Here is a 57,671-nt window from a genome sequence, read left to right as displayed (position 1 = left end):
ACTTCACACGTGATAAGAAGCATTTCTCGGCTAAGGTTTTATTAATGCCATTCTCTATTATTGGCGATGTTATCACTGCGCCCTTCCAGGCAATTGGCCATATTATTATCATGAATTCTTTACCGGCGATGCGCTACTAATAATAAAGAATGCCTGAATGTATTCAGGCATTCTATGTCAGCTTTACCTTGTCGGATGGCGGAGTAAATACTCTATCCAACCAACAAAGTATCTTTAATGCTAAACAATGGAAAATACATCAAGGATATATTATGAACAAATTATTAGAAATATTAATTTTAACGATACTTGTAGTGGCTATAATTCTTGGTATTGGATACGTCATTATATTGCACTCACTACCCCCGATGCGTTACTAAATCTCAGACTGCTGACAAACCTTCCAGGCGCTGTTAAATGTTGGGATTCGCTCCCCTCAACCTACAGACTAAATCTCTCCCTTATATAAGGGAGAGATTACGCGGGAATATTAAATATCGATATTCGCTGCTTTCAGGGCGTTCTCTTCGATAAAGGCACGACGCGGCTCAACGGCATCACCCATCAGCGTGGTGAACAGCTGGTCGGCAGCAATCGCATCTTTGACGGTCACGCGCAGCATACGGCGACTTTCCGGGTCCATGGTGGTTTCCCACAGCTGATCCGGGTTCATTTCACCCAGACCTTTATAACGCTGGATAGCCAGACCGCGACGTGATTCTTTCACCAACCACTCCAGCGCCTGCTCGAAGCTGGTTACCGGCTGGCGACGCTCGCCGCGTTCGATAAACGCGTCCTCTTCAATCAGACCTCGCAGCTTCTCGCCCAGCGTGCAGATACGACGATATTCCGCGCCGGTCACAAACTCGTGATCCAACGGATAATCGGTATCCACACCATGCGTACGCACGCGAACGATAGGCTCGAACAGATTCTGTTCCGTATTAGTATGAACATCGAACTTCCACTGACTGCCGTGCTGCTCTTTCTCGTTCAGCTCGGTAATCAGCGCATTCACCCAGCGCGTTACAGTCTGCTCATCAGAAAGATCGGCTTCGGTCAGAGTTGGCTGATACACCAGCTCTTTGAGCAGCGCTTTCGGGAAGCGACGCTCCATACGACCAATCATTTTCTGCGTGGCGTTATATTCAGAGACCAGTTTTTCTAACGCTTCGCCGGATAGCGCCGGCGCATGGGCGTTCGCGTGCAGAGTCGCACCGTCAAGCGCGATGGAAATCTGGTACTGATCCATCGCTTCATCGTCTTTGATGTACTGTTCCTGCTTACCTTTCTTGACTTTGTACAGCGGCGGCTGCGCAATGTAGACGTGGCCGCGCTCGACGATTTCCGGCATCTGACGATAGAAGAAGGTCAACAGCAGCGTACGGATGTGCGAGCCGTCGACGTCCGCATCGGTCATGATGATGATGCTGTGATAGCGCAGCTTGTCCGGGTTGTACTCGTCGCGACCGATACCGCAGCCCAGCGCGGTGATCAGAGTCGCCACTTCCTGAGAGGAGAGCATCTTGTCGAAGCGCGCTTTCTCGACGTTGAGGATTTTACCTTTCAGCGGCAGAATCGCCTGGTTTTTACGGTTACGCCCCTGCTTCGCAGAGCCGCCCGCGGAGTCCCCTTCCACCAGGTACAGTTCGGACAGCGCCGGGTCGCGTTCCTGACAGTCCGCCAGTTTGCCCGGCAGACCGGCTAAATCCAGCGCGCCTTTACGACGGGTCATTTCACGGGCGCGACGCGCCGCTTCACGCGCACGCGCGGCGTCGATAATTTTGCCGACGACGATTTTCGCGTCAGATGGGTTTTCCAGCAGGTATTCGCTCAGCAGTTCGTTCATCTGCTGTTCTACCGCCGATTTCACCTCGGAAGAGACCAGCTTATCTTTGGTCTGTGAGGAGAATTTCGGGTCCGGTACTTTTACGGAAACCACCGCAATCAGACCTTCACGGGCATCGTCGCCGGTGGCGCTGACTTTAGCTTTTTTGCTGTAACCTTCTTTGTCCATATAGGCGTTCAGCGTACGGGTCATCGCCGCACGGAAGCCTGCCAGGTGGGTACCGCCGTCGCGCTGCGGAATGTTGTTGGTAAAGCAGTAGATGTTTTCCTGGAAACCATCGTTCCACTGCAGCGCCACTTCAACGCCGATACCGTCTTTTTCGGTGGAGAAGTAGAAGATATTCGGGTGGATCGGCGTTTTATTCTTGTTCAGATATTCAACAAACGCCTTGATGCCGCCTTCGTAGTGGAAATGATCTTCTTTGCCATCGCGCTTGTCGCGCAGGCGGATGGAGACGCCTGAGTTCAGGAATGACAGTTCACGCAGGCGTTTCGCCAGGATCTCATATTCAAATTCAGTGACGTTGGTGAAGGTTTCGTGGCTCGGCCAGAAACGTACCATCGTGCCGGTTTTATCGGTATCGCCAGTGACGGCCAGGGGTGCCTGCGGCACGCCGTGCTCGTAGATCTGACGGTGAATTTTGCCATCTCGCTGGATAACCAGTTCCAGTTTTTGCGACAGAGCGTTGACTACCGAGACGCCCACGCCGTGCAGACCGCCGGAGACTTTATAGGAGTTATCGTCAAATTTACCGCCCGCGTGCAGAACGGTCATGATCACTTCCGCCGCCGAGACGCCTTCTTCCGGGTGAATCCCGGTCGGAATGCCACGGCCATCATCCGTTACGGACACGGAGTTATCGGCGTGAATAGTCACGACGATATCTTTACAGTGACCTGCGAGCGCTTCGTCGATAGCGTTATCTACCACCTCGAATACCATGTGGTGCAGACCGGTGCCGTCATCCGTGTCGCCGATATACATACCCGGGCGCTTACGCACCGCATCCAGCCCTTTCAGGACTTTGATACTGGAGGAGTCATAAGAATTCGACATCAACGTTTCTCGCTCATTTAATCTTGGGTTAATCCGTTATTTTACCCTTTTCCACGGTAAACATCTTCGAATTTTCATCCGACATGTCTATAACGTGTTCAGCGCTAATTGCGCTGACAAAGACCTGCGATTGCGTGGCTTTTAAGCGGCTGGCCAGCAGTCCGCGACGCGCATCGTCAAGTTCAGAGGCAAAATCATCTATCAGGTACAGGCAGCGCCGCCCGCTTTCGCGGGTGAGGAACTCGCCCTGCGCCAGACGTAAGGCGCACATCAATAACTTTAGCTGCCCGCGCGACAGGGTATCTTCCACCGGCGCGCCGTCGGCGCGAATGCGAAAGTCCGCTTTATGCGGCCCGTGCGCGGTGTAGGTCAACATACGGTCACGCTCAAAGCTTCGCTCCAGCACGTCCGCATAGTCTGTCTCTTTCTCCCAGCCGCGCTGGAAAGAGAACGTCAGGGAAAATTCAGGTAAAAACTGCTGACAGGTATCCGCCATGTCCTGTGCGATAGCGCTACTGTACTCCGCCCGCCAGGTACTAATTTGTTCCGCCAGCGGAATCAGCTCTTTATCCCACGGGCGCAATTGCTCATAACGACTCACCTGGCGCAGCGCGGCATTACGCTGTTTCAGCAATCGTTTCAGGTTGCTCCAGGCGGTGAAGAATCCGGCTTCGTTGTGAAAGCATCCCCAGTCAAGGAACGCTCTTCTGTATTTGGGGCCGCCGTTGAGTAAAGTAAACCCCTCCGGCGTAATCAACTGCATCGGCATTAAATGCGCCAGCTCCGCGATCTTGTGACCGTCGGTACCGTCGATACGGACCTTGCTGTCGCCCTGCTTATCTTTGGTTAAGCCAATCGACGTCTCACGCTCTTCGCTCTGTAATCGCCCGTGAAGAACAAACGCTTCCTGCTCATGACGAATCACGCGGCCAGGCTGCAAACTGCGAAACGCCCGACCATGGCCAAGCGTATAGATAGCTTCCAGCACGCTGGTTTTGCCGCTGCCGTTGGCGCCAACCAGGAAGTTAAAGCCGGGGGATAAAGCGAGATCCGCATTTTCTATGTTGCGGAAGTCTTTGATTAAAAGGCGCGTCAGTGACATATATTAGTACATTCGTCCAGGGGCGTGTGTGTCGCAGCCAGTTCGTCTACCGCCAGCGCGCAGAAAGCGGAGCGTACACGAAGTACGTGAGCATTTCGAGCACTGCCGGGAGGCGAAATGGCAAGTAAACCAGCCCCTTTTCAGATTCTACAGCCTCATTGGCATAACAACGTAGGCAGCACTCTGTGACGCCGCATCCTCAATCTGTACGCTGGATACGGAATCCGTCAGCATAATGCGCACGGTTTCGCACTTCAGCGCATTGAGCACGTCCAGCACGTAACTGACGTTAAAGCCGATTTCCATCTCCGTCCCGCCGTAGCTCACGTCCAGAATCTCTTCCGCTTCTTCCTGTTCCGGGTTATTGGCGGTGATTTTGAGCTGATTCTCACTGACGTACAGACGCACGCCGCGGAATTTCTCATTCGAGAGGATTGCTGCGCGGGCAAACGCCTGCTTGAGGATATCGCAGCCCGCTTCCAGATGTTTATCCGGATTCTTCGGCAGAACGCGACGGTAATCCGGGAAGCGACCATCCACCAGCTTCGAGGTAAAGATAAAGTCGCCGACGTGCGCGCGGATATTATTACTGCCAATCTGCACGCGCAGCGGGTTTTCGCCGCCGTCGAGCATACGCATCAGTTCAATCACGCCTTTACGCGGCACAATCACCGAGTGGCTGGGTAAAGACGCTTCCAGCGGCATTGAGCACACCGCCAGACGGTGGCCGTCGGTCGCGACAGTGCGCAGTTCGCTACCTTCCGTTTCAAACAGCATACCGTTTAAGTAGTAGCGCACATCCTGATGGGCCATCGAAAACTGGGTCGATTCAATCAGGCGCTTCATCGTGGCCTGCGGCAGCGTAAATTCAACTTCGCTTTGCCAGTCGTCAAGATTCGGGAAATCGGCGGCAGGCAGCGTAGACAGCGAGAAGCGGCTACGGCCAGAACGCACCAGCATCCGATCGCCTTCCAACTGAACGGCAATCTCCGCGCCCTCCGGCAGGCCGCGGCAGATATCAAAGAATTTCCGCGCCGGCACGGTAGTGGCGCCTGGCTCATGCGGCTGAGAAAGCGTAACGCGCGCGACCATCTCCATTTCAAGATCGGTGCCGGTCAGAGAAAGCGTACCGTCCGCTACCTGGAGGAGCAGGTTACCGAGAATCGGCAGCGTAGGACGGCCGCCCAGCGGGCCGCTGACCTGCTGAAGCGGTTTTAATAAATGTTCACGTTCAACGGTAAATTTCATAGGATCACGACGACAATGTTCTGATTAAATTCGAAAAATCTTCTTTGATATCGTGGCTTTCTTCACGCAGTTGCTCAATTTTACGACAGGCATGAAGTACGGTAGTGTGGTCGCGCCCGCCAAACGCATCGCCGATTTCCGGCAGACTGTGGTTGGTGAGCTCTTTTGCCAGCGCCATAGCCATCTGGCGCGGACGTGCTACCGAGCGAGATCGACGCTTAGAAAGCAGATCCGCAATTTTGATTTTGTAATACTCGGCCACCGTCTTCTGAATATTGTCGATGGTGACCAGTTTTTCCTGCAACGCCAGTAAATCGCGCAGCGCTTCGCGCACAAAGTCGATAGTAATCGCCCGGCCGGTAAAGTTGGCATTGGCAATCACCCGGTTCAACGCGCCTTCCAGTTCACGCACGTTAGAGCGTAGACGTTTGGCGATAAAGAACGCTACTTCGCCTGGCAGACGAATATCATTTTCGTCCGCTTTTTTCATCAGGATCGCCACGCGGGTTTCCAGTTCTGGCGGTTCGATCGCCACTGTCAGCCCCCAACCAAAGCGGGACTTGAGACGATCCTCAACGCCGTTGATCTCTTTCGGATAGCGATCCGACGTCAAAATGATCTGCTGATTGCCTTCCAGCAGAGCGTTAAAGGTATGGAAAAACTCTTCCTGGGATCGTTCTTTATTGGCGAAGAATTGAATATCGTCGATCAGCAATGCGTCAACGGAGCGGTAGTAGCGTTTAAACTCTTCGATGGCGTTATTTTGCAGGGCTTTTACCATGTCCTGCACAAAGCGCTCGGAGTGCATATACACGACTTTCGCGTTGGGTTTACGCGCCATAATGCCGTTACCCACCGCGTGCAGCAGGTGAGTTTTACCCAGACCGGTGCCGCCATAGAGGAATAACGGGTTATAAGCGCCGCCAGGATTATCCGCCACCTGACGTGCCGCCGCGCGCGCCAGTTGGTTGGATTTACCTTCGACGAAGTTATCAAATGTATGTTTTACATTGACGTTGGAGCGGTAGGTCGGCTCCGCTGGCGCTGGTACGTTATCCCAGCCCGAACGGGCCGCAGGCGCTACGCGCTGCGGCTGCGCCGTTGTTGTCTGCGCAGGCGCGACAACGTTATGCACAGGCGTTTTTAGCGTTTGCGTAACGGGCTTTGTTCCCACTTCAAAACGCAGTTGTGGGGCATCCGCGCCGCAGAATGTGTTGAGTAATCCATTGATATTGTTGAGGTACTTATCTCTTACCCAATCGAGCACAAAACGGTTTGGCGCATACAAAGCCAGCGTGTTATCGCTCAGTTCCGCCTGCAACGGGCGTATCCACATACTGAATTCTGTGGCTGGTAACTCATCCTGCAATCGGGCAAGACACTGCTGCCAAAGCGAAAGTGACACGGCGGACTCCACTCGAACAAAAGTCGATAAATGACAAAGGCTGATACATTAATGATTGTTGGCGCACGTCGATAAGACCCTGCATGAAGGGTGACGCACGAACCGCTGTCTGCGGTTTTCACGGATCTTTCAAACGATCGCGACTTCACGCAGTCTGAAAAATTTCGTGTTCATGCCTGACCAGGATCGTTTGAAACGATCAGGACCGCGGATCATAGCCTAAACTGAGCAAGAGATCTTCTGTTTCTCACAGATTCTTCCCTATTTATCCACAGGACTTTCCAGGAAAGGATAAGTGTAATCGATCCTGGGGAACTCCTGTACGCTTTCGCGCGCATATTGAAAAAATTAATAGGTAAAGGTGAGCAGACGCCTAAAAGATCGCATAAAGATCCAGGGCGATCCTTGCGCTTTACCTGGCAGTCCGTATAATTCTCCACCCGTCGCGCAATGCCCGTCATATGGCGTCAACGCTGCTTATTTTCCGCACAAAAAGGCGTGGAAAATCGCGGGAAAATAAGGAAAGAGAATTGACTCCGGAGTGTACAATTATTACAATCCGGCCTCTTTAATCACCCACACTGTGGCGTAAGTCGTTCAAAGTTTGTTCGGGTATACGCAAAAGTCAGTGAATTTATTCAAGTTTAGGTAGAAATCGCCATGAAACGCACTTTTCAACCGTCTGTACTGAAGCGCAACCGTTCTCACGGCTTCCGTGCTCGTATGGCTACTAAAAATGGTCGTCAGGTTCTGGCACGTCGTCGTGCTAAAGGCCGCGCTCGTCTGACCGTTTCCAAGTAATAAAGCTAACCCCTGAGTGGTTAAGCTCGCATTTCCCAGGGAGTTACGTTTGTTAACTCCCGCTCATTTCACATTCGTCTTCCAGCAACCTCAACGGGCTGGCACGCCGCAAATCACCATCCTCGGCCGCCTGAATTCGCTGGGGCATCCCCGTATCGGTCTTACCGTCGCCAAGAAAAACGTTCGACGTGCGCATGAACGCAACCGGATTAAACGTCTGACGCGTGAAAGCTTCCGTCTGCGCCAGCATGAACTTCCTGCAATGGATTTCGTGGTGGTGGCGAAAAAAGGGGTTGCCGACCTCGATAACCGTGCTCTCTCGGAAGCGTTGGAAAAATTATGGCGCCGCCACTGTCGCCTGGCTCGCGGGTCCTGATAGCCCTTATTCGGGTCTATCAACGCCTGATCAGTCCGCTGCTTGGGCCGCATTGTCGTTTCACGCCAACGTGCTCAAGCTACGGAATTGAGGCATTGCGCAGGTTTGGAGTGATAAAAGGCAGTTGGTTGACGGTGAAACGCGTATTAAAATGCCACCCTTTACACCCTGGTGGTGACGATCCCGTCCCGCCCGGACCATTTGATACCAGAGAACACTAACGATGGATTCGCAACGCAATCTTTTAGTCATCGCTTTGCTGTTCGTGTCTTTCATGATCTGGCAAGCCTGGGAGCAGGATAAAAATCCGCAACCTCAGACTCAACAGACCACGCAGACAACGACCACCGCAGCGGGTAGCGCCGCCGACCAGGGCGTACCAGCCAGTGGCCAGGGGAAAATGATTACGGTGAAAACCGATGTGCTTGATTTGACTATCAACACCCGTGGTGGTGATGTCGAGCAGGCCTTGCTCCCGGCTTACCCGAAAGAACTGGGTTCCAACGAACCGTTCCAGCTGCTGGAAACCACCCCGCAGTTTATCTATCAGGCGCAAAGCGGCCTGACAGGCCGCGACGGCCCGGATAACCCGGCGAACGGCCCGCGTCCGCTGTACAACGTCGAGAAAGAGGCGTTTGTACTGGCCGACGGTCAGAACGAACTGCAGGTTCCGATGACTTATACTGACGCCGCAGGCAACACGTTTACCAAAACGTTTGTCTTTAAGCGTGGCGATTATGCGGTTAACGTGAACTATAGCGTGCAGAACGCCGGCGAAAAACCGCTGGAAGTCTCCACCTTTGGTCAGTTAAAACAATCCGTCAACCTGCCTCCTCATCGCGACACCGGCAGCAGCAACTTTGCGCTGCATACGTTCCGCGGCGCAGCGTACTCCACGCCGGATGAGAAGTATGAGAAATACAAATTCGACACCATTGCCGATAACGAAAACCTCAACGTCAGCTCCAAAGGCGGTTGGGTGGCAATGTTGCAGCAGTATTTCGCTACCGCATGGATTCCGCGTAACGACGGCACCAACAATTTCTACACCGCCAATCTGGGCAACGGCATTGTCGCTATCGGCTATAAAGCGCAGCCGGTACTGGTACAGCCAGGCCAGACTGGCGCGATGACCAGCACCCTGTGGGTCGGCCCGGAAATTCAGGATAAAATGGCGGCTGTTGCACCGCACCTGGATTTGACCGTGGACTACGGTTGGTTGTGGTTCATCTCTCAGCCGCTGTTCAAGTTGCTGAAGTGGATCCACAGCTTTGTGGGCAACTGGGGCTTCTCCATTATCATCATTACCTTTATCGTTCGCGGTATCATGTACCCGCTGACCAAAGCGCAGTACACGTCAATGGCGAAGATGCGTATGCTGCAGCCGAAAATTCAGGCGATGCGCGAACGTCTTGGCGATGATAAACAGCGCCAAAGCCAGGAGATGATGGCCCTGTACAAAGCGGAGAAGGTTAACCCGCTGGGCGGCTGCTTCCCGCTGATCATCCAGATGCCTATCTTCCTGGCGTTGTACTACATGCTGATGGGTTCCATTGAACTGCGTCATGCGCCGTTCGCGCTGTGGATTCATGACCTGTCCGCACAGGACCCGTACTACATTCTGCCGATCCTGATGGGCGTAACGATGTTCTTCATTCAGAAGATGTCGCCGACCACCGTGACCGACCCGATGCAGCAGAAGATCATGACCTTTATGCCGGTCATCTTTACGGTGTTCTTCCTGTGGTTCCCGTCAGGTCTGGTGCTGTACTATATCGTCAGCAACCTGGTCACCATCATTCAGCAGCAGCTGATTTACCGTGGTCTGGAGAAGCGTGGCCTGCATAGCCGCGAGAAGAAAAAATCCTGATTCGGTGTAGGCCGGATAAGGCGAAGCCGCCATCCGGCAAGGCGCGCCGGTCAGCCTGATGGCGCTAACGCTTATCAGGCCTACAATCAAAAGGCGGTCATATGACCGCCTTTTTTATTGCAACAAAGTTGAGACTAACCATGAGCCATAACGACACTATCGTCGCCCAGGCAACCCCACCGGGACGCGGTGGCGTGGGTATCCTGCGTATCTCTGGTCTGAAAGCGCGCGACGTTGCGCAAGAGGTGCTGGGCAAGCTGCCGAAGCCGCGCTATGCCGACTACCTGCCGTTTAAAGACGTTGACGGCAGCGCGCTGGATCAGGGTATTGCGCTGTGGTTCCCCGGCCCAAACTCCTTCACCGGTGAAGATGTGCTGGAGCTACAAGGGCACGGCGGTCCGGTGATCCTGGACCTGCTGTTAAAACGTATCCTGACGCTTCCAGGCGTGCGCATTGCCCGACCTGGCGAGTTCTCCGAGCGAGCGTTCCTCAACGATAAGCTCGATTTAGCCCAGGCGGAAGCCATTGCCGACCTGATCGATGCCAGTTCCGAACAGGCGGCGCGTTCGGCGCTAAACTCGTTACAGGGGGCATTTTCCGCCCGCGTTAACCACCTTGTGGAAGCACTTACTCACCTGCGAATCTACGTCGAAGCGGCTATCGATTTTCCGGATGAGGAGATCGACTTTCTCTCTGACGGCAAAATTGAAGCGCAGCTCAATGGCGTCATCGCCGATCTTGACGCCGTGCGCACCGAAGCGCGCCAGGGCAGCCTGCTGCGCGAAGGGATGAAGGTAGTGATTGCCGGACGCCCGAATGCCGGGAAATCCAGCCTGCTGAATGCGCTGGCAGGCCGTGAAGCGGCCATTGTCACCGATATCGCCGGTACCACGCGCGACGTGTTGCGCGAGCATATTCACATCGACGGGATGCCGCTGCATATCATCGATACCGCCGGACTGCGCGACGCCAGCGACGAAGTTGAGCGTATCGGCATCGAACGCGCCTGGCAGGAGATTGAACAGGCCGATCGCGTGCTGTTTATGGTGGATGGCACCACGACGGACGCCGTTGACCCTGCCGACATCTGGCCGGACTTTATCGCCCGTCTGCCCAAAAATCTACCGATTACCGTGGTACGTAACAAGGCGGATATCACCGGCGAAACGTTGGGTATTAGTGAAGTAAACGGTCACTCACTGGTTCGCCTCTCGGCGCGTACCGGCGAAGGCGTCGACGTGTTGCGTAACCACCTCAAGCAGAGCATGGGGTTTGATACCAATATGGAAGGCGGCTTCCTGGCCCGCCGCCGTCACCTACAGGCGCTGGCGGAAGCCGCTGAACACCTTGAGCAGGGCAAAGCGCAGCTATTAGGCGCATGGGCGGGGGAACTGCTGGCGGAAGAGTTGCGCCTGGCGCAGCAAAGCTTAAGCGAGATTACCGGCGAGTTTACCTCCGACGACCTGCTGGGACGGATTTTCTCCAGCTTCTGTATCGGCAAATAACGTTGTGTTGCCCGGTGGCGCGATGCTTACCGGGCCTACAAAACCCGTAAGCCGGATAAGGCGTTTATGCCGCCATCCGGCAGCAATGATTTCCCATGCGGAAATCACTGTTGTCCAAATGGCAACTCGTCTCGCGCAACGTCGCCCCGTATTCTTAGCGCCACACTTTTCGTGAGGCCGCTATGAAACGTTTTCTACTGTGTAGTTTTGCCCTGGTTTTACTCTATCCTGCCGGTATTGATATGTATCTGGTCGGTTTACCGCGTATAGCCGCCGATCTGAACGCCAGCGAGGCGCAGTTGCATATCGCCTTCTCCGTTTACCTGGCCGGAATGGCGACGGCCATGCTGTTTGCCGGGAAGATAGCCGACCAGTCAGGCCGCAAGCCGGTCGCGATCGTCGGCGCGCTCGTCTTTATGATGGCCTCACTGCTTTGTTCACGGGCGTCGGAAGGCTCGCTATTTCTGAGTGGGCGTTTTCTTCAGGGAGTAGGCGCAGGCGGCTGCTATGTGGTGGCGTTCGCCATTCTGCGCGACACGCTCGACGAGCATCGCCGGGCGAAAGTGCTGTCATTATTGAATGGGATTACCTGTATTGTGCCGGTACTCGCCCCGGTGGTGGGGCATTTGATTATGCTTCGTTTCCCCTGGCAAAGTCTGTTCTATACGATGTCCGCGATGGGCATTATTGTGGGCCTGTTATCACTGTTTATCCTGCGCGAGACGCGCCCGGCAAGGCGGGCTCCACGCGATTTATCACGATCGTCGCCCGCCGCCGAGTCGCTGGTTAACCGTTTTTTCGTCAGTCGACTGGCGATCACCACCCTTAGCGTGTCGGTGATCCTGACCTTCGTCAATGCCTCTCCAGTGCTGCTGATGGAGGTGATGGGATTTAGCCGTGGCGACTATGCCATTACCATGGCGCTCACCGCAGGCGTCAGCATGGTCGTCTCTTTTTCTACCCCTTTTGCGCTTGGGTTATTTAAGCCGCGAACCTTAATGCTCGTCTCACAGGGGCTGTTTTTGACGGCTGGCATGACGTTAAGCCTTGCTCATACCAATACCGTCACGCTCTTTGGCCTGACGCTTATCTGCGCCGGATTCTCGGTTGGTTTTGGCGTCGCGATGAGCCAGGCGCTGGGGCCGTTTTCGCTGCGCGCCGGAGTGGCCAGTTCCACGCTGGGTATCGCGCAGGTTTGCGGTTCATCACTGTGGATTTGGCTGGCGGCAATACTCGGTATCAGCGCGATGAATATGCTGATCGGGATTCTGATTGGTTGTAGCATAGTGAGTATTCTGCTGATCTTCTCCGTCGCGCCCAACAGGTCCGTAGCCGAGCATGAAGAAATCCCTTACCAGTCTCGATCTTAATCTGCTGTTATGCCTACAGTTACTCATGCAGGAGCGCAGCGTCACTAAAGCTGCAAAACGGATGAACGTAACGCCCTCAGCGGTCAGCAAATCGCTGGCGAAACTCCGGGCATGGTTTGACGATCCGCTGTTCGTCAATACGCCGCTGGGCCTGGCGCCGACGCCGCTGATGGTCAGTATGGAGCAAAGTCTGGCGGACTGGATGCAGATGGGGAATCAACTGCTTGATAAACCGCATCATCAAACGCCGCGCGGTTTAAAATTTGAGTTGGCAGCAGAGTCGCCGCTGATGATGATTATGTTTAATTCACTGTCGCAGCAGATTTATCAGCGCTATCCGCAGGCTACCATTAAGGTTCGCAACTGGGATTATGACTCGCTGGAGGCGATTACGCGTGGGGAAGTCGATATCGGATTTACCGGACGCGAAAGCCATCCCCGCTCGCGAGAATTGCTCAGTCTGTTACCGCTCGCGATTGATTTTGAGGTGTTGTTTAGCGATTTACCGTGGGTCTGGCTGCGGGAAGATCATCCGGCGCTGCGCGAAGCGTGGGATCTGGACACTTTTCTGCGCTACCCACATATCAGTATTTGCTGGGAGCAAAGCGATACCTGGGCGCTGGACGATGTCCTGCAAGAAATGGGACGCAAACGCCATATCGCGTTGAGCCTGCCGGGGTTCGAGCAGTCGCTCTTTATGGCCGCCCAGCCGGGTCACACCCTGATAGCAACCGCGCCGCGCTATTGCCAGCACTACAATCAGCTCCACCAGCTACCGTTAGTGGCGCGCCCCCTGCCTTTTGATGCGCAACAGCGGGAAAAGCTGATGGTGCCGTTTACCCTATTATGGCACAAACGTAATAGTCATAATCCCAAGATTGTGTGGCTACGACAGGCTATCAACACGCTCTGCCGTCGCCTTATCTGACCACCTGCGTTGATAAATTAACCTTCCTCTTACCAGAAATGTCACCATCTGATTAAAGAACCTTCTGAAATTGAATTTTTAGCGCGTAAAACCTGTCCATAATTTACGTTAATGTTACTCTCGTCATTATCACGGCCCATTAATCACGGAGCGAAAAATGGCGACTCACTTTGCCAGAGGGATACTTACGGAGGGACAGTTGGTTTCAATTCGTCTCTCTTCGTCTTGCCATATTGAAGCCAGAAACCTGCCTGCTCACCGACGAACGCGTTTTCTCGCCTCCAGAGGCCTTCTTGCCGAACTGATGTTTATGCTGTACGGAATTAGCGAGCTGCCGGAAATCATTATTCAGGCGAAAGGTAAACCCGCGTTTCGTGACAAAAATCTGCCAGGCTTTTCTATCTCCTATGCCGGAAATATGGTTGGCGTGGCGTTGACCACCGAAGGAGAGTGCGGGCTGGATATGGAATTACAGCGCACCTCCCGCGGCTTTCACCATCCGCATTCGCTCGAACGCCACCCTTTCTCCCGTAATGAAAACTTATGGGTAGCCAATCAAAACGATCCCAACGAAGCGCGAGCGCAACTCATCACATTGCGCCAGAGCGTGTTAAAACTCACCGGCGATGTCATGAATGACGATCCGCGGGAGCTGCAACTTTTACCCGTTGCCGGACGCCTGAAGTGCGCGCATGTCACGCAGCTTGAAGCCGTGTGCGATGCGGAAGATGTGCTGGTATGGTCCGTAACCGTTACGCCAGCGATAGAAAAATTAAAAGTGTGGGAGTTCGATGGCAAACTGGGCTGGAAAAGCCTGCCCGATATCCAGACGCGCGCCAATGAGCCAACCGGGCGTCTGATGCGATTCGCCCAACTCCCCGCCGCCAAATCGTATACGCTTAATCGTTCATAATGAAAAAAGGGGCACGTATGTCTGAAACGCTGAATGTGGTTACATTGCTGGGAAGTTTACGCAAAGGTTCCTTTAACGGGATGGTGGCGCGTACGCTGCCTAAAGTCGCGCCGGCAGGAATGACAGTATCGCCGCTGCCTTCGATCGGGGATATTCCGCTGTATGACGCCGATATCCAGCAGGAAGAGGGATTTCCAGCCAGCGTAGAGGCGCTGGCGGAGCAGATTCGCAACGCCGACGGCGTCGTCATTGTGACGCCGGAATATAACTATTCCGTTCCCGGCGGCCTGAAAAATGCCATCGACTGGCTATCCCGTCTGCCTGAGCAGCCGCTGGCGGGTAAGCCCGTTCTTATCCAGACCAGCTCAATGGGGGCGATTGGCGGCGCGCGCTGCCAGTATCATCTGCGCCAGATTCTGGTGTTCCTTGATGCAATGGTGATGAACAAACCGGAATTTATGGGCGGCGTGATTCAGAATAAAGTCGACCCGCAGACTGGAGAAGTGGTGGATCAGGGAACGTTAGATCATTTGACTGGGCAGTTGACCGCATTTGGCGAGTATATTCAGCGGGTGAAACACTGAGGATTATCACCGTAGTAAATACGCGTGCTTTTTTAGTAAAGCACGCATATCCGATGTGATGTAAAAAGCATCTTCCAACTCTTCATCCTTACAGTCCGTACATGACCAATACCACACTGTATAGATATGTCTGGTGATATGTTTATCCAGTAAGTCATAGATTACTGGCCAGGAAGGATGCTTATGGTACTGCTCACCAAAGTTATCTATACATTCAAGAAGTATTATCATTAACACAAAGCATTCATCATCGTTGCATTCGCTATAAGCCGATAAAAACTCATCCAACCGTCGATTATCCGCAACCTCGATTGGCCAATCTTGCATGCAAGATTCATTAGGCAGGCTGAAACGCTGAGCCAGGGAATCGATAGCCTGGCCTGTTTCATAACGAATTAAATGTTTGGGGAGATGAATAAATATTTTATCCATGTTTCTATACGTTAATGGGCGGTTTTACCGCCCATTTCGTTGTTCTTAGTGGCCGTCAATAAACACAATCTTCAGCACAAATAACAGCGCGACAATCACTACGCACGGGCTAAGGTCGCGCAGGCGACCGGTACCAATTTTCATCACGCAGTAAGAGATAAAGCCCAGCGCGATACCTTCGGTGATCGAGAAGCTAAACGGCATCATTACCGCCGTAATAAACGCCGGGACCGATTCGGTTAAATCCTGCCAGTTTACCCGCGCCAGGCTGGAGGTCATCAGCACGCCGACGTAAATCAGCGCGCCCGCCGCCGCGTAAGGCGGCACCATGCCCGCCAGCGGCGACAGGAAGATAACCAGCAGGAACAAAATACCGACCACCACCGCCGTTAAACCGGTGCGACCGCCCACCGAAACGCCGGAAGAGGACTCAATATAAGCGGTCACAGAAGACGTTCCGACAAATGCGCCAGTGACAGAAGAGATACTATCAACAAACAGCGCCTGCTTCATGCGCGGGAACTTACCTTTCGCATCCGCCAGGCCCGCTTTATCGGTCACGCCAATCAGCGTACCGGAGGAGTCGAACAGGTTAACCAGCATGAAGGAGAAAATAACCCCCGCCAGGCCAAGATTGAACGAGCCTGCCAAATCGACATGCCCTACCACGCTGGTGACGCTTGGCGGCGCGGAGACAATGCCGTTGTAGTGTACATCGCCCATCATCCAGCCAAGCAGCATCGTGACGATGATGGACACCAGCACCGCCGCATGAATGTTGCGCGAAGCGAGAATCGCAATAATAAAGAATCCGAGAACCCCCAGCAGCACGCTGTGCGAGGTCAGGTTGCCGATGCTGACCAGCGTTTCCGGGTTAGCGACGATCACGCCGGCGTTTTTCAGCCCCATCATGCCGATAAACAGGCCGATGCCGCTGGTGATGCCCACGCGCAGGCTGACCGGAATGTTGGCGATCATCCAGTAACGCACGCGGAAGATAGTCAGCAATAAAAGACCAACAGCGCCCCAGAAAATGGCGCCCATGCCTACCTGCCACGGCAGTCCCATTGCCTGCACAACCACGAAGGCAAAGAACGCATTCAGCCCCATCGCGGGCGCCAGCGCCACCGGCAAGTTAGCGAACAGGCCCATCAGAATACTGCCAAAGGCCGCAATCAGACAGGTGGTCACAAAGACGGCGCTGGTGTCCATGCCAGCTACGCCCAGAATTTGCGGGTTAACAAAAACGATATAAACCATCGTCAGGAAAGTGGTAAAACCGGCGATCACTTCGGTTCGTGCCGTCGTGCCATGTTCGCGCAGTTTAAACACGCGTTCCAGCATACCCTGACCAGAAGCCTGGGTGGTGTGTTGTTGACTCATTATCAATTTCCGGAGAAAGGAGGGAAAATTCGCCGTTATCCTATACCAAAATGCGACACCTGGCGCAGTTGTGTGGTAATTTTTTTCACTCAATTTGTTAGTACGGCAACGATTGCGTCCCCTCATTCAGCATTACGTAAACGTTAAACTTGTTAAAATGGAAATGACATGTCCCAAATCGAAGCAGTGTTTTTTGACTGTGACGGCACGCTGGTCGACAGTGAAGTGATTTGCTCGCGCGCCTATGTCACTATGTTCCGGCAGTTCGGCATTACGCTTGAGCTCACGGAAGTATTCAGACGCTTTAAAGGCGTAAAGCTCTACGAAATTATCGATACCATCAGTAAAGAGCATGGCGTTGCGCTGGCAAAGGCGGAGCTGGAACCCGTGTACCGCGCGGAAGTGGCGCGCCTGTTCGATACCGAACTGGAAGCGATCGCGGGCGCAAATACCCTGCTGGAGAGCATTAAGACGCCCATGTGCGTGGTATCCAACGGGCCGGTCAGTAAGATGCAGCATTCGCTGGGTAAACTGGGCATGTTGCATCATTTTCCCGATTTGCTGTTTAGCGGTTACGATATTCAACGCTGGAAGCCCGATCCGGCGCTGATGCTCCATGCGGCGAACGCCATGAAGGTCAATGTTGAGAAGTGTATTCTGGTGGATGATTCCAGCGCAGGCGCGCAGTCAGGAATTGCGGCGGGAATGGAAGTATTTTATTTCTGCGCCGATCCGCATAACAAACCGATCGATCACCCTAACGTGACGACGTTTACCGATTTGGCGCAGTTGCCGGGATTGTGGAAAGCGCGCGGGTGGGAGATTACGCGTTAACTGAAATGCCGGATGGCGTTAACGCTTATCCGGCCTACAGCATCTGTACCTGTAGGCCCGGTAAGCGCAGCGCCACCGGGCAAAAGAATGAGATTTACTCTTTCGGATCTTTCCCCGCCAGCAGCTTATCCAGCTCATCGCCGCCCACGTGACGGAAATCCTGCCCCTTCACGAAGTAGAAGATGTATTCGCAGATATTCTGGCAACGGTCGCCGATACGCTCGATAGAGCGCGCGCAGAATAACGCGGTCAGCACGCTGGGAATGGTGCGCGAGTCTTCCATCATGTAGGTCATCAGCTGACGCACGATGCCTTCGTACTCCTGGTCAACTTTCTTATCTTCACGATAGATACGCACCGCTTCGTCGAGATCCATGCGCGCGAACGCATCCAGCACGTCGTGCAGCATCTGCACGGTGTGGCGGCCCAGTGACTCCAGACTCACCAACAGCGGCTGGTGCTGCTGGGAGAATTTCTCCAGCGCGGTACGGCAGATTTTATCCGCCACGTCACCAATGCGCTCCAGTTCGGCGATGGTTTTGATAATCGCCATCACCAGGCGCAGATCGCTCGCCGTCGGCTGGCGCTTGGCGATAATACGCACGCAGGCCTCATCGATGGCGACTTCCATCATATTAACCTGATGGTCGCCTTCTACCACGCGCTTCGCCAGCTCGCTGTCCTGGTTGTGCATAGCGGTGATAGCGTCAGAAAGCTGCTGCTCCACCATGCCGCCCATGGTCATTACCTGAGTGCGGATGCTTTCCAGTTCGGCGTTGAACTGGCCGGAAATATGTTTATTAAGGTTCAGACTATCCATTACGCACTCCTGAATTAACCGTAACGACCGGTGATATAGTCTTCTGTTTGTTTCTTCGCGGGCTTGGTGAACAGATCGTCCGTGTTGCTGAACTCAATCAACTCGCCCAGGTACATAAACGCCGTATGATCGGAACAACGTGCCGCCTGCTGCATGTTGTGGGTCACGATCACCACGGTGTAATCCTGTTTCAGCTCGGTGATCAGCTCTTCAATACGCCCGGTAGAGATCGGGTCCAGAGCTGAACATGGCTCATCCAGCAGCAACACTTCCGGGCGAATGGCGATACCGCGCGCAATGCACAGACGCTGCTGCTGACCACCGGATAGAGAGTACCCGCTCTGGTGCAATTTATCTTTGGTTTCGTTCCATAATGCGGCTTTGGTCAACGCCCACTGCACGCGCTCGTCCATATCGGCGCGAGACAGCTTCTCAAACAGACGCACGCCAAAGGCGATATTGTCATAGATGGACATCGGGAACGGCGTCGGCTTCTGGAATACCATCCCCACTTTTGCGCGCAGCAGCGCGATATCCTGGGTGTTGGTGAGAATATTGTCGCCATCCAGCAGAATTTCACCTTCCGCGCGCTGCTCCGGATAAAGCGAATACATTTTATTGAAGGTACGCAGTAGCGTTGATTTACCGCAGCCGGATGGCCCGATAAATGCCGTTACCTGATTCTTCGCGATATCCAGATTAATGTTCTTCAGGGCATGGAATTTGCCGTAGTAGAAGTTCAAATCACGAACCTGAATCTTACTCGGGGCAGTTTCAACCATACTCATTTCACTCTTTTCCTCATCCAGCGCCGCATCCGCCACGCCGTAAAATAATGCCTGATGGCGCTACGCTTATCAGGCCTACAATGTCTTTAACCGTGTTTTTTCTTCGCGAAAACAACACGCGCCAGAATATTCAGCAGCAGTACGCACAGGGTAATAATCAGCACGCCCGCCCAGGCTAATTGTTGCCATTCGGCAAACGGGCTCATCGCGAATTTAAAAATGGTCACCGGCAGGTTGGCGATCGGCTGCATCATGTCGGTGCTCCAGAACTGGTTCGAGAGCGCGGTAAACAACAATGGCGCCGTTTCCCCGGCGATACGCGCAATAGCCAGCAGGATACCGGTCATAATGCCGGAGATAGAGGCTTTCAGCGTAATCGCGGAGATCATCTTCCACTTCGGCGTACCCAGCGCATAAGCGGCTTCGCGCAGGCTATCCGGCACCAATTTGAGCATGTTTTCAGTGGTACGGATAACGATCGGCACCTGCAACAGCGCCAGCGCAATCACCCCTGCCCAGCCGGAGAAGTGCTGCATCTGCGCCACCACGATGGTGTAAACAAACAGCCCCACAACAATTGACGGCGCGGAAAGCAGAATGTCGTTAATAAAGCGAATGACTTCGGCGAGCCAGGATTTACGGCCATACTCGGCCAGATAGATCCCGGCCATAATCCCCAGCGGCGTACCCAATACGGTAGCCCAGAGAATCAACAATCCACTCCCCGCCAGGGCGTTCGCCAGCCCGCCGCCCGCCGTGTTCGGCGGCGGCGTCATTTCGGTAAACAACGCCAGCGACATACCATCAATGCCGCGCGTGATGGTGGACATCAAAATCCAGATCAGCCAGAACAGGCCAAATGCCATCGTCGCCATTGAGAGCGTTAGTGCGATACGATTCTTCATGCGGCGACGCGCCTGCATCTTGCGACGGGATTCCGCGAGCTGCGCGGTGTTCTGCATATCAAGCGTAGCCATTAACGTGCTCCCTCGTTCTTCGCCAGACGCATAATCATGAACTTAGACGCCGCCAGGACGATAAAGGTGATCACAAACAGGATCAGCCCCAGTTCCATCAACGCTGCCACGTGCAGACCCGATTCCGCCTCAGCGAATTCGTTCGCCAGCGCGGAAGTGATGCTGTTGCCCGGCATATATAGCGACGCGCTGTCGAGCTGGTAGGTGTTGCCGATGATAAAAGTGACCGCCATCGTTTCACCCAGAGCACGGCCCAGTCCCAGCATAATGCCGCCGATCACGCCATTTTTGGTGAACGGTAGCACGATGCGCCAGATAACTTCCCAGGTAGTGCAGCCGATACCGTAAGCGGACTCTTTCATCATTACCGGCGTTTGCTCGAAGACGTCGCGCATAACCGCCGCAATGTAGGGGATGATCATGATGGCGAGGATGACGCCCGCCGCCAGAATGCCGATACCAAACGCCGGGCCGGAGAACAGCGCGCCGACAAACGGAATGTTGGAAAGAATATTGCCGACCGGCTCCTGGAAGTACGTCGCAAACAGCGGCGCGAAGATAAACAGCCCCCACATGCCGTACACGATACTGGGGATCGCCGCCAGCAGCTCAATGGCGATGCCGAGCGGACGCTTTAGCCAGCCTGGCGCCAGCTCGGTTAAAAACAGGGCAATGCCGAAACTGACCGGAACAGCGATCAGCAGTGCGATAAAGGAGGTCACCAGCGTGCCGTAAATGGGCACCAGCGCGCCGTAGATATCGTTTGGCGCGTCCCATTCCTTAGTCCAAAGAAATGAGAAACCAAATTTCTGAATACTTGGCCAGGAGGAGATGATCAATGAGACGATAATACCGCCCAACATCAATAGCACAATCAGCGCAGCCAGTTTTACCAGCGCGCTGAAAATCATGTCGCCTTTTTTACCCGGCGGGTTAAAAGCAGGCTTGGTTGCAGCCATAAATTACTCTTTCCATTAAACGCGTTTTACGACGTTGCCCCTGCCGGATGGCGCTACGCTTATCCGGCCTACAACGTGGGCCTGCGGTCGAAACCGTAGGGCGGATAAGCGTAGCGCCATCCGCCAATTCGTTAATTAATACAGCGCCTTACCGTTGCTGTCTTTTATACTGGTCTTCCAGGCAGTACGAACCTGCTCAACGACGTTATCCGGCAGGCTGGCGTAGTCCAGATCATTCGCCTGTTTAGCGCCATTTTTGTAGGCCCAGTCGAAGAACTTCAGCACTTCAGCACCCTGCTCAGGTTTCTTCTGCGCTTTGTGGACCAGGATAAAGGTGGTGGAGGTGATTGGCCACACATCGTCACCTTTCTGGTTGGTCAGATCCTGCGCGAAGGTTTTGCTCCAGTCAGCGCCTTTCGCCGCATTAGAGAAGCTCTCTTCCGTCGGGCTTACCGGTTTGCCGTCGGCTGAAACCAGTTTGGTGTAGGCCAGGTTGTTCTGCTTGGCATACGCATACTCAACGTAGCCGATAGCGCCTGGCAGACGCTGTACAAATGCCGCGATGCCGTCGTTACCTTTACCGCCCAGACCGGTTGGCCAGTTCACGGTAGAACCCGCGCCCACTTTCGATTTCCACTCGTCGTTGACTTTCGCCAGGTAACTGGTGAACACGAAGGAGGTACCGGAACCGTCAGCGCGACGCACCACAGCGATGTTCTGAGAAGGCAGCTTCACGCCTGGGTTCAGTTTGGTGATGGCTTCATCATCCCACTTTTTGATTTTACCGAGGTAGATGTCACCCAGTGTTTTACCATCCAGCACCAGTTCGCCGGATTTGAGGCCTGGAATATTCACCGCCAGCACCACGCCGCCGATCACCGTCGGGAACTGGAACAGGCCTTCCTGATTCAGTTTTTCGTCAGACAGCGGCGCATCGGAAGCGCCAAAATCAACGGTATTCGCGGTGATTTGTTTCACGCCGCCGGAAGAGCCTATCCCCTGGTAATTGACTTTGTTACCGGTTTCTTTCTGGTAGGTATCCGCCCATTTGGCATACACCGGCGCAGGAAACGTTGCACCGGCACCTGTCAGGCTTGCTGCTGCAAAGGCAGAGAACGCGCTCATCGATAAGGTCGCGGCGACAACAGTTGCGACAGTGGTACGCATAACTTTCATAATGTCTCCTGCACGGTTTCGGTAAATCGTTGTTTGAGTTGCTACGATGAGCAAAATAGGACAAATTGATGACAGTTATATGTCTTGATTATGACGGTTTGATGACAATGGAAATAAAAAAAGCTGGCCCGGGGAGACACCAGACCAGCCTGCAGAGGGAGATGAATTAGACTGTTTGCGCAACCGCAGACGGTTTCAACAGCGCGTACATCAGGCCGCAGACAATCGTGCCCAGGGCAATCGAGAGCAGATATTGCATCACATGTTCTACCGCATGCGGGATCGCCAGGACAAAGAGGCCACCGTGTGGCGCCATCAGTGTACAACCGAAATACATGGATAGTCCCCCGGCGATTGCGCCACCGACCATCGTGGAAGGGATGACGCGCATCGGGTCACGCGCGGCGAAGGGAATCGCCCCTTCAGAGATAAAGCACAGCCCCAGGATAAAAGATGCATTACCCGCTTCATGCTCAGCGGCATTGAATTTCGCTCTGGCCGCCCAGGTTGCGACGCCCATTCCTAATGCCGGTACCATCCCTGCCGCCATAATGGCCGCCATTGGCATATAAGAATGAGAAGCCAGTAAACCGACGCCGAAGGTATACGCAGCTTTATTCACCGGCCCGCCAAGGTCAAAACCTTGCATTGCGCCCAGCAACATTCCCAGCAAGATAGCATTCGTAGAGGTCATATTCCCCAGGAACGTCGTCAGCCCTTCCATCACCGCAGACACCGGGCCACCCACCACGTAAATCATGATAAGGCCGGTAATCAGCGTAGACAGTAGCGGCAGAACCAGCACAGGCTTAAGCGCTTCCATTGACGCCGGCAGCTTAATATTTTGCGCCAGAAACCGTACGCTGTAACCGGCCAGAAAACCGGCCACAATCCCTCCCAGGAAACCAGCACCGCACAGGCTGGCCAACATCCCGCCAATAAGCCCCGGGGCCAGACCCGGACGATCGGCAATTGAGAAGGCAATAAACCCAGCCAGTACCGGCACCATCAGCGCAAAGGCCGCCTTACCACCAATTTGAAATAGCGCAGCCGCCAGCGTGCCCGGCTCGTTGAAGGCCTGGATACCGAAGACAAAAGAGAGTGCGATACACAATCCTCCCGCCACCACCAAAGGAAGCATATGGGATACGCCGGTCATTAAATGCTTATAAACGCCGGGTAGCTCTGTTTTACCAGCTGAAGAAGAGCGCCCGGCACTCCCCTGATAGACCTCGGCGCTATTGAAAGCATTATCCATTTCCTGCGCACTCTTTTTTAGCGCCGCGCCGGTACTGGTGCGATAGAGTCTTTTGCCAACAAAGCCTGACAGATCCAGCTCAATATCCGCCGCGATAATCACCACATCCGCTTGCGCTATCTCTTCCGCGGTCAGCGTGTTCTTCGCCCCGACGGAACCGCGGGTTTCAACCTTGATCCAGTCACCACGCTTGCGGGCTTCAATTTCCAACGCTTCTGCCGCCATAAAGGTATGGGCGACGCCCGTCGGACAGGCCGTCACAGCAACAATTTTTTTAGTCATAGTAGGGTACCCTGTTCTTTTAATTTAAAGAAAAAGCGGGAAAAAATGTTACAGACGTGACCAGGCCGCGGCTTTCTGAAACAGCACGTCATCCGGGCGAATCCCGGTATAAAGGACAAATTGTTCCACGGCCTGAATAGCAAACACTTCGGAACCGGTAATCACGGTTTTACCGCGTTCACGGGCGTAGCGGATCAGCGGCGTGACGGGCGGTAGCGCCACCACATCAAAGATAACGCTCGCCTTATCCACTTCCTGTTCGGAATAAGAGAGTTTGTCGGCATCATTACCGCCAGCCATTCCGATAGGCGTGGCGTTAATTAACAAATCGGCTTCAATACCGTCGGTATCCGGGCGCCATTCATAGCCATAGAGTTCGGCCAGTTGTTTACCTGACGCTTCATCAATCGCAACAATATAACCACGGGTAAACCCTGCATCCTTCAGCGCGCAGGCTACCGCCTTTGCCATACCACCGCTGCCACGCAAAGCAAACACCAGGTCGGGAGAGACCTTGTAATTCGCCAGCAAGCGAGCTATTGCAATGTAATCAGTGTTGTATGCCTTCAGATGGCCATTGGTATTCACAATGGTATTAACTGAGTGAATGGCCTGAGCGGAAGCATCCAGTTCATCCACCAGCGGAATGCAGGCTTCTTTAAACGGCATAGAGATCGCGCACCCACGGATCCCCAACCCGCGCACGCCGCTAATGGCCTGCGTAAGATCGGTCGGCGAGAAAGCTTTGTAGAGATAATTGAGATCCAGCGCTTCGTACAGATAGTTGTGAAAGCGTGTACCAAAGTTACTTGGGCGTGCCGCCAGGGACATGCAGACCTGCGTGTCTTTATTAATGCGCTTTGTCATGATGAATCCTCATAGAAGTTGCGATAGAGAAAATCATCGGCTAAAAAGGGGATATTAAAAATTGCTCATTCCCGTTCGGGAAATTTCACCTTTTATGACAACCCGGCACACTGAACAAAAATACTTAAAGCTACTCCAGCACTATGGCGACAAGCCCGTTAGCGTGACGCTACAGGAGCTCGCGGATGTGTTGTTCTGCACCCGGCGGCATATGCGTAATCTGTTGCTTCAGATGCAGGAGGCAAAGTGGCTCATCTGGCAATCACAGGCCGGACGTGGGCATCGCGCCCGGCTTCACCTGCGCTATAAACCAGAACAGCTGTTAAGCGAAAAGGCGGAGCAGTTACTGGAGTCTGGTCATGTTGATCAGGCCATTCAACTGCTGGGTAAAAATAAGCACCAGGTGGCGCAACTGTTGCGTTCAAAGCTGGGCTATAGCGTGCGGGCAGACTATCAGCGGCTGTGCATCCCCTATTACCGGACAATGCCGTCGCTGTGCCCCGGCATACCGTTGCGTCGCTCTGAGCAGCATCTGGTCAGGCAGATTTTTAGCGGCCTGACGCGCATAAATGAGGAAAAAGGTGAAGTCGAAGCCGATCTTGCCCACCACTGGCGGCAGATTGATCCACTGCGCTGGCGTTTTTATCTGCGCCCCGCCGTCCTCTGGCATGATGGTCAGGAGCTGACGATCGACGCGGTTATCGCTTCACTGACCCGCAGCACTAAGCTGCCGTTGTTCTCGCACTTGCAGACCATTCAGGCCACCGGGCCGCTGAGCCTTGAAATTACGCTGGCGCACCCGGATAACCGACTGCCTCTGCTGCTCAGCCATATTGATGCCATGATCCTACCGCCTGACCATACACAACGCGCTGATTTCCCGGCACATCCTGTGGGGACTGGCCCTTATGAGGTGGTGGAAAACAATGGCTTTCATCTGCAAATGAAGGCCTTTGACCACTATTTCGGTTTGCGCGGGCTGCTGGATGAAGTGGAGGTCTTTATCTGGCCGAATTTAACGGAGACAGACAACCTGGCGGAATCGCTGTCGGATAACGACACGGCAGCCTGGCTCAGTTCCAGCCTGAGCGATGAGGATTACGTTTCCGGACGGCTTAGCCAGGTATCAGGCAAACCTTCTGACAACCTGCGCGAGATGTTTCTTGAGCGTGGAGGATATTTTTTATTATGCGACAGCCGCTCCCCGCACTGGCATACCGCCGAACATCGCCGCTGGCTGCGGGAAACACTCAGCCCTTACGCCATACTCCAGCATCTGAGTGAGGCAATTCGCCCCTTCTGGGTACCGGGCGGCAGCCTGCTGTCCTCCTGGTTTCATACTATTGAGGCGGGCCCGGCCTGTTCACCTTTTATCTCGTCGTCGCCCTACGCAAAACTGCGTCTGGCCTATCACGATCAGCACCCTGAATTTCCAATGCTCCTGGATATCATGCAAGAGATCATGCGCCAGCAGGGCATTTTACTTGAGGGCGTTGAGCTGAATTATGATGACTGGGCGAATGGCAAAGCCAATGTGGATCTCTGGCTGGGGACAGTCAATTTCCCCATTCCCGAAGAGTGGAACGTCGGTACATGGCTACTGGGCTCCCCTTTACTGCGCCACGCCATCAGCGGTGGGGATGATGCGCTGCTGGCCCAATGGGAAACCCAGTGGCATGCCGAAACCATCAGCGCGGAACAACTGGTCAGGGAAACCACCCGTTCAGGCTGGCTACAACCGCTTTTTCACCACTGGATGCGACTCAAAAGCCCCGACCGGGCCAGGGGGATCCACCTGAATAACCTGGGGTGGTTTGACTTCCGATCCACCTGGATTGAGCCAGGGCCTTAAAGAAGAGAATGTGACCGGGTGCCCGTAGCGCTGGCAGGCGTAGCACCTCTTAGTCGCTCTTCAGCCACCATAGAGAAAGAACAGCGCCTGTCACGGCGCACAAAAAAAGGCCGTCTATCGACGGCCTTCTGCCTGGTACTACATTTGACTTACTCTACCGTCACCGATTTCGCCAGGTTACGCGGCTGGTCAACGTCGGTGCCTTTAATCAGCGCCACGTGATACGCCAGCAGTTGCAGCGGAACGGTGTAGAAGATAGGCGCAATGACCTCTTCCACATGCGGCATCTCGATGATGTGCATGTTGTCGTTGCTGACGAAACCCGCATCCTGATCGGCGAAGACGTACAACTGACCGCCACGTGCGCGAACTTCTTCGATGTTGGATTTCAGTTTCTCCAGCAGTTCGTTGTTCGGCGCCACCACAATCACCGGCATATCGGCGTCAATCAGCGCCAACGGCCCGTGTTTCAGCTCGCCTGCAGCATAGGCTTCCGCGTGAATGTAAGAGATCTCTTTCAGCTTCAGCGCGCCTTCGAGCGCAATCGGATATTGATCGCCACGCCCCAGGAACAGCGCATGGTGTTTGTCAGAGAAATCTTCCGCCAGGGCTTCGATACGTTTGTCCTGCGACAGCATCTGCTCAATACGGCTCGGCAGCGCCTGTAGGCCATGCACGATATCATGCTCAATGGACGCATCCAGACCTTTCAGACGCGCCAGTTTCGCCACCAGCATCAACAGCACGGTTAACTGGGTGGTGAAGGCTTTGGTAGATGCTACGCCAATTTCCGTACCCGCGTTGGTCATCAGCGCCAGATCGGATTCACGCACCAGCGAAGAGCCCGGCACGTTACAAATGGCCAGAGAGCCCAAATATCCCAGCTCTTTCGACAGACGCAGGCCAGCCAGGGTATCTGCGGTTTCGCCAGACTGGGAGAGCGTGATCATCAGGCTGTTACGGCGCACGGCAGATTTGCGATAGCGGAATTCAGAGGCGATTTCAACGTCGCACGGAATACCTGCCAGCGATTCAAACCAGTAACGGGAAACCATACCGGAGTTGTAAGACGTACCGCAGGCGAGGATCTGAATATGCTCAACCTTCGACAGCAGTTCGTCGGCGTTCGGTCCCAGCTCGCTTAAATCCACCTGACCGTGGCTGATGCGCCCGGTAAGGGTGTTTTTGATCGCGTTCGGCTGTTCGTAGATCTCTTTCTGCATGTAGTGGCGGTAAATACCTTTATCGCCCGCGTCATATTGCAGATTGGATTCGATATCCTGACGTTTTACTTCCGCGCCGGTGTTATCGAAGATATTTACCGAACGGCGAGTGATTTCAGCGATATCGCCCTCTTCAAGGAAGATAAAGCGACGAGTCACTGGCAACAGCGCCAGCTGGTCAGAAGCGATAAAGTTTTCGCCCATACCCATGCCAATCACCAGCGGACTACCAGAACGTGCAGCCAGTAGGGTATCCGGGTGACGGGTATCCATGATTACCGTACCATATGCGCCACGCAGTTGCGGGATAGCACGCAGAACAGCCTCACGCAGAGTACCTCCCTGTTTCAGTTCCCAGTTTACCAGGTGTGCAATCACTTCGGTGTCGGTTTCAGAAACGAAGGTATAGCCACGCGCTTTTAACGCTTCACGCAGCGGTTCATGGTTTTCGATGATGCCGTTATGCACCACCACAATGTGTTCAGAAACATGCGGATGCGCGTTAGCTTCTGAAGGTTCACCGTGCGTCGCCCAGCGAGTGTGAGCAATACCGGTGCCGCCATGCAGCGGGTGTTCTTCCGCTGCCTGAGCCAGCATCTGGACTTTACCGAGGCGACGCAGGCGGGTCATATGACCTTCTGCATCCACCACGGCCAGACCGGCAGAGTCATATCCGCGGTATTCCAGACGACGTAAACCTTCGAGAAGGATTTCAGCTACATCACGCTGCGCGATAGCGCCAACAATTCCACACATAGTTTTATTTCCTGATTATGGCATTACGCCATGCGTTGTCGCTGACCTGTATGCCCGTCGTTGCGGGCGCCCCGAGCCTTGTAGAGAGTGGGGTTATTTTTATAAGTACTGCTCATGGAGCGGAGGATTATTTTATCCTCTCATCTCCGGTCTGCCGGATGGCGCTGACGCTTATCCGGCTTACAAAATCACTTTTTCTTCACCGGACGCTGCCAGCCTTGCTTATGCACCTGCGGCACGCGGCTTAATACCAGTTCATTGTCAGCTACGTTACGGGTGACAGTAGTCCCTGCGGCGATGGTGGCCCCTTTACCAACAGTAACCGGCGCCACCAGTTGGGTATCGGAGCCGACAAACACATCGTCGCCAATAACCGTTTTGAATTTGTTCGCGCCATCATAGTTACAGGTGATGGTCCCCGCGCCGATATTCACGTTGTCGCCAATTTCCGCATCGCCCAGGTAGGTCAGATGACCGGCCTTCGAGCCTTTACCGAGACGCGCTTTTTTCATTTCAACAAAATTGCCGACGTGAGCGCCCGCTAACAGCTCCGCGCCGGGACGCAGGCGAGCAAACGGACCGATGGTGCAGGCCGCTTCCAGATGCGCATCTTCCACCACGCTGTATGGGCTAATTTCGCAGTCATCGCCAATAACGCTGTTTTTAATAATGCAGCCCGCGCCGATCTTCACGCGGTGACCGAGCGTTACATAACCTTCGATGATAACGTTAGCGTCAATTTCCACATCCATTCCACAATGAAGGGTGCCGCGGAGATCAAAACGTGCCGGATCGCGCAACATAACGCCGGATAACAGCAGTTTCTCCGCCTGTTCGGCCTGGTAAATACGCTCCAGACGAGAAAGCTGTAGACGGTTATTCACGCCGTCCGTTTCGCTGATGCGAGCCGGATGCACCGCGGCGATTTCCCGTCCTTCCTGATAAGCCAGCGCAATGATATCAGTGATATAATATTCACCCTGCGCATTATTGTTAGTCAGCTTAGACAACCAGCGTTTCAGGTCCGCGCCGTTGGCGATCAGAATACCGGTGTTAATTTCCTGGATCTGACGCTGTTCATCAGTGGCGTCTTTATGTTCAACGATGCCGGTCACTTTACCGTTTTCACGCGTAATACGGCCATAGCCGCTCGGATCGTCCAGCTTCACGGTTAATAACCCAATACCACCCTGCGGTTTGGCATCGCGCAGGCGCTGTAAGGTTTCAACCGAAATCAGCGGCACGTCGCCGTAAAGCATTAAAATATCTTCATCGTCGCTAAAGAAGGGCGCGGCCTGCTGCATTGCGTGACCTGTTCCCAACTGTTCCGCCTGAAGCACCCAGTTCAGCTTGTCATCTTTCAGGGTCTGTTTTAACAACTCGCCACCGTGGCCATAGACCAGATGAACCTGTGCGGCCCCTAATTTAGTAGCTGCATCAATGACATGCTGCACCATGGGTTTACCCGCCAGCGTGTGCAGCACTTTAGGAATATCGGAATACATGCGCGTGCCTTTACCTGCGGCAAGGATCACTACGCTCATAGCACTATTTAACATACGCGTCCTGACTGTAATTTGAGAACGAATTTATACTGTTTCACGTTGAAAATACTACATTTTTTTCATCGTAAAATGGAAGAAGGATAAAACGCTCACCGGGATAAAATCCCCGCCTGCTAATGAATCATTTTCGTTCATTACCGCGCCTCTTGTCTCCTGAAAAGTAAAAACACCCGCGTATTGGCAACGTAGTCCGATGTTTTTGCTGTTTTTTTACTCCATAAATAAAGAAGATAACGTAATAAAGCGCAGGGGAGTCAGAAAAGCAAAAACCAGCGACAGAGGCCGCTGGTTTTCCGTTGCGCGTATTTTTTACTTAATTACGCGACATAAAAATCCGCAAAATATACCAGAACATGGTCGCGATAGAAGCAAACAGATGTAATGCCGCGCCAGCTGGGCGATCGGTAGGGTAATGGTGAATAATGTTAGAAGTATCGTAAAGTATAAACCCGGCGCACAGCAGTACCATTAGCGCAGAAAACCAGACGCCCAGCGAGAAGCCGCAGATGACGCTGGCAATAATCGCGCCAAAAGCAATGAACCCAGCCATAGTCAGAAACGAGCGCAGAAAAGAAAAGTCTTTTTTTATAGAAAAAGCGGTAAACGTCAGGCCGCCGACCAGCAACAGAGTCGTTATTGCCGCCGCGCCAATGCTCGACGGGTTAATATACGCCGCCACCGTTAACAGGGGGGCAAAAATCAGGGATTCTGCAAACACATAAATCCCCAGCCCGATAAGTTGCGTTTGATTATTCCCCGCATTATCCGCCAGACGGGTCGCCAGCATTCCCACCAGCATAAAAGCGCCGAGAACAACCAACCAGCTATATCTTCCACCAGCCAGCAGCACATCAAGCGCATACTCCCCGACCCCTATAAAACTCCACGCCGCGCTCAATACGATAAAACCGACGATGGCGACGGCGAGATGAAGATAAGCACGACGAATAAAGGTAGTACGATCAATCCTTGAGTCGGGTTGTGGACCCGCAAAGGATGGCTGAAATGACATAGTAATAATCCCTCATTTTATGCAATAAAAACGCATCCATTCCTCCCTTCTTCGCACAATGTGCAGATGCCAATGACAGAAAGAAGGATTTAATGAAAACAGCGCTGTCGCTGAAAACGCATCGCCTTCAGCCGCTTGTTTTTGTCGTTGCTAGTTTATCGAATAAAAATTGAGAGGATAAAAAAAAACCAGTCCGCAATCAGACTGGTTTTATGCTTTCAAGCCGGTGTTACATCGCTTTTTTGGTCAACTCGATAACGCGCAGTTTAGCGATCGCTTTGGCCAGTTCCGCAGACGCCTGAGCGTAATCCACGTCACCGTGCGAGCTCTTAATGTGCTCTTCGGCTTTACGCTTCGCTTCCAGGGCTCGCGCTTCGTCGAGATCCTGACCGCGAATCGCGGTATCCGCCAGAACGGTCACGCTGCCAGGCTGGACTTCCAGAATGCCGCCGGACAGATAGATAAACTCTTCATGACCGTGCTGCTTAACGATGCGAATCATACCAGGCTTAATGGCGGTGAGCAGCGGCGCGTGCCCCGGGTAAATCCCCAGTTCGCCTTCGCTACCCGTAACCTGGATTTTCTCGACCAGACCGGAGAACATTTGTTGCTCCGCGCTGACGACATCCAGGTGGTAAGTCATTGCCATATCACCCTCCGATTAAGGCGTTAAAGTTTTTTGGCTTTTTCCACGGCTTCGTCGATGGAACCGACCATGTAGAACGCCTGCTCCGGCAGGTGATCGTATTCGCCTTCCATGATGCCTTTAAAGCCACGGATGGTGTCTTTCAGGGAGACGTATTTGCCCGGAGAACCGGTAAATACTTCCGCCACGAAGAACGGCTGGGACAGGAAGCGCTGAATTTTACGCGCGCGTGCTACCACCAGTTTATCTTCTTCAGACAGTTCGTCCATACCGAGGATGGCGATGATGTCTTTCAGTTCCTGATAACGCTGCAGGATGGACTGAACGCCACGCGCGGTGTCGTAGTGTTCCTGACCAACAACCAGCGGATCCAGCTGACGGCTGGTGGAGTCCAGCGGGTCAACGGCCGGGTAGATACCCAGGGATGCGATCTGACGGCTCAGTACCACGGTTGCATCCAAGTGCGCAAAGGTGGTGGCTGGAGACGGGTCAGTCAAGTCATCCGCCGGTACGTATACCGCCTGTACGGAGGTGATAGAACCGGTTTTGGTGGAGGTGATACGTTCCTGCAGAACGCCCATCTCTTCCGCCAGAGTCGGCTGGTAACCTACTGCGGAAGGCATACGGCCCAGCAGTGCGGATACTTCCGTACCGGCCAGGGTGTAACGATAGATGTTATCGACGAACAGCAGTACGTCACGACCTTCGTCACGGAATTTCTCCGCCATGGTCAGACCGGTCAATGCAACGCGCAGACGGTTTCCCGGCGGCTCGTTCATCTGGCCATACACCAGGGAGACTTTATCGATAACGTTGGAGTCGGTCATTTCGTGGTAGAAGTCGTTACCCTCACGAGTACGTTCCCCTACGCCCGCAAACACAGAGTAACCGGAGTGCTCGATCGCGATGTTACGAATAAGCTCCATCATGTTTACGGTTTTACCTACACCCGCACCACCGAACAGACCGACTTTACCGCCCTTCGCGAACGGACACATCAGGTCGATAACTTTGATACCGGTTTCCAGCAGTTCCTGAGAGTTTGACAACTCTTCGTAGGAAGGTGCTGCGCGGTGAATCGCCCAACGCTCTTCTTCGCCGATCTCGCCTTTCATGTCGACCGGTTCGCCCAGGACGTTCATGATACGACCCAGCGTGGCTTTACCTACCGGGACTTCGATCGGGTGTTCGAGATCTTTTACATCCAGACCGCGACGCAGACCGTCAGAAGACCCCATCGCGATGGTACGCACGATACCGCCGCCAAGCTGCTGCTGAACTTCCAGCACCAGCTTCTCATTACCATTCTGCACCTCAAGGGCATCGTACACGCGTGGTACGGCATCCTGAGGGAACTCGACGTCGACCACGGCGCCGATTACCTGGACAATCTTTCCAGTAGCCATCTTAAATCCTCTACGAAATAACCTGGTTAAACCGCGGCGGCCCCCGAGACGATCTCGGTGAGTTCCTGAGTAATGCTGGCCTGACGAGCTTTGTTGTATACCAACTGCAGCTCTTTAATCAGGCTGCCGCCATTATCGGTTGCGGCTTTCATCGCCACCATTCGTGCGGCCTGCTCGCTGGCCAGGTTTTCTACCACGCCCTGATAAACCTGAGACTCCACATAACGACGCAGGAGAGTATCCAGCAGCGCTTTCGGGTCTGGTTCATACAGGTAATCCCAGGCTTTACGCTTCAGATCATCATCTTCTGACGCCGGCAGCGGCAGCAGTTGAGTGATCGTCGGCACCTGAGACATGGTGTTAATAAATTTGTTGCTGACAATGTAAAGCTTGTCCAGACGGCCTTCGTCGTAGGCCTGCAACATCACTTTAACCGGACCGATCAGTTCGGACAGAGAAGGGTTATCCCCCATACCTGTCACCTGAGCGACAACGTTGCCGCCTACGGAATTAAAGAATGACACGCCCTTAGAGCCGATCATTGCGAGTTCGCACTGAACGCCTTTATCGGACCATGCCTTCATATCCGCCAGCAGCTTTTTGAACAGGTTAATGTTCAAGCCACCGCACAAACCACGGTCGGTCGACACTACCAGGTAGCCCACGCGTTTAACGTCGCGCTCTTCCAGGTAGGGGTGCTTATATTCCAGATTACCGTTAGCAAGGTGACCAATCACTTTGCGCATGGTCTCTGCATAAGGACGGCTGGCCGCCATGCGATCCTGCGATTTACGCATTTTGGAAGCGGCGACCATCTCCATCGCTTTAGTGATCTTTTGCGTGTTCTGGACGCTTGCGATCTTACTACGTATCTCTTTTGCGCCGGCCATGAGCTTCTCCTCAATGCCTTACGGCCTGCCCTAAGGCAAGCCGCCAGACGTTACCAGGACTGGGTTGCTTTGAAGGAATCGAGGATGCCTTTCAGCTTGCCTTCGATTTCGTCGTTATAGCCACCGGACTGGTTGATCTCTTGCATCAGCGGAGCGTGATCACGGTCGACGTAAGCCAGCAGAGCGGCTTCGAAGCTACCGATTTTCGCCAGTTCGACATCCGCCAGATAACCACGTTCTGCTGCGAACAGAACCAGAGACTGCTGCGCGACGGACATCGGCGCATACTGTTTCTGTTTCAGCAGTTCGGTCACTTTCTGACCGTGGTCAAGCTGTTTACGGGTGGCATCGTCAAGGTCGGATGCAAACTGAGAGAACGCCGCCAGTTCACGATACTGCGCCAGCGCGGTACGAATACCACCGGACAGTTTTTTCATGATCTTGGTCTGGGCTGCGCCACCTACACGGGATACCGAGATACCCGGGTTAACCGCAGGACGAATACCGGCGTTAAACAGGTTAGATTCCAGGAAGATCTGACCATCGGTAATGGAAATTACGTTGGTCGGAACGAACGCGGAAACGTCACCTGCCTGCGTTTCGATAATCGGCAGCGCGGTCAGAGAGCCGGTTTTCCCTTTCACTTCACCTTTGGTGAAGGCTTCGACGTAGTCGGCGTTAACACGCGCAGCACGCTCCAGCAGACGAGAGTGGAGGTAGAATACGTCGCCCGGGAATGCTTCACGTCCTGGCGGACGACGGAGCAGCAGGGAGATCTGACGGTAAGCAACAGCCTGTTTAGACAGGTCATCGTAAATGATCAGCGCATCTTCACCGCGGTCACGGAAGTATTCGCCCATTGCGCAACCGGCATACGGCGCCAGATATTGCAGCGCAGCGGATTCGGACGCGGTCGCCACCACAACGATGGTGTTAGCCAGCGCGCCGTGTTCTTCCAGTTTACGCACCACGTTAGAGATGGTGGACGCTTTCTGGCCGATAGCGACATAGATACATTTGATACCGGAATCGCGCTGGTTGATGATGGCGTCGATAGCCAGCGCGGTTTTACCGGTCTGACGGTCACCGATGATCAGTTCACGCTGACCACGACCGATTGGGATCATGGAGTCAACGGCTTTATAGCCGGTCTGCACCGGCTGATCGACAGACTGACGATCGATAACGCCCGGCGCAATCGCTTCAACGGCAGAGAAGCCGTCATTATCAACCGGACCTTTACCGTCAATTGGCGCACCCAGGGTGTTTACCACACGTCCCAGCAGGCCGCGGCCAACCGGAACTTCCAGGATACGGCCCGTACATTTAACCTTCATGCCTTCGGCAAGGTCAGCGTATGGACCCATGACTACCGCACCCACGGAGTCGCGCTCCAGGTTCAGTGCGATAGCGTAACGGTTACCCGGCAGGGAGATCATTTCACCCTGCATACAATCGGCCAGGCCGTGAATGCGGATAACACCGTCACTGACAGAAACAATAGTACCTTCGTTGTGAGCTTCGCTCACCACATTGAACTGAGCAATGCGCTGCTTGATCAGTTCGCTGATTTCGGTGGAATTCAGTTGCATGCTCCAGTCCCCTTAAGACTGCAAGACGTCTGCAAGGCGCTCAAGACGGCCGCGTACGCTGCCATCAATGACCATATCACCCGCCCGGATGATAACGCCTGCCATTACAGACTTATCGATTTTGCAATTCAGCTTCACTTTGCGTGACAGACGTTTTTCCATCGCGGCGCTGATTTTCGAAAGCTGCTCTTCACTCAATGCGGTTGCCGACGTAACTTCTACCTCGGAGGTAGCTTCACTGGCGGCACGCAGATGAATAAACTGCTCCAGAACATCCGGGAGCGCGTTCAGACGATTATTTTCAGCCATCACCCGAATCAGGTTCTGACCGTTTTCGTCTAACTGCTCACCGCAGACTGCGATAAACGACTCAGCGAGCGTTTCCGGCGCCAGCGCGCCAGAGAGAAGCTCTGCCATTTGTTCGTTCTTGGTTACCTCGGCGGCAAACGCCAGCATATCCTGCCAGCGCTCTACACTTTGGTGTTCAACGGCAAAGTCAAAAGCTGCTTTGGCGTAGGGGCGAGCTACCGTAACAAATTCAGACATCAGCCCCTCCCTCCTTACAGTTCAGCGACAAGTTTATCCACGATGTCGCTGTTAGCAGCTTCATCCACGGAACGTTCGATGATCTTCTCGGCGCCAGCAACAGCCAGGATAGCAACTTGCTTACGCAGCTCTTCACGGGCGCGTTTACGCTCGGCTTCAATTTCCGCCTGCGCCTGCGCCACGATTTTAGTACGTTCCTGCTCTGCTTCAGTTTTGGCTTCGTCCAGGATCTGAGCGCGGCGTTTGTTTGCCTGCTCAATGATTACCTGAGCTTCCGCTTTCGCTTTTTTCAGCTGGTCGGTCGCGCTGGCCTTTGCAAGGTCAAGATCCTTATGTGCTCGTTCAGCAGAAGCGAGACCGTCAGCAATTTCTTTCTGACGTTTCTCGATGGCTGCCATTAACGGCGGCCATACGTACTTCATGCAAAACCAGACAAAGAGAATAAACGCGATGGCCTGGCCGAGGATTGTTGCGTTAAGATTCACAGCACAATGCCTCTATCTAGTTAACCTTCTGATATTGCTCTTAATTCAAGCAACGCTTACTACGCGACAGCGAACATCACGTACAGACCCAGACCTACAGCGATCATCGGGATAGCATCCACCAGACCCATAACGATAAAGAACTGAGTACGCAGCAGAGGAATCAGATCAGGTTGACGCGCCGCGCCTTCCAGGAATTTACCCCCGAGGATGCCGATACCGATCGCAGCACCGATTGCCGCCAGACCCATCATCACAGCGGCAGCCATGTACAGCAGATCCATATTCAGGTTTTCCATGACAGTCTCCAGTTTGTTTCAGTTAAAACGTAGTAGTGTTGGTAAATTAATGCTCTTCGGACGCCATCGACAGATAGACAATCGTCAGAACCATGAAAATGAAGGCTTGCAGCGTAATAATCAGGATGTGGAAAATGGCCCACGGCACATTCAGAATCCACTGTGACCACCACGGCAACAGACCAGCAATCAGAATGAAAATCAGCTCACCGGCATACATGTTGCCGAACAGTCGCAGACCGAGAGAAACCGGTTTGGACAGCAGACTTACCCCTTCAAGGATTAAGTTGACAGGAATGAACGCCCAGTGATTGAACGGCTGCAGCGTCAACTCTTTTGCGAAGCCGCCGATGCCTTTCATTTTGATGCTGTAGAACAGAATAAGGATGAATACGCCCAGCGCCATCGACAGGGTGATGTTGACGTCAGCAGACGGCACCACGCGCGTTGCCGGCAGACCCAGCCAATGCTCAGCGATATACGGCAGCAGGTCGATAGGCAGTAAGTCCATCAGGTTCATAAGGAATACCCAGACGAAAATCGTCAGGGCCAGCGGCGCAATCAGCTTGCTTTTGCCATGGTACATGTCTTTGACGCTGCCATGCACAAAGCCGACTATCAGCTCAATCGCGGTCTGAAACTTGCCTGGCACGCCGCTGGTCGCTTTTTTAGCAACGCTACGGAACATCACCAGAAACAACAGACCCAGCACCACCGAGAAGAACATGGAGTCAATATTGAGCGTCCAGAAGGTGGCTGGGGGGTTCTGCGGATCCACCAGCGAGAAAGTACGCAGGTCCAGCTGAAGGTTATTCAGATGGTGTCCTATGTATTCCTGCGGCGTCATATTTTCTGAAGCCATGATGCCTTTTACCCTTTGTTGTTAATTACAGCCGGCGCCAGTATCTGAACCACCAGCACCAAAACCCACGTAACGATCAGCGGCAAAAACACCGCCTTTAAAACCGCCAACGCCACCACCAGTAAAACCAGCATCGCTAACACCTTGAAGGCTTCACCGAAGGCGAAAGTCCAGGACACGCGGCCCTTAGCAGGTGTATGCGCCTGGTGACGCCAGGCAAATATCATAAACAACATATTAGGCAGTGCCACTGCCAATCCCCCACATACTGCGGAGATGCCCCAGAAGGGGTCTTTGAGGCAAAACAGCAATCCACTTGCTATTACCGCCAGAAACTGAATGAACAGAAGCTTACGAGCAACGTTTCGACTCACGAGCGACACAGACATCACGTTTTTACTCCTGCCCACTTCGAGGTATGCCGCGTGTCGTATAAAACGTTCTTTAAGACTTAGAGTCAAGCATCAAAAAGCGGTCAAATTATACGGTGCGCCCCCGTGATTTCAAACAATAAGTAGCCAAAAGGTGAATAAATGTTTAAATATTTTTCTCTGGCCCGCATTTTTAACTTTTAGCCAAAGTGTGAACGATCGTACAAAACTGCAAATAGCGCGAAAACACTGGCGATAAAGCGTGCACCAGATCACACATTAAACATATTCATGCTTACGCAATTCATTTACGTGTCAATTCATGCCTTTTCATCTTTTTGATATTTAAGCGTAAAACCAGGTACTGTTTTAAAAATACCAGCTTACACCTTAAAAACGCCCCATTGACATTTATAATAAAAATTTAACAAGCAAAAGTGATTTTTCGATTCGATTTTTAGCAGACTGATATTTACAAAGTTGATTACTCTCTGTTTTAACAAAAGAAGCGACGTTGTCATGTTGAAACGAAACCGTAAATCCAGAGTTAAATGTAACAACGCTGAAATGCATTATACTTGTCGATTTTTAACACAAGCCGCGTCGTTTTTTTTCTATTTTTTTTGATAAAAATTAAACTTTGTTTGACTTAATAATCACCAGATGCCGCTCGCCTTCCAGTTGCGGAACGCGTAATTTTTCAACAGATTCGACGCTAAAATTGTCAGGTAGTGAGGCAATTTCATCCCCTGGCAATTGCCCTTTTAAGGCATAAAAACGCCCTTTCTCTCCCGGCAGATGGTGACACCAGCTCACCATATCATTCAACGATGCGAAAGCGCGGCTGATAACGCCATCAAACGGTGGTTCGGAGGGATAGGCTTCAACGCGGCTTTGAACCGGCGTGATGTTTTCCAGTTTCAGTTCGTGCTGGACCTGACGCAGAAAACGTACCCGCTTGCCCAGGCTGTCGAGTAAGGTGAAATGCGCGTCAGGGAGAACAATAGCCAGCGGGATGCCCGGCAGCCCCGGTCCTGTTCCTACGTCGATAAAACGCTGTCCCTGAAGATACGGCGCAACGACTATGCTGTCGAGAATATGGCGTACCAACATTTCGTTGGGATCCCGCACTGACGTCAGGTTGTATGCTTTGTTCCATTTGTGCAGCATATCAACGTAGGCGACCAGCAGCGTTTTCTGGTGATCGGTAAGAGAAATACCGGCATCAGCCAGCAGACGAGAGAGTTTGTTGAGCACGGTCATTACCTGTTAATAATCAAATGCCCGATGCGCTTTCGCTTATCGGGCCTACAAATTTGTAGGGCGGGCAAGCGAAGCGCCCCCGCCAAATTAGTGTTATCAAGCGCTACGACGCAGCATACCTTGTTTTTTCAGCCATACCAGCAGAATGGAGATTGCCGCTGGCGTAACGCCGGAGATACGCGATGCCTGGCCGATAGACGCCGGTTTATGATCGTTCAGCTTGGCGATAACTTCGTTCGACAGACCGGAAACCTGACGATAATCCAGCGTGGCAGGCAGCAACGTATTCTCGTTACGTAGTTGTTTTTCAATCTCATCCTGCTGGCGAGCGATATAGCCTTCGTATTTGACCTGGATTTCCACCTGCTCAGCGGCTTGCTCATCTTCAAGCGCAGGCGCGAATGCGGCAAGCGAAGTGAGCTGCGCGTAGGTCATTTCCGGACGACGCAACAGATCTTCGCCGCTGGCCTCACGGGAGAGAGGCGTGGTCAAATGCGCATTCACTTCATCGGCGGATTCCGCAGACGGCGTTACCCATGTCGATTTCAGCCGCTGACGTTCGCGTTCGATATTTTCCAGCTTCTCGTTGAATCGCGCCCAGCGTTCATCATCCACCAGACCCAGCTCGCGGCCCATTTCGGTCAGACGCAGATCGGCGTTGTCCTCACGCAGCATCAGGCGATATTCGGCGCGGGAGGTAAACATGCGATACGGCTCTTTGGTACCCAGCGTACAGAGATCGTCCACCAGCACGCCGAGATAAGCCTGAGAACGCGCAGGCGCCCAGCCCTCTTTGTCGGCGGAAAGACGCGCGGCATTCAGACCAGCAAGCAAGCCCTGCGCCGCAGCCTCTTCATAGCCGGTAGTACCGTTGATTTGACCAGCAAAGAACAGGCCGTGAATAAATTTACTTTCCAGAGTCGGTTTCAGATCGCGCGGGTCGAAGAAATCGTACTCAATCGCGTAACCAGGACGAACGATCTTCGCGTTCTCCATGCCCTGCATGGAACGGACAATCTGCATCTGCACGTCAAACGGCAGGCTGGTGGAGATACCGTTAGGGTAAATCTCGTTAGAGGTCAGTCCTTCCGGCTCAAGGAAGATCTGATGCTGGTTACGATCGGCAAAACGCATCACCTTGTCTTCGATCGAAGGACAGTAGCGTGGGCCGATCCCTTCGATCACGCCAGCGTACATTGGGCTACGATCGAGGTTATTACGAATCACGTCATGGGTTTTCTCATTGGTATGCGTGATGTAACACGGCACCTGTTGCGGATGCTGAGAAGCATTCCCCATAAACGAGAAAACCGGCATCGGGTTATCGCCATGCTGTTGAGCCAACACGCTGAAATCGATAGTACGCGCATCAATACGCGGCGGTGTGCCGGTTTTCAGGCGGCTGACGCGTAGCGGAAGCTCACGCAGACGGCGAGACAGCGGGATGGATGGCGGATCGCCAGCACGACCGCCGCTGTAGTTATCCAGACCAATATGAATTTTGCCGTCGAGGAAGGTTCCGACGGTCAGCACCACCGCTTTCGCGCGGAATTTGAGCCCCATTTGGGTCACAGCGCCGACAACGCGATCGTTTTCGACAATCAGATCTTCAACAGCTTGCTGGAAGATCATCAGATTCGGCTGGTTCTCCAGCGCGGTACGCACCGCCTGGCGATATAAGACTCGATCCGCCTGAGCCCGGGTAGCGCGAACGGCCGGACCTTTGCTGGCGTTTAGTATCCTAAACTGAATACCTGCCTGATCGATCGCTTTCGCCATCAGACCGCCGAGCGCATCCACCTCTTTTACCAGATGTCCCTTTCCAATACCGCCGATCGCCGGGTTGCAGCTCATCTGTCCCAACGTGTCAATATTGTGTGTCAAAAGCAGAGTCTGTTGACCCATACGCGCTGCGGCCATCGCGGCCTCAGTGCCTGCATGACCCCCGCCAATAATAATGACGTCAAAAGGATCCTGATAAAACATGGTAATTGCCTCGCATAACGCGGTGTGAAAATGGATTGAAGCCCGGGCGGTGGATTCTACTCAACTTTAGCCGATGGAGAAAGCCCCGGGATCCGGGCTATTAAAAAGAAGATCTTTTTATTTAGAGATCTGTTCTATTGTGATCTCTTATTAGGATCGCTCCAGGCTGTGGATAACCCGGATCCTGTAATAAAGATCAATGCGTTGGAAAGGATCACTAGCTGTGAATGATCGGTGATCGTGGTCCGTATAAGCTGGGATCAAAACGGGTACTTATACACAACTCAAAAAGTGAACAACGGTTATTCTTTGGATAACTACCGGTTGATCCAAGCTTTCCACCAGATTTATCCACAATGGATCGCACGATCTTTACACTTATTTGAGTAAATTAATCCAGGATCCGAGCCAAATCTCCGCTGGATCTTCCGGAATCTCATGTTCAAGGATGTTGATCTTCAGTGTTTCCCCAACCTGTTTTGCGCCAGTGTCTTTCAGTTCCGCTTCTATTTTCTCAATCGCGCCGCAAAACGTGTCGTATTCTCGACTGCCAATGCCAATTGCGCCGAAACGTACCGCGGAAAGATCGGGTTTCTGCGTCTGAAGGTCTTCATAGAAAGGGGTCAGGTTGTCCGGAATGTCTCCGGCGCCGTGCGTTGAGCTGATTATCAGCCAGATCCCGGAAGTTGACAGATCCTCTAATAACGGACCGTGCACCGTTTCGGTTGAAAAACCGGCAGCTTCCAGCTTTTCCGCCAGATGTTCCGCGACGTATTCGGCGCCGCCCAGGGTGCTGCCGCTGATAAGAGTAATGTCTGCCATTGATCGCTCGCTCAGGTAAAGAGGCTGCATTGTACTCTGTGAACGAGCTGGGATCTACCTGTGGAAAAATGTGGGATTAAAAAAGCCGATCATGGCTTGATGGTGCGCATGATCGGGTTCTGCAAGACGATCAGTGTCTCAGTGGACTGAATTTCATCAATTGTTTGGATCTTGTTGATAAGTACGTGCTGAAGCGCGTCGATTGATTTGCACATCACTTTTATAAAGATGCTGTAGTGACCGGTGGTGTAATACGCTTCCGTCACCTCATCCAGGCTTTCCAGCCGGGCCAGTGCGGAGGGATAGTCTTTGGCGCTTTTGAGAATGATGCCAATAAAGCAGCCCACATCGTAGCCCAGCTGTTTAGGGCTGACGTCAATCCGTGCGCCCGTAATGATCCCGGCCTGCTTCATTTTCTCGACGCGAACGTGAATGGTTCCAGGGCTAACGCCAAATTGTTTGGCCAGTTCGGCGTAGGCGGTGCGGGCATTTTCCATTAAGGCGTCAAGTATGCCGCGGTCCAGATTGTCGATCTGATAATTTTCCATCGCTTTTTCTTATGCAGATTAATAATTATCTCTATTTTAGCCATTATTTTTAACGAATCAAAATCGAAGTTAGCTTTTTATCTGTTGATTATTGAATAGTGCTCTCGTTTTGTTGCTTAATCATAGGCAACAGGACGCAGGAGTAAAAAAATGAAAACCGCTTACATTGCCAAACAACGTCAAATTAGCTTCGTGAAATCACATTTCTCTCGCCAGCTGGAGGAGCGTCTGGGTCTGATTGAGGTCCAGGCGCCGATCCTGAGTCGCGTAGGGGATGGTACGCAGGATAATTTGTCCGGCTGTGAAAAAGCGGTGCAGGTAAAAGTGAAAGCGTTGCCTGACGCCCAGTTCGAAGTGGTGCATTCACTGGCGAAGTGGAAACGTCAAACTCTGGGGCAACATGACTTCAGCGCGGGCGAAGGGCTGTACACGCACATGAAAGCCCTTCGCCCCGATGAAGACCGACTCTCTCCGCTCCACTCGGTCTATGTGGATCAGTGGGACTGGGAGCGTGTCATGGGCGATGGCGAGCGCCAATTTTCCAGCCTAAAAAGCACAGTAGAGGCTATATGGGCAGGCATTAAGGCGACGGAAGCGGAAGTGCATAAACAGTTTGGTCTGGCGCCGTTCCTGCCGGATCAGATCCATTTTGTTCACAGTCAGGAACTGCTGGCGCGTTTCCCGGATCTGGATGCGAAAGGGCGCGAACGCGCGATCGCCAAAGAACTTGGCGCCGTTTTTCTGGTGGGGATCGGCGGTAAACTGAGCGATGGCCACCGCCATGATGTACGCGCGCCGGATTATGATGACTGGAGCTCCGCATCTGAGCTGGGCTACGCCGGTCTGAACGGCGATATCCTGGTGTGGAACCCGGTGCTGGAAGATGCGTTTGAGCTTTCCTCTATGGGTATCCGCGTAGATGCCGATACGCTGATGCGCCAGCTGGCGTTGACCGGTGATGAAGATCGCCTGCAACTGGAGTGGCATCAGGCGCTGCTGCGCGGCGAAATGCCGCAGACCATCGGCGGCGGGATTGGGCAGTCGCGTCTGACGATGTTGCTGCTGCAATTGCCGCATATTGGTCAGGTGCAGTGCGGCGTATGGCCCGCGCAGGTTCGCGAAAGCATTCCTGCTATTTTATAAGCCGTTAGCGCCGCCAGCGTCTCAGCAGGCGGCTTCGCATCCCGGTGTCAAAGCGCCAGATATGATCGAAAATGCGCATGATGCCGGGTTTGCCGTGCGCCGACATCGCCACCGCATGGAATCGATGCTGATGAAGACGCTGCAACTCTCCCACTTTGCTCACCACGTCATCCGGCAAGCGCTGGGCGATAAAATCCGAAATGACCACCGCATCGGCATCAAACCATTCCCGTCCCTGCATTCTTTCAATAATGGCGCGAAAACAGCTGGCGATATCCGTGCCGCCGCGAAAACGTTGACTTAAAAAGCGGATGGCCTGCTCAATACCTTCCGGGCCGGAGAGTTCATAACGCACAACGTCAGTGGAAAACAGCATAATAAAGCAGCGGCGGTTATCCGCCAGCGCAACGCGCATCAACGCCAGGCAGAATGCTTTTGCGCACTGCTCGTTAAATCCTCCCATCGAGCCTGAAGTATCGACGCAGACAATAAACGGTCCGCGCGGCTGCTCGTCGACATCCTGGTGTACTACCGGCCGTTCGGTCACTTTCTCACGCCACGCTTCGCCATGCAGGCGATAGGTGAGGAGCTGTTTTTCCACTAACCGGCGGTAAAATTCATATTCCAGCTCGGTGATGCCGAGCGTCGCCAGCTCTGGCGGCAACAGGCGCAGAATATCATCGCCTTGCTGTATACCGTCAACCTGCTCCGGCACCGTTGCGGGTTCGCGTACCAGTGTACGAAAGGTTTCCATCGGCGCGTCTTTTTTCGGTACCGATTTGGCTTCCCGCGAACGTCCCAGTTGTTCCGCCAGTTGCATTAGCTCCGGCTGGGCGGCGAGAAATTCGCCGTATTTTACGATCAGTTGATAATCACCACGTTTAAGCTGTCCCGCGCTCATATCCCACAGGCGGCCTGCGGCATTATCATTTTCCGCCAGCGTCGGTTCCAGTTGCCCGCTCAGCGTCATCCGTTCCTGAACGTCACTCAGCAACTGCTCGCGCTCTTCTTCCAGTAATTGCTGGTTTAACGTGGTGGCCTGCACGACCAGACTTAACCGCCAGCGTTGCAAAAAAAGCGTGTGTAGCGCAGGGGTAAAGGTACTGTTGCTCTCCGTCAACTGCTTCGCCTGCGCGGCATACGGTGAATGCAGGCGATGAAGCAACGCCAGTATTTGCGGCAGTTGCACGATGAACTGTGGGGTAGAGAGAAGTTGGCTTTGCTGATAACACATGACCTCTTCCGTGAGTTCCGGCGGAACGCGTGCGTCTTTAAGACGGCTGCGTAGCGCTTCCCGCCAGCGCGGGAGATCGGCGGTCACGGCGTTTTTTAAACGTGGAAACTTTTCAAAGAAAATGACCAGCTGTGGGGAAGCCAGTAGCGCGAGGATCATCTCTTCGACTATTCCCTCTTCGCTGACGGCCAGCATGGTATTTAGCGTATCCAGCGTCAGCATTGTTGCGCCTGGCGGATCTGTTCTCCTACATCCTGCAGGCTGGCCTCAATGCGCCCTAACCAGTCGCTGTGAATAAACAGGCAATGTTGCTGTTCGCTGAAGCGGGTATGCTGCTGGCGCCAGTCGTTTTCTAACGTTTCCAGCTGCTGTTTGATCTCCGCAGGCATACTGTCTTCAGCCGTTCCCGGTAACGCCAGACGGGTACCTTGTAGACTGATGTCGCGCACCACCAGATGTTGAGCGTTATCGACTTCCATATTCAGCGTTTGGGCAAAGCCGATCCCGTTCAGTTTGCCGCGGATCTCGCCGCCTTTGGTCAGCCAAAGTTCCAGCGCGCTGCGGTCAAAGGTAATATGGATCACTTCCATATCATGCAGTTTTAGCGGTTTTTGTAGCAATAACGTCAACGTTGACGCACTGGCTTCCGGCGGTAAAGTGTAATGCGGGCGGCGGCTGAACATACCGCCTTCTTTAATGACGGTGAAGGCGGTTTTATCGCTTTGCTGTTGCTGCAACTGGAGGCGGCGCTGGACAATACCGCCGAGGCGAGTCAGCATGGCCTGCTGCTGCCAGGCGTGTCCGGTCATCAATATTTCCAGTTGCTGTTGCATGAGATTCAGACTCTGCGCGTCATACCACAAGCAATCTTTTAGCAGGATAAGGTCAATCGGCGCAACCGCGTCGCGTCCGCTAAAGAAGGCGCTGGCCTGTAACAGGCGGATGGCTTTCTTCCAGCGACGGTCGGAGACATAAGGCGCATTCGGCAAATTATCCAGCTGTTGGCGCAGAGTAAATATCAGCTCAAAGACCGGATCAGGGAGTGAAATCGCGCCGATATCTTTTTGCCACTGTTGATATTCTTCGTCGCTAACCTGTAACGAGGCGGGGACCGGGTTATCACTCTCATCCTGCTGACTAATCAGCATGGAGCGGAAATTGGCTTTATCCTGAACTTTATCCAGCCACAGGCGAATCAACATTCGGTCGTACAAGGCTTCCAGGCTGCTGTCCGCTTCGGGCAGTTCGTTGGAGGCCGCCACCAGCAGCCGCATCGGAATTTTTTCCTCAAATGCGCCGTTGCGGAAATGGCGTTCGTTAATGGCGGTCAGCAATGTGTTCAGGATAGCGGGCCCGGCTTTCCAGATTTCATCCAGAAAAACGATTTCGGCTTCGGGAAGATAGCCGGTCGTTAAGCGTTCATAGCGACCTTCATCTTTCAGCGCCTGAATAGAGAGCGGGCCAAACACCTCTTCCGGCGTGGAAAAGCGTGTCATCAGATATTCAAAAGCGCGGGCGCGCTGGAAAGCAAACTTCAGGCGGCGGGCAATCAGACTCTTGGCGATACCGGGCGGGCCCAACAAAAAGACGCTCTCACCGCTTAACGCCGCCAGTAGGCAAAGGCGTATGGCGTGACTACGTTCATACAGCCCCTTCTCAAGGGCGCTGCTCAGACGGGAAATTCTTTCCGCTAATAAATGTGGGTGAGCCATAATAAAGAGGCGTCCTTTCGACAAATGGATCATGCTAATTGCGAGTATAGACGTTTCACCACCGGGGCTGTAATCGTCTGACGCGCTGTTTATTTTTCTTTGAGCCAGGTTAATCTGGCTTCATTTAGGGGTACGATTTTATGATTAATCGTGCATACTGTGCGCTTTTTTGTGGGCCAAGGGACTAAGCACACATTTCATATCTATACACTCATTCATTCAAACTACATCAAGGCGGCAAAGGAGTGAATCCCCTGGCACTGACTTAAACGTGTGACTGGGGTAAGCGAATGCAGCCGACAAGGAGGTAGGGTGAAGGGTGACGTGTATAAACGAAAGATGAGTCTATGAGCACTGATAATAAGCAATCGTTGCCTGCGATTACCCTCGCAGCTATTGGGGTTGTCTACGGTGATATTGGTACCAGCCCGCTTTATACGCTTCGTGAATGTTTGTCCGGTCAGTTTGGTTTTGGCGTTGAACGAGATGCCGTGTTTGGTTTTCTGTCGCTGATCTTCTGGCTACTCATCTTTGTGGTTTCCATCAAATATCTCACCTTCGTGATGCGCGCCGATAACGCGGGTGAAGGTGGAATTTTGACGCTGATGTCGCTTGCCGGGCGTAATACCTCGGCGCGCACCACATCCATGTTAGTTATCATGGGACTGATAGGCGGCAGCTTTTTCTATGGCGAAGTGGTCATTACGCCGGCGATTTCGGTGATGTCGGCGATTGAAGGCCTGGAGATTGTCGCGCCGCAGTTGGATACCTGGATTGTCCCACTCTCCATTATTGTGCTGACTCTGTTGTTTATGATTCAGAAGCACGGTACGGGAATGGTAGGGAAACTCTTTGCGCCGATCATGCTGACCTGGTTTTTAATCCTGGCGGTACTTGGCCTGCGCAGTATTATCGCCAATCCCGAAGTGTTACATGCGCTGAATCCTGTCTGGGCGGTACGTTTTTTCCTTGAATATAAAACCGTATCATTTATTGCGTTGGGCGCGGTGGTGCTGTCGATTACCGGCGTAGAGGCGTTGTACGCCGATATGGGACACTTCGGTAAGTTCCCGATTCGCCTGGCGTGGTTTACCGTGGTATTGCCGTCGTTAGTACTGAACTACTTTGGTCAGGGCGCATTGCTACTTAAGCATCCGGAAGCGATTAAAAACCCCTTCTTCCTGTTGGCGCCGGACTGGGCGTTAATTCCGCTGCTGATTCTGGCCGCGCTGGCGACGGTGATCGCCTCCCAGGCGGTCATTTCCGGCGTCTTTTCGCTGACGCGTCAGGCTGTGCGCCTTGGCTATTTGTCGCCAATGCGCATTATCCATACCTCCGAGATGGAGTCCGGTCAGATCTACATCCCTTTCGTTAACTGGCTGCTTTATTTCGCGGTCGTGGTTGTTATCGTTAGCTTTGAGCACTCCAGCAACCTGGCGGCGGCCTATGGTATCGCCGTGACCGGCACGATGGTGCTGACGTCTATTCTTTCTACGACCGTGGCGCGTAAGAACTGGCACTGGAACAAATATTTTGTCGCGCTGATCCTCATCGCATTCCTGTGCGTGGATATCCCGCTGTTCTCGGCCAACCTCGACAAATTGTTGTCCGGTGGTTGGCTGCCGCTGAGCCTGGGCCTGATCATGTTCACGATCATGACCACCTGGAAGAGCGAGCGTTTCCGTCTGTTGCGTCGTATGCATGAACACGGTAATTCGTTGGAAGCGATGATTGCCTCACTGGAGAAGTCACCGCCGGTTCGGGTGCCGGGTACTGCCGTATACATGTCGCGCGCGCTCAGTGTGATCCCTTTTGCTTTATTGCATAACCTGAAGCACAACAAAGTGTTGCATGAGCGCGTAATCTTACTGACGTTGCGTACGGAAGATGCGCCTTATGTGCATAACGTTCGCCGGGTGCAGATTGAGCAGTTGTCTCCGACATTCTGGCGCGTGGTGGCCAGCTACGGCTGGCGCGAAACGCCAAACGTTGAAGAGGTGTTCCACCGCTGCGGTCTGGAAGGGCTTAGCTGTCGGATGATGGAAACGTCGTTCTTTATGTCGCACGAGTCGTTGATTGTCGGCAAACGCCCGTGGTATTTGCGTTTGCGCGGTAAACTGTATTTGTTGTTGCAACGCAACGCCCTGCGCGCGCCGGATCAGTTCGAGATCCCGCCTAACCGCGTGATTGAGTTAGGTACTCAGGTCGAGATTTAACCTCCCATCAACATGCCGGGGGCCGCGTTGGCTTACCCGGCCTGGCCAATCCGTAGATTCCCACAAGATAATCGCCATCGGGCGATTATCTTCACCTGATTTCCGCTAGCGAAACGTTTCGACGGCGATCACAATTCTGTTACGTCATGATGGTTTTATGAACACATCCAGGGTTACACTGCGGCCAGCGAAACGTTTCGCTAGTGGAGCAGAAAAATGAAGAAAGGCACCGTACTCAACTCTGAAATCTCGTCGGTCATTTCCCGTCTGGGGCATACTGATACTCTGGTGGTCTGTGATGCGGGTTTACCCATCCCAAATAGCACCGCGCGTATCGATATGGCACTAACCCAGGGCGTACCTTCTTTTATGCAGGTGGTGGATGTCGTGACCCGGGAAATGCAGGTTGAGGCGGCGATTCTTGCAACGGAAATCAAACAACAGAATCCGCAGCTCCACGAAACGTTGCTCACTCACCTTGAGCAACTGCAGCAACACCAGGGAAACACCATAAAAATTAGTTATACGACACACGAACAATTCAAAAAATTGACTGCAGACAGTCAGGCGGTGATTCGCAGCGGGGAGTGTTCCCCGTATGCGAACGTCATTCTTTGCGCTGGCGTCACGTTCTGAGGCCGCTATGGACGCATTACTGCAACTCAAAGGGATCGATAAAGCGTTCCCCGGCGTGAAGGCTCTCTCCGGCGCCGCGTTAAACGTTTATCCTGGCCGCGTTATGGCGCTGGTGGGGGAAAACGGCGCCGGAAAATCCACCATGATGAAAGTATTAACCGGCATCTATACGCGAGATGCGGGATCGTTGTTATGGCTGGGTAAAGAGACCACCTTTAATGGGCCTAAATCGTCTCAGGAAGCCGGGATCGGCATTATTCATCAGGAACTGAACCTGATCCCGCAGTTGACCATTGCGGAAAACATCTTCCTGGGCCGTGAGTTTGTGAATCGCTTTGGCAAAATCGACTGGAAAAAGATGTATGCCGAAGCCGACCACCTCTTAGCCAAACTCAATCTGCGTTTTAAGAGCGATAAGCTGGTGGGCGAACTCTCTATCGGCGATCAGCAAATGGTGGAAATCGCCAAAGTGCTGAGCTTCGAATCCAAAGTCATCATTATGGATGAACCGACCGATGCGCTGACCGACACTGAAACCGACTCTTTGTTCCGCGTTATCCGCGAATTAAAATCGCAGGGGCGCGGCATTGTCTATATCTCCCACCGTATGAAAGAGATCTTCGAAATTTGCGATGACGTGACGGTCTTCCGCGATGGGCAATTTATCGCCGAGCGTGAAGTGGCCACGTTGACCGAAGATTCTCTTATCGAAATGATGGTGGGACGTAAGCTGGAAGATCAGTACCCGCATCTGGATAACGCGCCGGGTGAGATTCGCCTGAAGGTCGATAATCTGTGCGGACCGGGCGTGAATGATGTCTCTTTTGTGCTGCGAAAAGGCGAGATTCTTGGCATCTCCGGCCTGATGGGCGCCGGTCGCACCGAGCTGATGAAAGTATTGTACGGCGCGATGCCGCGAACCAGCGGTTACGTGACGCTCGATGGACACGAAGTGGTGACGCGTTCTCCGCAGGACGGGCTGGCCAATGGCATCGTTTATATCTCTGAAGACCGTAAGCGCGATGGACTGGTGCTCGGCATGTCAGTTAAAGAGAATATGTCGCTGACTGCGCTGGATTATTTCAGCCGCGCTGGCGGAAGCCTGAAACACAAAGATGAGCAGCAGGCGGTGGGGGATTTTATCCGTCTGTTCAACGTCAAGACGCCGTCAATGGAACAGGCGATAGGCCTGCTTTCTGGCGGTAATCAGCAAAAAGTGGCGATTGCTCGCGGGTTGATGACGCGCCCGAAAGTGCTCATTCTCGACGAGCCGACCCGCGGCGTGGACGTCGGCGCCAAGAAAGAGATTTATCAGCTTATCAACCAGTTTAAGGCCGACGGCCTGAGCATCATTCTGGTCTCATCTGAGATGCCAGAAGTATTAGGCATGAGCGATCGCATCATCGTCATGCATGAAGGGCATCTCAGCGGTGAATTTACTCGCGAGCAGGCCACCCAGGAAGTGTTAATGGCTGCCGCAGTGGGCAAGCTTAATCGCGTGAATCAGGAGTAAAAAAGATGACAACCCAGGCTGTTTCTGGTCGCCGTTATTTCACTAAAGCGTGGCTTCTTGAGCAGAAGTCGCTCATTGCCCTGCTGGTGCTGATCGCGATTGTGTCGACGTTAAGCCCCAACTTTTTTACCGTTAATAATCTGTTCAATATTCTTCAACAGACCTCCGTTAACGCCATTATGGCGGTGGGGATGACGTTGGTGATTCTGACATCGGGGATCGATCTGTCCGTCGGTTCCCTGCTGGCGCTCACCGGTGCGGTTGCCGCTTCAATCGTCGGCGTTGAAGTGAATGCGCTGGTCGCGGTTGCCGCCGCGCTGGCGCTGGGCGCTGCGATTGGCGCCGTCACTGGTGTTATCGTCGCGAAAGGCCGCGTACAGGCGTTTATCGCTACGCTGGTGATGATGCTGCTACTGCGCGGCGTGACGATGGTTTACACCGACGGTAGTCCGGTCAACACCGGCTTTACCGATAACGCCGATCTGTTTGGCTGGTTCGGTATCGGCCGTCCGTTGGGCGTTCCTACGCCGGTCTGGATCATGGCTATCGTCTTTATCGCCGCCTGGTATATGCTGCATCACACCCGTCTGGGACGCTATATCTACGCGCTGGGCGGTAACGAAGCGGCGACGCGTCTGTCTGGCATTAGCGTGAGCAAAGTGAAAATTATCGTCTATTCACTTTGCGGGCTGACAGCATCGCTGGCGGGTATCATTGAAGTGGCGCGCCTCTCTTCCGCGCAGCCGACGGCGGGTACCGGCTATGAGCTGGATGCTATTGCCGCCGTGGTGCTGGGCGGCACCAGCCTTGCAGGCGGTAAAGGACGCATTGTTGGGACATTGATCGGCGCATTGATTCTCGGCTTCCTTAATAATGGTTTGAATTTGTTAGGTGTTTCCTCCTATTACCAGATGATCGTCAAAGCGGTGGTGATTTTGCTGGCGGTACTGGTAGACAACAAAAAGCAGTAACAACGACTACAGGACATCTGAAATATGAACATGAAAAAACTGGCTACCCTGGTATCTGCTGTTGCGCTGAGCGCCACCGTGAGCGCGAATGCAATGGCGAAAGACACCATTGCGCTGGTGATCTCTACCCTCAATAATCCCTTCTTCGTGTCGTTAAAAGACGGGGCGCAAAAAGAGGCGGATAAACTGGGTTATAACCTGGTGGTGCTGGACTCCCAGAACAACCCTGCCAAAGAGCTGGCGAACGTGCAGGATTTAACCGTTCGCGGGACCAAAATTTTGCTGATCAACCCGACTGACTCCGATGCGGTGGGTAACGCGGTGAAGATGGCTAACCAGGCGAAGATTCCGGTTATCACACTTGACCGCCAGGCAACCAAAGGTGATGTCGTCAGCCATATCGCGTCTGATAACGTGCTGGGCGGTAAGATTGCTGGCGACTATATCGCGAAAAAAGCTGGTGAAGGCGCCAAAGTGATTGAGCTGCAAGGCATTGCCGGAACATCTGCGGCGCGTGAGCGTGGCGAAGGTTTCCAGCAGGCGGTAGCCGCCCACAAATTTAATGTCCTGGCCAGCCAGCCTGCCGATTTCGACCGTACTAAGGGTCTGAACGTCATGCAGAACCTGCTGACCGCGCATCCGGATGTTCAGGCTGTCTTCGCCCAGAACGATGAAATGGCGCTGGGCGCACTGCGCGCGCTGCAAACTGCCGGTAAAGCAGATGTGATGGTGGTTGGATTTGACGGTACGCCGGATGGCGAAAAGGCCGTAAAAGATGGCAAACTGGCAGCGACTATCGCTCAGTTACCGGATCAAATCGGCGCCAAAGGCGTTGAAGTGGCGGATAAGGTGCTGAAAGGCGAAAAAGTTCAGGCCAAATATCCGGTTGACCTGAAACTGGTCATCAAGCAGTAATAAACGACACGGGTCAACTATGGCCTGATGGCGACAGAAATACGCGAGCCTCCGCTGAGGTGAACGTAAAAAAAGAAAAGCAGGGCACGCGCCACCCTAACCGGTGGCGCACTTTGACGTGGAACCCCGAATATGAAAACCGCAGGTAATCTCATCGTCCTTGGCAGCATTAATGCCGATCATATCCTTAATCTTGAGTCCTTCCCTACCCCGGGTGAAACGGTAACCGGTAGCCATTATCAGGTCGCGTTTGGCGGGAAAGGCGCGAATCAGGCGGTTGCTGCGGGACGTAGCGGGGCAAATATTGCGTTTATTGCCTGCACAGGCGATGACGATATTGGCGACAGTATTCGTAAACAATTAGTCAGCGATCGTATTGATATCGCGCCAGTTAGCGTCATTAAAGGCGAGTCTACCGGGGTGGCGCTGATTTTCGTTAACGGCGAAGGCGAGAATGTCATCGGTATTCATGCCGGAGCGAATGCCGCGTTATCGCCGGCGTTGGTTGATGCGCAACGTGAACGTATCGCGCAGGCGGATGCGTTACTGATGCAGCTGGAATCGCCGCTGGAAAGCGTACTGGCGGCGGCGAAAATCGCCCATCAACATCATACTACTGTTGCGCTGAACCCGGCGCCTGCCCGTGAGCTACCGGATGAACTGCTGGCGCTGGTGGACATCATCACGCCAAATGAAACGGAAGCTGAAAAGCTGACGGGCGTGCGTGTGGAAAATGACGACGATGCCGCGAAAGCTGCGCAGGTTTTGCATGATAAAGGCATTCGAACCGTATTAATTACCTTAGGAAGCCGTGGCGTCTGGGCCAGCGTAGACGGCGAGGGCCGCCGCGTTCCTGGATTTAGCGTTGAGGCTGTCGATACCATTGCCGCCGGAGATACGTTTAACGGCGCCTTTATCACCGCGATACTGGAGGAGACGCCGTTGCCGGAAGCGATTCGCTTTGCCCATGCCGCCGCCGCGATTGCCGTAACGCGTAAAGGCGCGCAGCCGTCCGTTCCGTGGCGCGAAGAGATAGAAGCGTTTTTACATCAGCAGGGGTAACGCTTGGCTACTATGAAAGATGTTGCCCGCCTGGCGGGAGTCTCTACATCGACGGTCTCTCACGTTATTAACAAAGATCGCTTTGTGAGTGAGACGATAACCGAAAAAGTTGAAGCGGCGATTAAATCACTTAACTATGCGCCTTCCGCGCTGGCGCGAAGCCTCAAGTTAAACCAGACCCGCACGATTGGTATGCTAATTACCGCCAGTACCAACCCTTTTTATTCCGAACTGGTGCGCGGCGTTGAGCGAAGCTGTTTTGAGCGCGGTTATAGTCTGGTGCTGTGCAATACCGAAGGCGACGAGCAACGGATGAACCGCAACCTGGAGACGCTGATGCAAAAACGGGTAGACGGTTTACTGCTGCTGTGTACCGAAACGCATCAGCCTTCTCGTGAAATCATGGAGCGTTATCCGTCTATTCCTACCGTCATGATGGACTGGTCGCCGTTTGATGGTGAGGGCGATAGCGATCTCATTCAGGATAATTCGTTGTTAGGCGGTGATCTTGCCACCCAACACCTTATCGATAAAGGATTTACCCGAATAGCCTGTATTACCGGCCCGCTGGACAAAACGCCAGCGCGTTTGCGGCTGGAAGGGTATCGGGCGGCGATGAAACGCGCAGGGCTGGCTATTCCGCAAGGCTATGAGATCACCGGCGATTTTGAATTTGGCGGCGGCTTTGACGCCATGCAGGCGTTACTCGCCCATCAACAGCGACCGCAAGCGGTTTTTACCGGAAACGATGCGATGGCTGTCGGCGCCTATCAGGCGCTATATCAGGCGGGGCTTCGTATCCCGCAGGATATGGCAGTCATTGGCTATGATGATATTGAGCTGGCGCGCTATATGACGCCGCCGCTGACGACTATCCATCAGCCGAAAGATGAATTGGGCGAGCTGGCTATTGATGTGTTGATTCATCGGATGGCGCAGCCCGCCTTGCAACAACAGCGACTTCAGCTTACTCCGGTTTTGACGGTGCGTGGGTCGGTTTAGATTTATGCCGTTCTTTAATCAGATTGTTGCCGTCTTTGACTCTTAGCAGCATAAACATCAGCGCGGACACGATAGTGATCGCCCCCATCGTGATAAAGGTATAGTGGAACTGTTCCACGGTACTGGTGCCCGCAAAACCTTCATAAATACGTAACACCGCCGCGCTGATCGCCACGCCTAAACTGATAGACAATTGCTGCGTAACCGCCAGAACGCTGTTGCCGCTGCTGGCGTTATCGTCCGTCAGATCCGCAAGAGTAATCGTATTCATTGCCGTAAATTGAGTGGACATCGCCATTCCAAGAATGAATAGCGGCAGTACGAGCATCCAGATCGGCATGGCGGGAGATTGAAACGAAAACTGGGCAATCATCAGACCGATAAATACCGTAATGCCGACCAGAGTCTTCCGGTATCCCAAACGTCGCAAAACCTGCGTTACGGTCGATTTCGCGATAATAGAACCCAAAGCTGTCGGCGCCATCATGCAGCCGGCGATCAGAGCCGGGTAGCCAAAACCAACCTGTAGCATTAACGGCATCAAAAAAGGTACGCAGCCTGTCCCCAGACGCGTGGCGAGGTTGCCGGCAATACCGACGGAAAATGTGCGTGTCTTAAACAGCGATAGTGATATTAACGGTGTCGGATGACGGCGGGCGTGGCGGATATAGGCCAATAGTAGAACGATACTGCAAAAAATAATGGCGGATGCGATCCATGTCGCCACAATCTTTTCGCCAAACAGTTCCATTCCGCTGGAAAATAAAACCAGACTTAACCCAAAAAGAAAGAAGCCGGTCATGTCAAACTTGCGACGCGGCGTGGTGAAGTTGGGCATATATTTGCGGGCATACAGAATGCCTGCAACACCAATGGGAATATTAATCAGGAAGATCCAGTGCCAGCTTGCCCAGGTCACCAGTACGCCGCCTAATACCGGCCCCAGAATCGGACCTACCAGCCCCGGCATAGTGACAAAGTTAAGAACGGGCAGCAGCTCACTACGCGGATAGGCTCGCAATAACGCCAGCCGCGCCACTGGCATCATCATCGCTCCGCCGACGCCTTGTACGACGCGAAAAATAACCAATTCAGATAGTGAACTGGAGAGCGCGCAGGCCAGCGAGCCTAACGTAAACAGACTTACGGCAACCATAAAGACGCGACGCGTACCGAAGCGGTCAGCCAACCAGCCGCTTACCGGAATTAACATAGCTACTGTCAGGGTATAACTGATAATAGCGGACTGCATGGCGAGTGGTGAACGGTTAAGGCTATGCGCAATAGCCGGTAAAGCGGTATTCAAAATGGTGGCGTCTAGCGCCTGCATAAAGAAGGCCATTGCCGCGATCCACGGCAGGCCAGCCATACTGCGCGCTTTTTTGCTGGTCATTCAATATCCTGTTAATTATCTGGTCTCTCATTGGGCGCTATTAACAACGCCTGGCAGGCCTGGAAAGCGCGTTCGCCGTCGCCATCAGCGATGGCATCAACAATGGCCTGGTGCAAATCCAGCTTTACCACCTCGTTATAGGTGATTGAGGTAAAGTAAGTGTGATAAACCGAATGAAATAGCGTCGCAAAAGAGATTAGAAAGGGATTGGCGCTCATTTCGTAGATATGCTCGTGCCACGCCATATCCACTTCAATCCAGCGTTCACGCTTAAAATGCTTTTTCAGCGCGACCATCTCTTCCATTAAGGCATTAAGCCGCGCTTTCTGCTCCGGTGTGCCAAGAGTCGCCGCCAGCAGGCAGGCTTGCGGCTCCAGGCTAATACGCATCACCAGAAAATGCTCTACCACCTGATGAAAATTTTCTTCCGTCATCCACCAGGTCAGCAGCTCTTGATCCAGAAAGTTCCAGTTTCCCTGCGGCATCACCCGCGTACCAATGCGCGGACGGGGTAGCACCATACCTTTAGCCGTCAACGTTTTCACCGCTTCGCGAACTGCCGTTCGACTTACGCCGTACTGCTCGCCCAGTTCTATTTCGCCGGGAAGAATCGTACCGGGGGCGTAGTCACCCTTTAATATCCGCTGCGCCAGCTTTTCAGCCAGAACATAGGATAGATTTTTCTGTGCGGCTAATTGTTGTGCGCTTAAAGGCATGAATGTTCTTCCTTTCTCTTTCGTTTGGTTATTAGTATGCCACCTGGAAGTGTGATTGCAGTTGCAATAACGGCAACTTGCTTATTTTATGGCACGTTAAGCACGCTGTTGATGAAAAAAGAGACACTCAGAAAATTATTTTAAATTTCCTCTTGTCAGGCAGAAATAACTCCCTATAATGCGCCACCACTGACACGGAACAACGGCACACAGGCCGCCGGGTCAGCGGGGTTCAGACCAGAACCTCACGG

The 57,671-nt window shown here is 53.3% G+C and carries 53 protein-coding genes (1 of these 53 running past the window's edge); 20 read left to right on the top strand and 33 right to left on the bottom strand.

Annotation, left to right across the window (positions count from 1 at the left end; all coding sequences use genetic code 11):
* Positions 1-140: the 3' end of a hypothetical protein gene (locus ACH0VJ_RS21815; RefSeq protein ID WP_000691471.1), read on the top strand. Its footprint begins 553 nt before the window's first position; only the last 140 of its 693 coding nucleotides appear in the window; its start codon lies off the left edge, out of view; it ends in the stop codon at positions 138-140.
* A gap of 350 nt (positions 141-490) precedes the next feature.
* Here ACH0VJ_RS21815 and gyrB read toward each other — a convergent pair whose 3' ends face one another.
* The 4 genes from gyrB to dnaA form a co-directional block, all read right to left on the bottom strand.
* Positions 491-2,905, bottom strand: a complete 2,415-nt coding sequence (gene gyrB / locus ACH0VJ_RS21810; RefSeq protein WP_000072047.1) for a DNA topoisomerase (ATP-hydrolyzing) subunit B — start codon at positions 2,903-2,905, stop codon at positions 491-493.
* 28 nt (positions 2,906-2,933) lie between these two features.
* Positions 2,934-4,007 (bottom strand): DNA replication/repair protein RecF, encoded by a 1,074-nt coding sequence (gene recF, locus ACH0VJ_RS21805; RefSeq protein ID WP_000060085.1) that lies wholly within the window; start codon positions 4,005-4,007, stop codon positions 2,934-2,936.
* Positions 4,008-4,154: 147 nt separating this feature from the next.
* Positions 4,155-5,255 carry a DNA polymerase III subunit beta gene (gene dnaN / locus ACH0VJ_RS21800; RefSeq protein ID WP_000673478.1) on the bottom strand — a complete coding sequence of 367 codons (1,101 nt, stop codon included), beginning with the start codon at positions 5,253-5,255 and terminating at the stop codon, positions 4,155-4,157.
* Between the two features lie 4 nt (positions 5,256-5,259).
* Entirely contained in the window at positions 5,260-6,660 is a 1,401-nt protein-coding gene (dnaA, locus tag ACH0VJ_RS21795; RefSeq protein ID WP_000059093.1) for a chromosomal replication initiator protein DnaA, read from the bottom strand.
* A gap of 660 nt (positions 6,661-7,320) precedes the next feature.
* Here dnaA and rpmH point away from each other — a divergent pair.
* The 9 genes from rpmH to ACH0VJ_RS21750 all read left to right on the top strand — a co-directional run bounded on the left by rpmH (position 7,321) and on the right by ACH0VJ_RS21750 (position 15,007).
* Positions 7,321-7,461 carry a 50S ribosomal protein L34 gene (gene rpmH, locus ACH0VJ_RS21790; RefSeq protein WP_000831330.1) on the top strand — a complete coding sequence of 47 codons (141 nt, stop codon included), beginning with the start codon at positions 7,321-7,323 and terminating at the stop codon, positions 7,459-7,461.
* A gap of 16 nt (positions 7,462-7,477) precedes the next feature.
* On the top strand, positions 7,478-7,837 hold the full coding sequence (gene rnpA, locus ACH0VJ_RS21785; protein ID WP_000239725.1) for a ribonuclease P protein component: 360 nt from the start codon (positions 7,478-7,480) through the stop codon (positions 7,835-7,837).
* Positions 7,801-8,058, top strand: a complete 258-nt coding sequence (yidD, locus tag ACH0VJ_RS21780; RefSeq protein WP_001307474.1) for a membrane protein insertion efficiency factor YidD — start codon at positions 7,801-7,803, stop codon at positions 8,056-8,058. Before rnpA ends, yidD begins: the two co-directional genes overlap by 37 nt.
* 2 nt (positions 8,059-8,060) lie before the next feature.
* The gene (gene yidC / locus ACH0VJ_RS21775) at positions 8,061-9,707 is read left to right on the top strand and encodes a membrane protein insertase YidC (RefSeq protein WP_000378281.1); all 1,647 of its coding nucleotides are present in this window, start codon (positions 8,061-8,063) and stop codon (positions 9,705-9,707) included.
* Positions 9,708-9,847: 140 nt separating this feature from the next.
* The gene (gene mnmE / locus ACH0VJ_RS21770; RefSeq protein ID WP_000019081.1) at positions 9,848-11,212 is read left to right on the top strand and encodes a tRNA uridine-5-carboxymethylaminomethyl(34) synthesis GTPase MnmE; all 1,365 of its coding nucleotides are present in this window, start codon (positions 9,848-9,850) and stop codon (positions 11,210-11,212) included.
* Between the two features lie 182 nt (positions 11,213-11,394).
* Complete coding sequence (locus tag ACH0VJ_RS21765; RefSeq protein WP_000819617.1) at positions 11,395-12,582, top strand: MFS transporter; 1,188 nt, start codon at positions 11,395-11,397, stop codon at positions 12,580-12,582.
* The gene (gene yidZ, locus ACH0VJ_RS21760) at positions 12,551-13,510 is read left to right on the top strand and encodes an HTH-type transcriptional regulator YidZ (protein ID WP_000749371.1); all 960 of its coding nucleotides are present in this window, start codon (positions 12,551-12,553) and stop codon (positions 13,508-13,510) included. The genes ACH0VJ_RS21765 and yidZ overlap by 32 nt, the downstream gene beginning before the upstream one ends.
* 157 nt (positions 13,511-13,667) lie before the next feature.
* The gene (locus ACH0VJ_RS21755) at positions 13,668-14,423 is read left to right on the top strand and encodes a 4'-phosphopantetheinyl transferase superfamily protein (protein WP_000190678.1); all 756 of its coding nucleotides are present in this window, start codon (positions 13,668-13,670) and stop codon (positions 14,421-14,423) included.
* Positions 14,423-15,007: an NADPH-dependent FMN reductase gene (locus tag ACH0VJ_RS21750; protein ID WP_001536157.1), complete on the top strand. Its 585-nt coding sequence runs from the start codon at positions 14,423-14,425 to the stop codon at positions 15,005-15,007. Before ACH0VJ_RS21755 ends, ACH0VJ_RS21750 begins: the two co-directional genes overlap by 1 nt.
* Before the next feature lie 6 nt (positions 15,008-15,013).
* Here the strand turns inward: ACH0VJ_RS21750 and ACH0VJ_RS21745 are convergent, their stop codons facing one another.
* Together ACH0VJ_RS21745 and adeP are read right to left on the bottom strand one after the other, a co-directional pair.
* Complete coding sequence (locus ACH0VJ_RS21745; RefSeq protein WP_001747551.1) at positions 15,014-15,439, bottom strand: hypothetical protein; 426 nt, start codon at positions 15,437-15,439, stop codon at positions 15,014-15,016.
* 45 nt (positions 15,440-15,484) lie between these two features.
* Positions 15,485-16,822 (bottom strand): adenine permease AdeP, encoded by a 1,338-nt coding sequence (adeP, locus tag ACH0VJ_RS21740; protein ID WP_001536744.1) that lies wholly within the window; start codon positions 16,820-16,822, stop codon positions 15,485-15,487.
* A 168-nt stretch (positions 16,823-16,990) separates the two neighbouring features.
* Here adeP and yieH point away from each other — a divergent pair, with 168 nt between their 5' ends.
* Positions 16,991-17,656 carry a 6-phosphogluconate phosphatase gene (gene yieH / locus ACH0VJ_RS21735; protein ID WP_000078081.1) on the top strand — a complete coding sequence of 222 codons (666 nt, stop codon included), beginning with the start codon at positions 16,991-16,993 and terminating at the stop codon, positions 17,654-17,656.
* 94 nt (positions 17,657-17,750) lie between these two features.
* On the opposite strand, the gene phoU is transcribed toward yieH, so the two are convergent.
* The 7 genes from phoU to ACH0VJ_RS21700 all read right to left on the bottom strand — a co-directional run bounded on the left by phoU (position 17,751) and on the right by ACH0VJ_RS21700 (position 24,783).
* Entirely contained in the window at positions 17,751-18,476 is a 726-nt protein-coding gene (phoU, locus tag ACH0VJ_RS21730) for a phosphate signaling complex protein PhoU (RefSeq protein ID WP_000377800.1), read from the bottom strand.
* Between the two features lie 14 nt (positions 18,477-18,490).
* Complete coding sequence (pstB, locus tag ACH0VJ_RS21725; RefSeq protein WP_000063118.1) at positions 18,491-19,264, bottom strand: phosphate ABC transporter ATP-binding protein PstB; 774 nt, start codon at positions 19,262-19,264, stop codon at positions 18,491-18,493.
* A gap of 86 nt (positions 19,265-19,350) precedes the next feature.
* Positions 19,351-20,241 carry a phosphate ABC transporter permease PstA gene (gene pstA / locus ACH0VJ_RS21720; RefSeq protein ID WP_000212199.1) on the bottom strand — a complete coding sequence of 297 codons (891 nt, stop codon included), beginning with the start codon at positions 20,239-20,241 and terminating at the stop codon, positions 19,351-19,353.
* Positions 20,241-21,200, bottom strand: coding sequence for a phosphate ABC transporter permease PstC (pstC, locus tag ACH0VJ_RS21715; RefSeq protein WP_000741630.1), 960 nt, complete (start codon positions 21,198-21,200; stop codon positions 20,241-20,243). Before pstC ends, pstA begins: the two co-directional genes overlap by 1 nt.
* Before the next feature lie 135 nt (positions 21,201-21,335).
* Positions 21,336-22,376 (bottom strand): phosphate ABC transporter substrate-binding protein PstS, encoded by a 1,041-nt coding sequence (pstS, locus tag ACH0VJ_RS21710; protein ID WP_000867131.1) that lies wholly within the window; start codon positions 22,374-22,376, stop codon positions 21,336-21,338.
* A 166-nt stretch (positions 22,377-22,542) separates the two neighbouring features.
* Positions 22,543-23,916: a fructose-specific PTS transporter subunit EIIC gene (locus tag ACH0VJ_RS21705; RefSeq protein WP_000162545.1), complete on the bottom strand. Its 1,374-nt coding sequence runs from the start codon at positions 23,914-23,916 to the stop codon at positions 22,543-22,545.
* 48 nt (positions 23,917-23,964) lie between these two features.
* Positions 23,965-24,783, bottom strand: a complete 819-nt coding sequence (locus tag ACH0VJ_RS21700; RefSeq protein ID WP_000166711.1) for a shikimate 5-dehydrogenase — start codon at positions 24,781-24,783, stop codon at positions 23,965-23,967.
* A gap of 94 nt (positions 24,784-24,877) precedes the next feature.
* On the opposite strand from ACH0VJ_RS21700, the gene ACH0VJ_RS21695 reads away from it, so the two are divergent.
* The gene (locus ACH0VJ_RS21695) at positions 24,878-26,635 is read left to right on the top strand and encodes an SgrR family transcriptional regulator (RefSeq protein WP_000213174.1); all 1,758 of its coding nucleotides are present in this window, start codon (positions 24,878-24,880) and stop codon (positions 26,633-26,635) included.
* Positions 26,636-26,784: 149 nt separating this feature from the next.
* On the opposite strand, the gene glmS is transcribed toward ACH0VJ_RS21695, so the two are convergent.
* The 16 genes from glmS to asnC form a co-directional block, all read right to left on the bottom strand.
* Positions 26,785-28,614 (bottom strand): glutamine--fructose-6-phosphate transaminase (isomerizing), encoded by a 1,830-nt coding sequence (gene glmS, locus ACH0VJ_RS21690; protein ID WP_000334070.1) that lies wholly within the window; start codon positions 28,612-28,614, stop codon positions 26,785-26,787.
* Between the two features lie 188 nt (positions 28,615-28,802).
* Positions 28,803-30,173: a bifunctional UDP-N-acetylglucosamine diphosphorylase/glucosamine-1-phosphate N-acetyltransferase GlmU gene (glmU, locus tag ACH0VJ_RS21685; protein WP_000934851.1), complete on the bottom strand. Its 1,371-nt coding sequence runs from the start codon at positions 30,171-30,173 to the stop codon at positions 28,803-28,805.
* A gap of 319 nt (positions 30,174-30,492) precedes the next feature.
* Entirely contained in the window at positions 30,493-31,191 is a 699-nt protein-coding gene (locus ACH0VJ_RS21680) for a Bax inhibitor-1 family protein (RefSeq protein WP_000009903.1), read from the bottom strand.
* 229 nt (positions 31,192-31,420) lie between these two features.
* Positions 31,421-31,840 (bottom strand): F0F1 ATP synthase subunit epsilon, encoded by a 420-nt coding sequence (locus ACH0VJ_RS21675; RefSeq protein ID WP_001251971.1) that lies wholly within the window; start codon positions 31,838-31,840, stop codon positions 31,421-31,423.
* A 20-nt stretch (positions 31,841-31,860) separates the two neighbouring features.
* Positions 31,861-33,243, bottom strand: a complete 1,383-nt coding sequence (atpD, locus tag ACH0VJ_RS21670; protein WP_000190499.1) for a F0F1 ATP synthase subunit beta — start codon at positions 33,241-33,243, stop codon at positions 31,861-31,863.
* A 26-nt stretch (positions 33,244-33,269) separates the two neighbouring features.
* Positions 33,270-34,133, bottom strand: coding sequence for a F0F1 ATP synthase subunit gamma (gene atpG, locus ACH0VJ_RS21665; protein ID WP_000896506.1), 864 nt, complete (start codon positions 34,131-34,133; stop codon positions 33,270-33,272).
* 50 nt (positions 34,134-34,183) lie between these two features.
* Entirely contained in the window at positions 34,184-35,725 is a 1,542-nt protein-coding gene (gene atpA / locus ACH0VJ_RS21660; RefSeq protein ID WP_001176751.1) for a F0F1 ATP synthase subunit alpha, read from the bottom strand.
* Between the two features lie 12 nt (positions 35,726-35,737).
* On the bottom strand, positions 35,738-36,271 hold the full coding sequence (gene atpH / locus ACH0VJ_RS21655) for a F0F1 ATP synthase subunit delta (RefSeq protein WP_001288957.1): 534 nt from the start codon (positions 36,269-36,271) through the stop codon (positions 35,738-35,740).
* 14 nt (positions 36,272-36,285) lie between these two features.
* On the bottom strand, positions 36,286-36,756 hold the full coding sequence (atpF, locus tag ACH0VJ_RS21650; protein ID WP_001052212.1) for a F0F1 ATP synthase subunit B: 471 nt from the start codon (positions 36,754-36,756) through the stop codon (positions 36,286-36,288).
* A gap of 59 nt (positions 36,757-36,815) precedes the next feature.
* Positions 36,816-37,055: a F0F1 ATP synthase subunit C gene (gene atpE, locus ACH0VJ_RS21645; protein WP_000429386.1), complete on the bottom strand. Its 240-nt coding sequence runs from the start codon at positions 37,053-37,055 to the stop codon at positions 36,816-36,818.
* A 46-nt stretch (positions 37,056-37,101) separates the two neighbouring features.
* Positions 37,102-37,917, bottom strand: a complete 816-nt coding sequence (atpB, locus tag ACH0VJ_RS21640; protein WP_000135632.1) for a F0F1 ATP synthase subunit A — start codon at positions 37,915-37,917, stop codon at positions 37,102-37,104.
* Positions 37,918-37,925: 8 nt separating this feature from the next.
* Positions 37,926-38,306, bottom strand: coding sequence for a F0F1 ATP synthase subunit I (gene atpI, locus ACH0VJ_RS21635; RefSeq protein ID WP_000116685.1), 381 nt, complete (start codon positions 38,304-38,306; stop codon positions 37,926-37,928).
* 615 nt (positions 38,307-38,921) lie between these two features.
* Positions 38,922-39,545 carry a 16S rRNA (guanine(527)-N(7))-methyltransferase RsmG gene (gene rsmG, locus ACH0VJ_RS21630; RefSeq protein ID WP_001519938.1) on the bottom strand — a complete coding sequence of 208 codons (624 nt, stop codon included), beginning with the start codon at positions 39,543-39,545 and terminating at the stop codon, positions 38,922-38,924.
* A 102-nt stretch (positions 39,546-39,647) separates the two neighbouring features.
* A complete protein-coding gene (gene mnmG, locus ACH0VJ_RS21625; protein ID WP_000499872.1) occupies positions 39,648-41,537 on the bottom strand; it encodes a tRNA uridine-5-carboxymethylaminomethyl(34) synthesis enzyme MnmG in 1,890 nt (629 codons plus the stop codon).
* Positions 41,538-41,915: 378 nt separating this feature from the next.
* Positions 41,916-42,359 (bottom strand): FMN-binding protein MioC, encoded by a 444-nt coding sequence (gene mioC / locus ACH0VJ_RS21620; RefSeq protein ID WP_000763721.1) that lies wholly within the window; start codon positions 42,357-42,359, stop codon positions 41,916-41,918.
* Between the two features lie 89 nt (positions 42,360-42,448).
* Positions 42,449-42,907, bottom strand: coding sequence for a transcriptional regulator AsnC (asnC, locus tag ACH0VJ_RS21615; RefSeq protein WP_000433016.1), 459 nt, complete (start codon positions 42,905-42,907; stop codon positions 42,449-42,451).
* A 150-nt stretch (positions 42,908-43,057) separates the two neighbouring features.
* On the opposite strand from asnC, the gene asnA reads away from it, so the two are divergent.
* Entirely contained in the window at positions 43,058-44,050 is a 993-nt protein-coding gene (gene asnA, locus ACH0VJ_RS21610; protein ID WP_000845094.1) for an aspartate--ammonia ligase, read from the top strand.
* Between the two features lie 4 nt (positions 44,051-44,054).
* On the opposite strand, the gene viaA is transcribed toward asnA, so the two are convergent.
* Both viaA and ravA read right to left on the bottom strand, forming a co-directional pair.
* Positions 44,055-45,506 (bottom strand): ATPase RavA stimulator ViaA, encoded by a 1,452-nt coding sequence (gene viaA / locus ACH0VJ_RS21605; RefSeq protein WP_000956579.1) that lies wholly within the window; start codon positions 45,504-45,506, stop codon positions 44,055-44,057.
* Positions 45,500-46,996: an ATPase RavA gene (gene ravA, locus ACH0VJ_RS21600; RefSeq protein ID WP_000940978.1), complete on the bottom strand. Its 1,497-nt coding sequence runs from the start codon at positions 46,994-46,996 to the stop codon at positions 45,500-45,502. Before ravA ends, viaA begins: the two co-directional genes overlap by 7 nt.
* 347 nt (positions 46,997-47,343) lie before the next feature.
* Here ravA and kup point away from each other — a divergent pair, with 347 nt between their 5' ends.
* From kup to rbsR, 7 genes are all read left to right on the top strand, one after another.
* Positions 47,344-49,212: a low affinity potassium transporter Kup gene (gene kup / locus ACH0VJ_RS21595; protein WP_000102338.1), complete on the top strand. Its 1,869-nt coding sequence runs from the start codon at positions 47,344-47,346 to the stop codon at positions 49,210-49,212.
* 216 nt (positions 49,213-49,428) lie between these two features.
* Positions 49,429-49,848 (top strand): D-ribose pyranase, encoded by a 420-nt coding sequence (gene rbsD / locus ACH0VJ_RS21590; protein WP_000715944.1) that lies wholly within the window; start codon positions 49,429-49,431, stop codon positions 49,846-49,848.
* Positions 49,849-49,855: 7 nt separating this feature from the next.
* Complete coding sequence (gene rbsA / locus ACH0VJ_RS21585; protein ID WP_000339359.1) at positions 49,856-51,361, top strand: ribose ABC transporter ATP-binding protein RbsA; 1,506 nt, start codon at positions 49,856-49,858, stop codon at positions 51,359-51,361.
* A 5-nt stretch (positions 51,362-51,366) separates the two neighbouring features.
* Positions 51,367-52,332, top strand: coding sequence for a ribose ABC transporter permease (rbsC, locus tag ACH0VJ_RS21580; protein ID WP_000211345.1), 966 nt, complete (start codon positions 51,367-51,369; stop codon positions 52,330-52,332).
* 24 nt (positions 52,333-52,356) lie between these two features.
* Positions 52,357-53,247: a ribose ABC transporter substrate-binding protein RbsB gene (gene rbsB, locus ACH0VJ_RS21575; protein WP_001056260.1), complete on the top strand. Its 891-nt coding sequence runs from the start codon at positions 52,357-52,359 to the stop codon at positions 53,245-53,247.
* Between the two features lie 132 nt (positions 53,248-53,379).
* Positions 53,380-54,309 (top strand): ribokinase, encoded by a 930-nt coding sequence (gene rbsK, locus ACH0VJ_RS21570; RefSeq protein ID WP_000844728.1) that lies wholly within the window; start codon positions 53,380-53,382, stop codon positions 54,307-54,309.
* Between the two features lie 3 nt (positions 54,310-54,312).
* Positions 54,313-55,311, top strand: coding sequence for a ribose operon transcriptional repressor RbsR (rbsR, locus tag ACH0VJ_RS21565; RefSeq protein ID WP_000224487.1), 999 nt, complete (start codon positions 54,313-54,315; stop codon positions 55,309-55,311).
* Here the strand turns inward: rbsR and mdtD are convergent.
* A complete protein-coding gene (mdtD, locus tag ACH0VJ_RS21560; RefSeq protein ID WP_000202072.1) occupies positions 55,277-56,704 on the bottom strand; it encodes a multidrug transporter subunit MdtD in 1,428 nt (475 codons plus the stop codon). The genes rbsR and mdtD overlap by 35 nt on opposite strands.
* A gap of 11 nt (positions 56,705-56,715) precedes the next feature.
* Positions 56,716-57,420, bottom strand: a complete 705-nt coding sequence (locus ACH0VJ_RS21555; RefSeq protein ID WP_001131148.1) for a FadR/GntR family transcriptional regulator — start codon at positions 57,418-57,420, stop codon at positions 56,716-56,718.
* Positions 57,421-57,671: the final 251 nt, after the last annotated feature.

The organism is Salmonella sp. 2020_1459, assembly GCF_043847915.1.
GTDB classification, from domain to species: domain Bacteria; phylum Pseudomonadota; class Gammaproteobacteria; order Enterobacterales; family Enterobacteriaceae; genus Salmonella; species Salmonella enterica.
Note: the sequence above shows the minus strand (reverse complement) of the source record. Positions and strands in the feature narration are given on the sequence as shown.

Coding starts and splice junctions, on each gene's coding strand:
- gyrB (WP_000072047.1), bottom strand. CDS start 2,905: ATGTCGAATTCTTATGACTCCTCCAGTATCAAAGTCCTGAAAGGGCTG.
- recF (WP_000060085.1), bottom strand. CDS start 4,007: ATGTCACTGACGCGCCTTTTAATCAAAGACTTCCGCAACATAGAAAAT.
- dnaN (WP_000673478.1), bottom strand. CDS start 5,255: ATGAAATTTACCGTTGAACGTGAACATTTATTAAAACCGCTTCAGCAG.
- rpmH (WP_000831330.1), top strand. CDS start 7,321: ATGAAACGCACTTTTCAACCGTCTGTACTGAAGCGCAACCGTTCTCAC.
- yidD (WP_001307474.1), top strand. CDS start 7,801: ATGGCGCCGCCACTGTCGCCTGGCTCGCGGGTCCTGATAGCCCTTATT.
- yidC (WP_000378281.1), top strand. CDS start 8,061: ATGGATTCGCAACGCAATCTTTTAGTCATCGCTTTGCTGTTCGTGTCT.
- mnmE (WP_000019081.1), top strand. CDS start 9,848: ATGAGCCATAACGACACTATCGTCGCCCAGGCAACCCCACCGGGACGC.
- ACH0VJ_RS21765 (WP_000819617.1), top strand. CDS start 11,395: ATGAAACGTTTTCTACTGTGTAGTTTTGCCCTGGTTTTACTCTATCCT.
- yidZ (WP_000749371.1), top strand. CDS start 12,551: ATGAAGAAATCCCTTACCAGTCTCGATCTTAATCTGCTGTTATGCCTA.
- ACH0VJ_RS21755 (WP_000190678.1), top strand. CDS start 13,668: ATGGCGACTCACTTTGCCAGAGGGATACTTACGGAGGGACAGTTGGTT.
- ACH0VJ_RS21750 (WP_001536157.1), top strand. CDS start 14,423: ATGAAAAAAGGGGCACGTATGTCTGAAACGCTGAATGTGGTTACATTG.
- ACH0VJ_RS21745 (WP_001747551.1), bottom strand. CDS start 15,439: ATGGATAAAATATTTATTCATCTCCCCAAACATTTAATTCGTTATGAA.
- adeP (WP_001536744.1), bottom strand. CDS start 16,822: ATGAGTCAACAACACACCACCCAGGCTTCTGGTCAGGGTATGCTGGAA.
- yieH (WP_000078081.1), top strand. CDS start 16,991: ATGTCCCAAATCGAAGCAGTGTTTTTTGACTGTGACGGCACGCTGGTC.
- phoU (WP_000377800.1), bottom strand. CDS start 18,476: ATGGATAGTCTGAACCTTAATAAACATATTTCCGGCCAGTTCAACGCC.
- pstB (WP_000063118.1), bottom strand. CDS start 19,264: ATGAGTATGGTTGAAACTGCCCCGAGTAAGATTCAGGTTCGTGATTTG.
- pstA (WP_000212199.1), bottom strand. CDS start 20,241: ATGGCTACGCTTGATATGCAGAACACCGCGCAGCTCGCGGAATCCCGT.
- pstC (WP_000741630.1), bottom strand. CDS start 21,200: ATGGCTGCAACCAAGCCTGCTTTTAACCCGCCGGGTAAAAAAGGCGAC.
- pstS (WP_000867131.1), bottom strand. CDS start 22,376: ATGAAAGTTATGCGTACCACTGTCGCAACTGTTGTCGCCGCGACCTTA.
- ACH0VJ_RS21705 (WP_000162545.1), bottom strand. CDS start 23,916: ATGACTAAAAAAATTGTTGCTGTGACGGCCTGTCCGACGGGCGTCGCC.
- ACH0VJ_RS21700 (WP_000166711.1), bottom strand. CDS start 24,783: ATGACAAAGCGCATTAATAAAGACACGCAGGTCTGCATGTCCCTGGCG.
- ACH0VJ_RS21695 (WP_000213174.1), top strand. CDS start 24,878: ATGACAACCCGGCACACTGAACAAAAATACTTAAAGCTACTCCAGCAC.
- glmS (WP_000334070.1), bottom strand. CDS start 28,614: ATGTGTGGAATTGTTGGCGCTATCGCGCAGCGTGATGTAGCTGAAATC.
- glmU (WP_000934851.1), bottom strand. CDS start 30,173: ATGTTAAATAGTGCTATGAGCGTAGTGATCCTTGCCGCAGGTAAAGGC.
- ACH0VJ_RS21680 (WP_000009903.1), bottom strand. CDS start 31,191: ATGTCATTTCAGCCATCCTTTGCGGGTCCACAACCCGACTCAAGGATT.
- ACH0VJ_RS21675 (WP_001251971.1), bottom strand. CDS start 31,840: ATGGCAATGACTTACCACCTGGATGTCGTCAGCGCGGAGCAACAAATG.
- atpD (WP_000190499.1), bottom strand. CDS start 33,243: ATGGCTACTGGAAAGATTGTCCAGGTAATCGGCGCCGTGGTCGACGTC.
- atpG (WP_000896506.1), bottom strand. CDS start 34,133: ATGGCCGGCGCAAAAGAGATACGTAGTAAGATCGCAAGCGTCCAGAAC.
- atpA (WP_001176751.1), bottom strand. CDS start 35,725: ATGCAACTGAATTCCACCGAAATCAGCGAACTGATCAAGCAGCGCATT.
- atpH (WP_001288957.1), bottom strand. CDS start 36,271: ATGTCTGAATTTGTTACGGTAGCTCGCCCCTACGCCAAAGCAGCTTTT.
- atpE (WP_000429386.1), bottom strand. CDS start 37,055: ATGGAAAACCTGAATATGGATCTGCTGTACATGGCTGCCGCTGTGATG.
- atpB (WP_000135632.1), bottom strand. CDS start 37,917: ATGGCTTCAGAAAATATGACGCCGCAGGAATACATAGGACACCATCTG.
- atpI (WP_000116685.1), bottom strand. CDS start 38,306: ATGTCTGTGTCGCTCGTGAGTCGAAACGTTGCTCGTAAGCTTCTGTTC.
- mnmG (WP_000499872.1), bottom strand. CDS start 41,537: ATGTTTTATCAGGATCCTTTTGACGTCATTATTATTGGCGGGGGTCAT.
- mioC (WP_000763721.1), bottom strand. CDS start 42,359: ATGGCAGACATTACTCTTATCAGCGGCAGCACCCTGGGCGGCGCCGAA.
- asnC (WP_000433016.1), bottom strand. CDS start 42,907: ATGGAAAATTATCAGATCGACAATCTGGACCGCGGCATACTTGACGCC.
- asnA (WP_000845094.1), top strand. CDS start 43,058: ATGAAAACCGCTTACATTGCCAAACAACGTCAAATTAGCTTCGTGAAA.
- viaA (WP_000956579.1), bottom strand. CDS start 45,506: ATGCTGACGCTGGATACGCTAAATACCATGCTGGCCGTCAGCGAAGAG.
- ravA (WP_000940978.1), bottom strand. CDS start 46,996: ATGGCTCACCCACATTTATTAGCGGAAAGAATTTCCCGTCTGAGCAGC.
- kup (WP_000102338.1), top strand. CDS start 47,344: ATGAGCACTGATAATAAGCAATCGTTGCCTGCGATTACCCTCGCAGCT.
- rbsD (WP_000715944.1), top strand. CDS start 49,429: ATGAAGAAAGGCACCGTACTCAACTCTGAAATCTCGTCGGTCATTTCC.
- rbsA (WP_000339359.1), top strand. CDS start 49,856: ATGGACGCATTACTGCAACTCAAAGGGATCGATAAAGCGTTCCCCGGC.
- rbsC (WP_000211345.1), top strand. CDS start 51,367: ATGACAACCCAGGCTGTTTCTGGTCGCCGTTATTTCACTAAAGCGTGG.
- rbsB (WP_001056260.1), top strand. CDS start 52,357: ATGAACATGAAAAAACTGGCTACCCTGGTATCTGCTGTTGCGCTGAGC.
- rbsK (WP_000844728.1), top strand. CDS start 53,380: ATGAAAACCGCAGGTAATCTCATCGTCCTTGGCAGCATTAATGCCGAT.
- mdtD (WP_000202072.1), bottom strand. CDS start 56,704: ATGACCAGCAAAAAAGCGCGCAGTATGGCTGGCCTGCCGTGGATCGCG.
- ACH0VJ_RS21555 (WP_001131148.1), bottom strand. CDS start 57,420: ATGCCTTTAAGCGCACAACAATTAGCCGCACAGAAAAATCTATCCTAT.